The following is a 57,278-nucleotide window of genomic DNA, read 5'->3' on the forward strand; positions in this document are numbered from 1 at the left end:
CCGCGATCAGCTGGGTGACGCCCTGGAGCAGGTCCAGTCGGGCCGCGGGCCAGTCGCCCGGCTCCGCCTCGACCGCGAGCAGCCAGTCCGACAGCACCGAGGCGCGCACGTCCCCGCGGACCCCGGCCGCGCCCCGTCCGGTGTTCCGGATCGGGAAGAGGGCGTACGCGGTGCCGTCGACCACGGCCCGGTACGGGGCCCGCCGGCCGCCGCGGGCGGCGGCCATGTGGTGCCCGGCGAGCGCCGCGCCGACCGGCGCCGGCAGCGGGTCGCCACCGGCGCCCGCGATCTGCCGCCCGGTGGGGGAGAGCACCCAGGCACGCAGGTCGAGGTCGGAACCGAGCAGATCGAGGACCACGTCCGGGCCGCCGCCCGCCGGACCCGAGGTCATCAGCCTGCGGTGCCGCTCCACGACCGCGGCGAGATCGCCCGCACGCTCGCCCGACACCTGGCGCACCACGTGCTCGGTGATCGTCGCGAACGCGACGGTCTCGTGGACGGCGAAGAGCGGCAGACGGTGCCGGGCGCAGGCGTCGACCAGATCGCCGGGGACGGCCCCCAGCTCCGCCTCGCCCGCCGCGAGTCCGGCGACCCCGGAGCCCACCAGGATGCGTACGAACGGCTCCGAGTCCTCCGCGTCGCGACGCCAGGCCAGCCCCGTCAGGACCAGCTCGCCGCCCGACAGATAGCGGCTGGGGTCGCGCAGGTCCGTGGTCATCACACCGCGTACGGGCCGGTCCAGCTCGTCCTCGCCGCCGAGCAGTCGCAGGCCCAGCGCGTCGGTCTCCAGCAGTGCGCGCAGCCGCATCTCGTCGCCGCCGATCTCTTTCGTTGGTGAGGGTGAATTCCGGGTGAAACGGTGAGACCACCGATCCCCGCCATTCGTTCGAATCTACAAGACGACAGGAACGACCGGCCAACGCCTTCATGGTTTCGGTGACTGCACCGGGTGGAGCACCGCTTGTGTACTGGGGCCCGTGCCGCGATAACCACACAGGGACGATCCGACGAGGACCGGCTGCCCCGCCCCGCGTCCGGGCCGTCGGCCTCCGGCCCCGGCTTCCGCCCCCGGCTCCCCGCCCGGCGGACGACGACCCCGATCGAGGAGAGAGCCGCCCATGGACTTCCTTCGCCCCGCCGACTGGGAGGAGGCGCTCGCCGCCAAGGCCGCGCACCCGACGGCCGTGCCCATCGCGGGCGGTACCGATGTGATGGTCGAGATCAACTTCGACCACCGGCGCCCCGAACACCTCATGGACCTGAACCGCGTCGATGAGCTGTCCGAGTGGGAAGTGGGCGAGGAGACCGTACGGCTCGGCGCGTCCGTGCCGTACAGCCGGATCATGGAGCACCTGCGCGACGAGCTGCCGGGCCTGGCACTCGCCGCGCACACCGTCGCCTCCCCGCAGATCCGCAACCGCGGCGGCGTCGGCGGCAACCTGGGCACCGCCTCGCCCGCCGGGGACGCCCATCCGGCGCTGCTCGCCGCGGGCGCCGAGGTGGAGGCCGCGTCCGTGCGCGGGACCAGGATGATCCCGATCGACGCCTTCTACACCGGTGTCAAGCGCAACGCCCTCGCCCCGGACGAGCTGATCCGGGCCGTGCACGTCAAAAGGGCCGACGGGCCGCAGCAGTACTCCAAGGTCGGCACCCGCAATGCCATGGTCATCGCGGTCTGCGCCTTCGGGCTGGCCCTGCACCCCGGGACCCGCACGGTCCGCACCGGCATCGGCTCGGCCGCACCCACGCCCGTCCGGGCGAAGGCGGCCGAGGAGTTCCTGAACGCCGCGCTCGACGAGGGCGGGTTCTGGGACAGCCGCACGCCCCTCACCCCGTCCCTCGTCCGGCGTTTCGCGGACCTCGCCGCCGGCGCCTGCAACCCGATCGACGACGTGCGGGGCACCGCGCGCTACCGCAGACACGCGGTCGGGGTCATGGCCCGCCGCACCCTCGGCTGGACCTGGGACTCGTACCGCGGCGACGGCCGCAGCAGCGAAGGAGCCGCCTGATCATGCGTGTCGGATTCACCGTCAACGGCCGCCGCCACGAGGCGGACGACGTCTGGGAGGGCGAGTCCCTGCTCCACGTGCTGCGGGAGCGGATGGGCCTGCCCGGTTCGAAGAACGCCTGCGAACAAGGCGAATGCGGGTCGTGCACGGTACGCCTGGACGGGGTGCCGGTCTGCTCCTGCCTGGTCGCGGCGGGGCAGGCCGAGGGACGCGAGATCGTCACCGTGGAGGGCCTCGCCGACCTCTCCGCCCGGCGTTCCCGGGCGTCCGTCGACGGCGAAGGCACCTCGCCCGACGAGATCCGACGGACGCCCGGACCGGCCGGGCAGGAGCCCCGGGACGGCGGCGAACTCGCCCCGATCCAAAAGGCGTTCATCGACGCCGGAGCCGTCCAGTGCGGCTTCTGCACCCCCGGCCTGCTGGTCGCCGCCGACGCGCTGCTCGAACGCAGCCCCCGGCCGTCCGACGCGGACATCCGCGAGGCGCTCTCCGGGAACCTCTGCCGTTGCACCGGTTACGAGAAGATCATGGACGCGGTCCGCCTCGCGGCCGCCCGCGCGGAAGGGGCGGTCTGACGATGGGCGTCACCGGCGATCCCACCGGCATCGACCAGGGCACCCGTACCCGGGGCGGCATCGGCGAGTCCGCGCCGCGCCCCGACGGCGTCCTGAAGGTCACCGGGGAGTTCGCGTACTCCTCCGACATGTGGCACGAGGACATGCTCTGGGGCCACACCCTGCGTTCCACGCCCGCGCACGCCGAGATCGTCTCCATCGACATCGCGGAGGCGCTCGCCACACCCGGCGTCCACGCCGTGCTCACCCACGACGACCTGCCCGCCGCCGTCAAGAACTACGGACTGGAGATCCAGGACACCCCGGTCCTGGCCCGCGGCAAGGTCCGCCACCACGGCGAACCCGTGGCCCTCGTCGCCGCCGACCACCCCGAGACGGCCCGCCGCGCCGCCGCGAGGATCAGGATCGACTACCGCGAACTGCCCGTCGTCACCGACGAGGCGTCCGCGCTCGCCCCCGGCGCCCCGCTCGTCCACGAGCACCGCACCGACCACCACGCCGGACACGTACCGCACCCCAACATCGTCCACCGCCAGCCCGTCGTGCGCGGCGACGCGGAGGCGGCGGCGGCCCGGGCCGACGTCGTGGTCGGCGGGGAGTACGTCTTCGGCATGCAGGACCAGGCGTTCCTCGGGCCCGAGTCCGGGCTGGCCGTGCCCGCCGAGGACGGCGGTGTCGACCTCTACGTCGCCACCCAGTGGCTCCACGCCGACCGGCGCCAGATCGCCCCCGTCCTCGGTCTGCCCGAGGACAAGGTCCGCATGACGCTCTCCGGCGTCGGCGGCGCCTTCGGTGGACGCGAGGACCTGTCGATGCAGATCCACGCCTGCCTCCTCGCCCTGCGCACCGGCAGGCCCGTCAAGATGGTCTACAACCGCTTCGAGTCCTTCTTCGGACACGTCCACCGGCACCCCGCCAGGCTCCGTTACGAGCACGGGGCCACCCGCGACGGCCGGCTGACCCATGTGAAGTGCCGCATCGTGCTGGACGGCGGGGCCTACGCCTCCTCCTCCCCGGCGGTCGTCGGCAACGCCGCCTCGCTCGGCGTCGGCCCGTACGTCGTCGACGACGTCGACATCGAGGCGGTCGCGCTCTACACCAACAACCCGCCGTGCGGGGCCATGCGCGGCTTCGGCGCCGTCCAGGCGTGCTTCGCCTACGAGGCCCAGATGGACAAGCTGGCCGCCGAACTCGGCATGGACCCGGTCGAGTTCCGGCGGATCAACGCCATGGAACAGGGCAGTGTCCTGTCCACCGGCCAGATCGTCGACTCGCCCGCCCCCGTCGCCGAACTGCTGCGCCGCGTCAAGGCCAGAGCGCTGCCGCCCGAGCGCCAGTGGGAGACGGCGGGCGAGCGGCCCGACGTACGGGCCCTGCCCGGCGGACTGTCCAACACCACCCACGGCGAAGGCGTCGTACGTGGGGTCGGCTACGCGGTCGGCATCAAGAACGTCGGCTTCTCCGAGGGCTTCGACGACTACTCCACCGCCCGGGTCCGTATCGAGGCCGTCGGCGGCGAACCCGTCGCGGTCGTGCACACCGCCATGGCGGAGGTCGGCCAGGGCGGCGTCACTGTCCACGCCCAGATCGCCCGCACCGAACTCGGCGTCGCCCGGGTCACCGTCCAGCCCGCCGACACCCGGGTCGGCTCGGCGGGTTCCACGTCCGCGTCCCGGCAGACGTACGTCACCGGGGGCGCCGTGAAACACGCCTGCGAGGCCGTCCGCGAGAAGGTCCTGGAGCTGGGCCGCCGCAGGTTCGGCCCGTACCACCCCGCCTGGGCCACCGCCGAACTGCTCCTGGAGGACGGCAAGGTCGTCACCGACGGCGGCGAGGTGCTGGCCGCCCTGGCGGACGTGCTGGAGGGCGAGAGCGTCGAGGCCGAACTGGAGTGGCGCCACCGGCCCACCGAACCCTTCGACCTGCGCACCGGACAGGGCAACGGGCACGTCCAGTACTCCTTCGCCGCCCACCGCGCGGTCGTCGAGGTCGACACCGAACTCGGCCTGGTCAAGGTCGTCGAACTGGCCTGCGCCCAGGACGTCGGCAAGGCCCTCAACCCGCTGTCCGTCGAAGGACAGATCCAGGGCGGCACCACCCAGGGCCTGGGCATCGCGGTCATGGAGGAGATCGTCGTCGACCCCGTGACCGCGAAGGTGCGCAACCCGTCTTTCACGGACTACCTGATCCCCACCATCCTCGACACCCCGGCCATCCCCGTCGACGTGCTCGAACTCGCCGACGACCACGCCCCGTACGGGCTGCGCGGCGTCGGCGAGGCCCCCACCCTGTCGTCGACCCCGGCCGTCCTCGCGGCGATCCGGAACGCGACGGGCCTGGAGCTCAACCGGACGCCGGTGCGCCCCGAACACCTCACGGGCACCTGAGAGCCCGTCGGGCGACCCCCGACCGGGCGGCCATGCCCCGGTACGCACCCTTCCGGCGCCGCGGAACCGCACGCACCATGCCGCGTCCGGTCTCCGGCGGAGGCCGCCCGACAGGCCCTGGGCCACTGCGGGCCCGGGGCGGGGCGGGGCGCGGGCCCGGTTCCGCCGCGGGGGCGGGGGCCGGAGTGTTCCCGTGTACTTCGAGCCCGGCCCGGACGAGAGTTGTCCCGGTGCCCGCGGCGCGGGCCTACGCTTCCCCGGCCCGCCGCGACACCGCCGCCGAGCGTCCTTCGAACTCCCGCGGCTCCTTCGTCCGCCCCGCAGCCAAGGAGAAACGCCATGCTGGACATCGCCGAGGAACTGAGCCGGTGGGCCGGTCAGGGACGCGACTTCGCCGTCGCCACCGTCGTCGAGGTCGGCGGGAGCGCACCCCGCATGCCGGGCGCAGCCCTGGCCGTCGACCGCGACGGCACGGCCATCGGGTCGGTCTCCGGCGGGTGCGTGGAGGGCGCGGTCTACGAACTGTGCGAGCGGGCGCTGGACGACGGCACGACCGTCCGCGAACGCTTCGGCTACAGCGACGACGAGGCCTTCGCGGTCGGGCTGACCTGCGGCGGCGTCATCGACGTCCTGGTGACCCCGGTCCGCGCGGACGATCCCGCGCGGGCGGTGTTCGCCGCCGCGCTCGACGCCGCCGCGCGGGGGGAGGCGGCGGCCGTGGCCCGGATCGCCGACGGCCCCGCGCAGCTCCTCGGCCGCCCCCTGCTCGTGCGTCCCGACGGTTCGTACGAGGGCGGACTCGGTGGGCACCCGGAACTGGACCGCACGGCGGCGGCCGAGGCCCGCGCCATGCTGGACACCGGACGCACCGGCCCCCTCACCATCGGCGCCGAGGGATCGCGCTGCGGGCAACCGCTCACCGTGCTCGTCGAGTCGAGCGTCCCGCCGCCCCGGTTGATCGTCTTCGGTGCCGTCGACTTCGCCGCGGCGCTGGTACGGGCGGGCAAGTTCCTCGGGTACCACGTCACCGTCTGCGACGCCCGTCCCGTCTTCACCACGCGCGCCCGGTTCCCGGACGCCGACGAACTGGTCGTCGACTGGCCGCACCGCTACCTCGCGGCGACCGGCGTCGACGCGCGCACGGTGCTGTGCGTCCTCACCCACGACCCGAAGTTCGACGTCCCGCTGCTCGAACGGGCGCTGCGGCTGCCGGTGGCGTACGTCGGGGCGATGGGCTCGCGCCGCACGCACAGGGAACGCAACGAACGGCTGCGCGCGGTCGGTGTCACGGAGGGAGAACTGGCCAGGCTGCGTTCCCCGATCGGCCTCGACCTCGGTGCCCGTACCCCCGAGGAGACCGCGCTGTCGATCGCCGCCGAGATCGTCGCCGTCCTGCGCGGCGGCAGCGGCGTACCGCTCCGGGGCGCGCACACGCCGATCCACCACGAGGAAGGCCCGCCGCCGTCCGACGTGATCACCTCCGTGACCTGAACCATTGCCCCGATCCCGGTGGACGACGTCTGCATTCCGGACAGCTCGGGGTGATCGCGGGCGGTTTGCCGCCACGGCGGCTTCACGCCACGTCCGAACGCAGCCACGGCCGCGCCTTTGGCTATTGGATCTGCGGCATGACGAACACACCCTCATCCGCCGTCGGGTCCCCCGGCCGCTCCCGCGGGACGAGACTCGTCCGTACGGGCCGCAGGGCCCTGCTCATAGCCACCTCGGTGGCCCTGGTGGGCGGCGCGCTGCTCCCCGCGGCGGGCTCCGCCACCGCCGCCACCCAGGACGGTCCGGCGCCCGCCGGCCGTCGGACCGCCACCCCCGTCAAGGAGTACGACATCACCCTGGTCACGGGGGACGTCGTGCACTACACGGACGGGCCCGGCAAGCAGGACACCGTCACCGTGGAGCGCCCCGACGGCGCGTTCGGTGGAGGACGAGCCCGGTTCCTGGACGGCCCGGTTCAAGGCCCCGAAGAAGACCGGCGCGTTCGTCTCGCTGAAGGCGCACGCGGAGGCGGCCGACGGACTCGGCGTCGACCAGGAGATCATTCGGGCATTCGGCCTGAAGTGACCTGTCGAGCCGCTCTCCTGCGGTGGCCCCGCACCCTCTCCGGAGGGCGCGGGGCCACCGCTCTTCACCCTCCCTCGATGGCCAAAATTTGTCTGCTTTGCCCGTACATGGTGGGCGATAAGGAGAGAAAGGGACTTATCGCGGTGCGGATCGAGTTGCCACGGCGACATCGGTGGGCTTATAAGAAGAGCGTGGCGGAAGCGATTCCGGGAATTCCGGGGACTGTCCGCCGCGGAGGTTTCCCATGTTTCTCACTCCGTCCGACACGGAGAAATTGCTGCTGAGCGTCGCCGGAATGGTCGCTCGTGACCGCCGGGAACGCGGCGTGCTGCTCAATTACCCGGAGGCCGTCGCGCTGCTCTCCTGCTGGGCCGTGGAAAGGGCCCGCGAAGGTGCCCTCGTCAGCGATCTGATGACCGAGGGCCGGAACGTGCTCACCCGTTTCGACGTGCTCGAAGGAGTCCCCGAGATGCTTCACGACGTCCAGGTCGAGGCGACCTTCCCGGACGGGCGCAAGCTCGTCACGATCACCTCGCCGATCCCGTGATCCCCGGTGAGATCCGGACCGGATCCGGCGTACTGGAAATCAATGGCACGCGTACTCGGATTCAGCTGGCCGTGGTGAACGAGGGTGACCGCCCTATTCAGGTGGGATCGCATCTGCATTTCCCCGACGCGAATCCCGCGCTTTCCTTCGACCGGACCCTGGCCGAAGGATTTCGGCTCGATATTCCCTCCGGTACTTCCCTGCGTTTCGAACCCGGAGTCGGCGCCGAGGTCTCCCTCGTCGAACTCGGCGGCCGCCGGGAGGTGCCCGGCATCGTCGTGCCCGGCACCCGCAGCGCACGAACGGACGACATCTGACATGGCACAACTGACCCGCGCCGCGTACGCGTCGCTCTACGGGCCCACCACCGGCGACCGCGTCCGCCTCGCCGACACCGACCTCTGGATCGAGGTCGAGGAGGACCGCTGCTTCGGCGGCGACGAGTCCGTGTTCGGCGGTGGCAAGTCGATCCGCGAATCCATGGGCCAGTCCACCGCCTCGCGCGCCGACGGCGCACTCGACCTCGTCATCACCAACGTCGTCGTCCTGGACCACTGGGGCGTCGTCAAGACCGACGTCGGCGTACGGGACGGCCGGATCGTGGCCCTCGGGCGCTCCGGCAACCCCGACGTCAGTGACGGCGTCCACCCCGACCTGGTGATCGGACCCGGCACCGACGTGGTCTCCGGCGAGGGGCGCATCCTCACCGCCGGAGCCGTCGACACGCACGTCCACTTCCTGATGCCCGGCGCCCTGCACGAGGCCCTGGCCACCGGCACCACCACCGTCATCGGCGGTGGCACCGGTGCCACCGAGGGCTCCAAGGCCACCACCGTCACCCCCGGCGCGTGGAATCTCGCGATGATGCACCGCTCCCTGGACCGCGTCCCGCTCAACGTCATGCTGTTCGGCAAGGGATCGACCGTCGGTGCGGACGGCCTGCGCGAGGCGGCGCTCGGCGGCGCCGGTGGCTACAAGGTCCACGAGGACTGGGGTGCCACTCCCGCCGCCATCGACGCGGCGCTGAAGGCGGCCGACACCTACGGACTCCAGGTCGCCCTGCACGCCGACAGCCTCAACGAAGTCGGCTACGTCGAGGCCACCCTCGACGCCATCGCCGGGCGCGGCATCCACGTCTTCCACGCCGAGGGCGCCGGGGGCGGCCACGCTCCCGACATCATCACCGTCGCCTCCCACCCCCACATCCTCCCGGCGTCCACCAACCCGACGCTCCCGCACACCGTCAACACCGTCGCGGAACACCTCGACATGCTGATGGTCTGCCACCACCTCAATCCACGCGTCCCCGAGGACCTCGCCTTCGCCGAGTCCCGCATCCGCGCCACCACCATCGCCGCCGAGGACGTCCTGCACGACATCGGCGCCCTCTCCATCACCTCCTCCGACGCCCAGGCCATGGGCCGCATCGGCGAGGTGATCTGCCGCACCTGGCAGGTCGCCCACACCATGAAGCAGCGCTTCGGCGACCGCGGCGGCGAACTCCCCGCCGACAACGAACGCGCTCGCCGCTATGTCGCCAAATACACCATCTGCCCCGCCGTCGCCCACGGCGTCGATCACGTCGTCGGCTCCGTCGAACCCGGCAAGCTCGCCGACCTGGTGCTCTGGGACCCCGCCTTCTTCGGCATCCGTCCCGCCGCCGTGATCAAGGGCGGCATGGTGGTGTACGCGCCCCTCGGCGACGCCAACGCCGCCATTCCCACCACCCAGCCCGTGCTGCTGCGCCCCACCGCCGCCGCCGACGCCGCCCCGTACCTCTCCGTCAACTTCGTCGCACCGGCGGCCCTGGAGGACGGTCTCGCCGAACGCCTCGGCCTGGAACGGGAACTGGTCGCCGTGCGGCCCACCCGCCACCTCACCAAGGCGGACCTGCCGAACAACACGGCGCTCCCCGACATCGACGTCGACCCGGAGACCTTCGCCATCCGGATCGACGGGGAGCTCGTCGAACCCTCACCCGTCACCGAACTGCCGCTGGCCCAGCGGTACTCCCTGTTCTGATGGCGGGCCTCGCCGCACTGCTGCTCGGCGACGGACGGCTCCCGGTCGGCGCGTACACCTACAGCGCCGGGCTGGAACCGGCCGTCGCCTCCGGCCTCACCCGCGACGCCGTCCCCGCCCTGCTGCGGGCCCGGCTGAGCACGGCGGCGGTCACCGAGGCGGCCGCCGCCGTCCTCGCCCTGCGCGCCGCGGGGCAGGAGACGGTGGACTACGGACCGGTGCAGCGGGCCCTGGCCGCCCGCACCCCCGCCGCACCGCTGCGCGAGGCGTCGGCGACCCTGGGCCGCGGGGTGCACCGCCTGGCCCGGCGGCTCGCCCCGGACCACCCCGCGGTCACCGCGCTGTCCGCGCTCAGCCCCCGCCCGCTGCGGCCGGTGGCGCTCGGCGCCCTCGGGGCCGTCATGAAGGTGACCGAGGAGGAGCTCGCGCACGGCGTCGTCTACGACGAACTCCAGGCCATCACCTCGGCGGCGCTCAAGCTGCTGCCCGGCGACCCCCTCGACACGGTCGCCTGGATCCTCGACGCCGAGCCCGACGCCACGGCGGCGGTGCGCGAGGCCCTCGCCGTACGGGACCCGGCCGGGCTGCCCGCCCGTACGCCCCCGCTCACCGAACAGTGGGCACTCGAACACGCACGACGAGAACGGAGACTCTTCCTTGCCTGACCAGCACCCCCACCGGCACGACCACCACACCGACCACCACCGGCACGACGCGGACCGCGCCCGGCCGCGCGCCCTGCGGATCGGCGTCGCGGGCCCGGTCGGCACCGGCAAGAGCTCGATCCTCGCCACCCTCTGCCGGGAACTGGCCGGCGAACTCCCCATGGCCGTCGTCACCAACGACATCTACACCGACGAGGACGCCCGATTCCTGCGCTCGGCCGGTGTCCTGCCGACGGAACGCATCCGCGCCGTCGAGACCGGCGCCTGCCCGCACACCGCGATCCGCGACGACATCAGCGCCAACCTCGACGCCGTCGAGGATCTGGAGGAGGCGTACGGGCCGCTCGACCTGGTGCTCGTCGAGAGCGGCGGCGACAATCTCACCGCCACCTTCAGCCCGGCCCTCGCCGATGCCCAGCTGTTCTGCATCGACGTCGCGGGCGGCGGCGACGTCGCACGCAAGGGCGGACCCGGCATCACCGGCGCCGACCTGCTGATCGTCAACAAGACCGACCTGGCGCCCCACGTCGAGGTCGACGTGGACACCATGGTCGCCGACGCCCGCGCCGCCCGCGACGGCCTGCCGGTGCTCGCGCTCTCCAGGCACGACCGGGCGTCGACCGCCGAACTCGCCGACTGGGTAAGGTCGGTGCTCGACCGTCACCGCGTCGGCACCCTCGTCCCCACCGACCCGGGACCGATGGCACCCCACAGCCACAGCCACGACTCGTGACCACGAGCACGGCAGCTCGCGCCGAACCGGCCGACCCCACCGTCCTCGCCGTGGAGCGCGAAGGCACGGGCCGCCACCTCGTACGCGAACTGCGCCCCGGCGCCTTCCTGGCCCCGCGCCCCCTGCTGCCGGCCCCCGACCGGGTGCGGGTCGCCCTGGTCGGCACGCGGGCCGGGCTGCTCGCGGGCGACCGACTGGAACTGCGCGTCTCGGTCGGCCCCGGCGCCCGCCTGGAACTGGTCGAACCGTCCGGCCTGGTCGCGTACCACCACCGGGGCGGCTCGTCGAGCTGGCGGGCCCGGGTCGACATCGCCGAGGGCGGCGAACTGCGCTGGGACGCTCGGCCGTTCGTGGTCGGCGACGGTGCCCGGACGGAACGTTCCATGGACGTCGCGCTCGCCGCCGGGGCGCGGATGCTCTGGCGGGACACCCTGGTCCTGGGGCGCTCCGGCGAGCCCGGCGGCAGTGTACGGTCCACCACCCATGTCACCTGCGACGGCGAGGAACTGCTCGTCGAGGACCTGGATCTGACGGAGCGACGGGTACGCGAGCTGCCCGGCGTCCTGGGGCCGAACCGCGTCATCGGCTCGGTCACCGCCCTCGGCGCCCGCCCCGACGGCCCGCCGCATCCGTACCGCACGGACCTCGCGGGACCGGGAGCGCAGGTGCGGCTGCTGGACCCCGCGGCCCCCGCGATCGAGGCGGAACTCGCGGCCGTCTGGGAGGACTGGTGCCGTCGGGACTGGCGCCCTTACGACCTCGCTCACGATGGGCGGTGGGAGAAGGAGCGGTGTCCGGGGCCTTCGAATCCAAGGCGGAGGAGGGAGTCGGATGGGGTCTCCCCTGCTCGAAAGCAGCTGAGAGCTCGGGGAAGGAGCGTCGGCAACTGACGACAACGCCGGAGGCGGAGGTCCCGGACGCCGCGACGCCGCTGACCATCGTGGGCGAGGTCGTTGGGCCCGGTCGTCGAAGTGCCGCCTGCCGTGCGGACCGGGCATCGCGCGGTTCGGCTCCTGCTCGAACGACGACGGTTCGACGACAGGACCCGGCACCGGGCCCGGCGTTCAGGCGGGCGACGCCCCGTCGGTGTCCGGGGCCGGTGTCCGCTCCGCGCGGCCGCGGGAGGGCGCGCCGCAGGCCACCACGGCCGCGCACACCAGCGCGGGCACCGCGGCGATCGCGAAACAGACCGGCGGCGCCAACCGGTCCACCAGCAGGCCCATCGTCGCGCTGCCCAGCGCGGACCCGGCGTTGATCGCCGTGTTGACCCACGCGCCCGCCCGGGTGCGCGCACCCGGGTCCACGGACTCGTCCGCCAGGAGATACGCCGTCGTCAGGGCCGGGGCGACGAAGACCCCGGCCGCCGCGACCACCGCGACCAGCACCGGCACACCGGGCGAGAGACCGGCCACGACCAGGGCCGTGCCCAGACCGGCGACCAGGACCGGCAGCCGCATCCGGTTCGGGGCGCGCCAGGGGACCGCGCCGTACGCGAGCCCGCCGACCGCGCTGCCCGCCGACAGTGCCGCCAGCACCCACGCCACCGAGCCGCCGCGGTGGTGCTGCTCGGCGAACGCCACCACCAGCAGGTCCAGCGCGCCCAGACACAGTCCCACGGCGGCGGCCGCGAGCGCGGCGTGCCGCAGCCCGGCGATTTCGAGCAGCGTCCGCCGCCCGCCGCTCACCCCGTCCGGCGCGGCGGCCGGCTGTGCCGCCGGCCTTGGGGTCGCGCCCCGCACCGCGGGGGAGGACACCAGCGCGCCCGTCCCCACCAGCACCAGCGCGGCGCTGATCGCGACGCCCGCCGCGGGGACGGTGTGCCGGATCACCACGCCCACCAGCAACGGCCCGGTGACGAACAGCAGTTCCTCGGCGACGCCGTCCAGACTGTACGCACGCCGCAACAGCTCCCGGTCCGGGACGAGGCGGCTCCACAGGGTCCGCATCACCGGACCCAGCGGCGGCGTGCAGGCGCCCGCCGTCACGGCGAGCACCCCCAGCAGCGGCGAGGGGGCGCCCGGCCGCCAGGTGGCATACGCCAGAACGGCGAGCAGGACCGCGTACAGCCCGGCCATCGGCGGCAGGGCCCGGCGCGGCCCGTACCGGTCGACCAACGCGGCACGGGCGGGGGAGAGAAGGACACTGGTGGCCCCGAACAGGGCCATGACCACCCCGGCCGCGGTGAAGGAACCGGTGGCGTCCTTCACCGCCAGCATCAGGGAGAGGGAGATCATCCCGTACGACAGCCGCCCCACGAGAGCGGCACCGAAGGCGGGGGCGGCGTGCGGGGCACGCAGGACGGCGGCGTACGAAGGGGCGCGCGAAGGCGCGGGTGAGAGCCGGAGCATGAGGACGTTCCTCGTGAGGGCGGCGCGCGCGACGGCGCCGCGGGCGTGCGGGGACACCGGAGGACCGCACCCGGTGGGACGGGGCGCGGCCGGTACGGGGTCCTACGCACGGGGGAGGAACATGCGCGCCAACGTATCAGGAGGAGAAGCGCGCGGTGGAGGGCGGTGCGGCGGCCCTGCGGGCGGACGTCGTGTCCGGCCGCCCCCGTCCGGGCACCGCCGACGGGATCCCCGGACGGTTCGACGGACCGCGGGGCGCCTCGTACTGTGCGGGGCATGACGACGCCGTCGCACCGGATCCTCCAGGCACTCGACCGCTTCAACGCCGCCCATCCCTGGGACCACAACGCGCACTTCCACCGATGGATCCTGCGCCGGCTCCCGCGCCGGTGCGACCGGGCCCTGGACGTCGGCTGCGGCAGCGGGGACCTGGCCCGGCTCCTGACGGCCCGGGCGGGGAGGGTGCACGCCATCGACGCCGACCCGGACATCGTGACCCGGGCCCGTGAACGCACCGCCCCCGACGTCCCGGTGACCTTCACCGTCGCCGAGGCGCCGGCCGGGATGCCGGCCGGCCCGTACGACGTGATCACGTGCGTCGCCGCCGTCCACCACCTTCCGCTCACCGACGCCCTCACCGGATTCCGCGAGCGTCTGGCGCCCGGCGGAACCCTGGTGGTGGTCGGCCTCGCCCGCGAGGAGACCGCGGTCGATCACCTGCTGGCTCTCGTCTCCAGTCCGCTGAACGCAGCCACGGGCTGGATCAGGAACAGGGGCCGCCGGGCGCCGCGCCCCGTCTCGATGACCGCCGCGACCCGGCCCGCCGGGATGACGTACCGCGAGATCGTCCGCGAAGCACGGGACGTGCTGCCCGGCGCGAAGGCGAGGCGCAGGCTGTTCTGGCGGTACACCCTGGTGTGGCGCGACGGCTCCGGTGGGCGCTGACCGCGACGGGACACACCCTCGCCCGTCCGGCCCCCGGACCGCGTCCCACCGCCATGACCGACGGCGCCCCTCCGGTCACGGAAGGGGCGCCGTCGGCAGTCGGCCCGCCGGCCGAAGGGCGTCGGCCCGTCAGGCGGCCGGTACTCCCGAGGTGTCGATGATCTGGCGGATGGCCCGGCCCGAGGCCAGCTCCTCCAGCGCCTCGTTGATGCCGGTCAGCGGCAACGTGCCGGTGTGCATCCGCTCCACCGGCATCAGACCCGCCCGCCACAGGTCCAGGAACCGGGGGATGTCGCGGCGCGGAACCGCGTCGCCCATGTACGAACCGATCAGGGACTTGCCCTCGCCCGCGAACGCCAGCGCCGGGACCTCCAGCGTCCGGCCGGGGGCCGGCAGGCCCACCGAGACGACCCTGCCGCCCCGGGCCACGGCCGTCAGGCACTCGGCCATCACCTTCGGGCTGCCCACCGCCTCGACCGCCACCTCGGCACCGCCGGAGGTGAGTTCGCGGATCGCCTCGACCGCCCCGTCGGGGGCGAACGCGTGCGACGCGCCCAGCTGGAGGGCCAGTTGACGCTTCTCCGGAACCGGGTCGACCGCGACGACCGGGTACGCGCCCGCCGCGCGGGCCCCCAGCACGGCGGACAGGCCCACCCCGCCCAGGCCGTAGACCACCGTCGACTGCCCGGGGCGCAGGGCCGCCGTGTTGATGGCGGCCCCGGCGCCGGTCAGGACCGCGCAGCCGAACATCGACGCCACCGTGAACGGGACGTCCCGGGGTATCGGCACCACCGACTCCTGGGCCACCACCGCGTGTTCGGAGAACGCGGAGACGCCCAGCTGGTGGTGGACGCGGGCGCCCGACGCGTCGGTCAGCAGCGACGGTCCGTGCAGCAGCGCCCCCGTCCCGTTCGCCGCCGCCGCGCGCTCGCACAGGGCGGGCCGCCCTGCCGCGCAGTCGGCGCAGAATCCGCAGCTCGGCACGAAGACCAGTGCCACGTGGTCGCCGGGGGAGACCCGGCCGACGCCCGGACCGGTCTCCTCCACGACGCCCACCGCCTCGTGACCGAGCGCCATCGGCAGCGGGCGCACCCGGTCGCCGTTGACCACCGAGAGGTCCGAGTGGCAGAGCGAGGCGGCCGCGATCCGCACCAGCACCTCGCCCTCGCGCGGCGCGCCCAGCTCCAGCTCCTCCACCTCCACCGGGCGGGTCGTGGCATAGGGGCGGGCCGTCGACACCCCGCGCAGTACCGCCGCGCGGGTCCTCATGCCCGGGTCTCCGGACGCGGGGCGCAGCGCAGCACGTCGCGGCTCTCCAGCAGCGGGACGACCTCGCCGAGCACGATCCGCTGGAAGTGCGGGGTGGCGCAGTGGGCGGTGAAGTCGGCCTCGGAGGCGTACTCCTCGTACAGCACGATCGCCCGCGGGTCCTCGGTGCCCTGGTGGACCCGGTAGGCGAGGTTGCCCGGCTCCCGGCGGGAGGCGGCGGCCATGGCGTCAAGGAGGGGGAGGACGGTGTTCTCCTCGCCCTCCTTGGTGCGGTAGCGGGCGACGACGACGTAGGTCATGCGGGTTTCACTCCTGGGGTGGTGCGGTGGGCCTCTTCAGGGCGGCGGACGGGACCGGCGGCAATTGGTCCCGGCGCAGGTGCCAGAGGCGGGGGTCGGACGTGGCGGCGGCGACGGACCCGAGGGCCAGCGCCAGCGCCACGTCGGCGGGGGTCTCCACGAAGCCCGCGGCGATCGACGGGGACATCGCGCGCTGCGCCTGCGCGCTCATCCGGGCGACGATCGGGGCGGGCATGATCTCGACCAGGTCCGGCGCCCCGCGCGAGATCGCGTCCGTGGAGCGGCGCAGATTGGACCGGTCGGTGACGAACACCTTCATCATCGTCAGCAGGCCGAGCGCGCGGCCCTTCTCTATGAGCGAGAGCCGGGTGCTGACCACGCCGTGGGCGCCCATGTTCTTGATGAACTCCAGCGCGCCCCGGTCCTGGGCCAGGCCGGGGCTGCTGTCGACGTTCACGAACACGGTCTTCCCCGCCCGGCCCAGCGCCGGTACGACCTGGGGCAGTTGGCCCACCGCGAGCGACGCGACGATGCACACCCGGGACGGCGCGGTCAGGAACTGGCGCAGCGGCTGGGTGCCGACGACCGACGCGACGACCGGGACCTCGGCGAGCGCGGAGGCGAGCCGGGGGTCGAGCGCGGCGGCGGACCGGGACGGGGAAGGGTTCATGGCAAGGACCTGCCTGGGAGGGAGGGTTCGTGGCGGCTGGGCTCAGCTCAGCGGGGACGTACCGAATCGGCTGGGAAGGCCCAGTTTGCCAGGGTTGAGAATGCCCTTCGGGTCCAGGGCGTTCTTCACCGCGACGAAGGCCGCGAAGCCCGCGCCGAGGGCGTCCGGCACGTAGGGGCCGCGCAGCAGACCGCAGCCGTGGTGGTGGCTGATCGCCGCCGCGTGCTTGATGAGCACGGCGTTGGCGGCGTCCCACACCGAGCGGTACCAGTCGCGGCGTGCCTCGGGCGCCACGTCCCCGCGCAGCGAGAAGTAGACGCAGGCGCCGTCGGTGTAGGCGTGCGACTGGTGGGCGGAGGCGGCCAGGGTGCCGTCCACCGCCTGGATCGCGGCGACCACCTCGTCGTAGATCACCGGCAGGTCGGTCCAGGACGCGGCCATCTCCAGGGTGTCGGCGACGAAGCCCGGCCCGGGCTTGAAGCCGTCGGCGGACTTGCCGACCAGCATCCGCTCGTCCAGCCAGCGCTCGAAGACGGCCTGGCTGTCCAGCTCGGGGCCGTACTCCTCGCAGACCTCCTTGGCGACCTTGATCGAGGCGTCGACGATCGCCGGGTCGCCCTCGTCCGCGATCAGCAGGAGGTTGGTTCCCGAGTGGCCGAAGTGGGTGCCCGACTCCAGCTCGTCGTACAGGCGCAGGACGGCCGGGGTGGCGCCGCGCTGCATGATCCGGCGGCAGGCGTCCAGGCCCTCCGCGAAGGTCTTGAAGCCGTACGCGGCGGCGGAGGCGTACTCGGGCAGCGGGTGGACCCGCAGCCGGGCCGAGACGATGACGCCGAGGGTGCCCTCGGAGCCGACGAACAGCTGGCGCAGGTCCGGGCCGACCGCGGCACGGGCGTAGTCGCCGTAGGTGGCGCGGGTGCCGTCCGCGTGCACGACGTCGACGCCGACGACCATGTCCTCGATCTTGCCGTAGCGGGTGGAGAGCTGGCCGGCGCCGCGGCAGGCGATCCAGCCGCCGACGGTGGAGACGGCGAACGCGGAGGGCCAGTGGCCGGTGGTGACGCCGTACTCCTCCTGGAGCTGCTTCTCGAAGAGGTCCCCGAACATGCCGGACTGGACGTCCACGACGTTCGACCCGGCGTCGAAGCCGACGATCCGGTTCAGCCCGCACAGGTCCAGGACGACACCGCCGAAGACGGGCAGAGCGGCGCCCGTGACGTTGGAGCGGCCCGCCGACGGGGTGACCGGGACGCCGGCCTCGTGGCAGATCCGCAGCACGGCCGCGACCTGGTCGGCGTCGACCGCCTCGACGACCACGGCATCGGGCGTCGCCGGACGGCCCTCGGTCTCGCCGATCATCGAACCGGCCCACCAGTCGCGGGTCCGGGTGACGACCTCCTCGCGGGAGGTGTGCACCGCGTGCGCGGCCTCGCGCAGCGCCTCGACCACGGCCTCGGGGACCTCGACCGGGTCCGCCTGGAGCGCGGCCCCGCCGTCGCCGATCGGGGTGTTGCGTGCCCACTTCGCGAAGCTGGGGGCGCCGACGGTGTAGTCGCCCCGGTTGAACGGATGGGTGATGGTCTGACGGCTGATCATGCTGCTGCCCCTTCGAGGAGTACGGACTTTTCGTGACGGACGGCTGCGAGGTACTCGGCGACCGAGCGCTCGACCTCCGCCTCCGTGAGGTTGAGTTCGCGGCCGAGGATCGCGCCGACGGCCTCGGCGGCGTCCGCCGACGCGTCCCGGGCGAACAGCCGGGCGCGGGTGCGGCGGGAGAGGACGTCGTCGACCGAACGGGCCAGCTCGGCGCGGGCCGCGTAGACGACCTCCGCCTTGGTGTACGGGAGTCCCGCGACCACCGGCTCGGCCAGCGACGGGTCGTCCTGGATGAGGTCGCCGACGAACCGGGCCTCGGTGCCGAAGCGTTCGCCCAGGTGCGCGGCGATGCCGCCGGACGCGGCGACGGCCTCGGAGTCGTAACCGGCGCCGCCCAGGAGCGGGAGGTCGGCGGTGCGGCTCTTCGCCCTGCGGCCGAGGACGGTCATCACCTTGTCGATGACGAGTTCGCCCATGTGCCGGCTGGTGGTGAGCTTGCCGCCGGTCACCGTCACCATGCCGGTGCGGCCGACGGTGATGTGGTGGTCGCGGCGCATGTCGAGGGTGGCGCCCTCCTTGCCGCCGACCAGCGGACGCAGACCGCCGATGGAACCGACCACGTCGTCCGGGGTGAGCTTCCCCTCGAAGGCGGTGTTGGCGCCCTCCAGCAGGAAGTCCATCTCCCGGCGGGTGCAGTGCACGTCGTCCGCGGAGCCCTGGTAGTCCTCGTCGGTGGTGCCCAGGACGACACTGTTGCCCCAGCGGGTGCAGGTCGCGCGGCGGGCCCGGCCGGGGATCGGCACGGTGACCGTGCAGTTGATCCGCACCTTGTCCCACGGGACCACGATGTGGACGCCCTTGGCGGGCCGGACCTGCGGCCTGTGGCCCTCGTCGGCCTTCGCGTCGAGCTCGTCGGTCCACACCCCGGTGGCATTGACGACGGCCCGCGCGCGGATGTCGAGGGTGTCGCCGTCCGCCGTGACCCGGGCGCCGGACACCTTGCCCATCTGCATCAGCAGGCCCTCGGCCTTCGCACCGTTGAGGACCGTCGCGCCGAGCGCGGCGGCGGTGCGGACGATGGTGAGGACGAGCCGGGCGTCGTCGGTGCGGGCGTCGAAGTACATCAGCCCGCCCTTGAGGTTCTCCGCGCGCAGCGTCGGCGCCTGCGCGAGGACCTCGGGCACGGTGAGCCGCTGGTGGAGCTTGCCGATCCGCCAGCCGCCGACCAGGTCGTACGTCCACAGCAGGCCCTCGAAGCCCTTGGCGAGGCGGGCGTCGAAGATGCCCTCCTTCTCCAGGATCGGGAAGAGGAACGGCAGCCGGTGCACCAGGTGCGGGGCGTTCTTGCGGAAGCGGTGGCGCTCCAGGAGCGAGTGGCGGACCAGGTTGACGTTGCCCTGCTCGATGTAGCGCAGGCCGCCGTGCACCATCTTCGACGACTTCGACGACGTGCCGGAGGCGAAGTCGTCCTTCTCGATCAGCGCCGCGCGCAGTCCGCGCGAGACCGCGTCCAGCACGGCGTACGCCCCGGTGATACCGCCGCCGATGACGAGCACGTCGTACGTGTCGTCGGCCAGCCGGCGCTTGAGGGCCGCCCGGTCGAGCAGCAGGGGCGTTCGGCGGGTCGCCGCGGCGTTCCGCCGCGGTTTCCGGGCGGGCATGGTGATCACGACATCAACTCCTGGTGTTTCGGTACGGCGGCCGCGTCGTCGGGGGACGGGCCGCCGGTGCGACGGCCGGGGCCGTCAGTGGGGGGTGGACGTGTTGAGGGGGCGCAGCGCCGGGTCGCCGAGATGCGCGATCAGCACCTCACGCCAGGCGCCCCGCTGCTCGGCGCGTTCGGCCGCCGGGAGCGACGGCTCGAAGACGCGGCCGCGCGGCTGCGCCTCGACGATCTCTTCGAGGGAGGACCACAGGCCGCGGGCGACCCCGGCCAGATAGGCGGTGCCGCGCAGGCTGGCGGTCGCGGAGTCGGAGACCCGTTCCAGCGGCAGACCGGTCAGGTCGGCCTGGATCCGCATCAGCGGGTCGCTGCCGGAGACGCCGCCGCCGACCCGGAGCCGGGTGAACGGGGTGCCCATGGTGTCGGCGACCCCGTCGATCAGGTCGCACACCGAGTGCGCGATCCCGTCGAGCACGGCGCGGGCGAGATCGGCGCGGGTGGTGGCGAGGGTGAGCCCGGTGAGGGCGGCGGTGGCCTCCGGGTGCCAGACCGGCGTACGGACCCCGGCGAGCGCCGGGACGAAACGCGGGGTGCGGCCCGGCCGGGTGGGGACCCGGCCCGCCTCCTCACCGAGCTCCTTCGGCGACGCGAACAGGCCCAGGTCGTCGCAGAGCCAGCGCAGTGCCGAACCCGCCGTGGAGGTATACGCCTCCAGGCTGTAGTGGCTGGTGCCGCCCTGCCGCCGGCCGGGCTGGGCGAGCACCCCGGAGATGTCCGGCCGGGGCAGGGCGGGCGTGGTGCCGGTCGCCGCGTCGACGAACGCACCGGTCCCGTACACGCACATGCCCTGCCCGGCGGCGAGCCCGCCGAGCGCGACGAGCGCGGCGTGCTGGTCGCCCATGGAGGCGGCCAGCGGGAGGGCGACGCCGAGGGCGGAGGGGTCGGTGGTGCCGAAACCGGCATCGTCGGAGCGGAGCTCCGGCAGCAGGTCGAGGGGGAAGCCGAGCCGGCCGATCCACTCCTCGTCCCAGGCGTGCCGCTCCAGCAGGTAGCCGCCGGTGGAGGCGGCGTTGGTCGGAGTGGTGGCGTGCACCGCGCCGCCGGTCAGCCGCCAGATCAGCCAGGTGTCGACGGTGCCGAAGAGCAGCCGTCCGGCCCGGTGCGCCCCGGCCACCTCCGGGTGCTCGGCGATCTGCCGGGCGGCCCAGAGGAACGGGGAACGGGCGCCGACCGGCCGGCCCTGCCGGGCCAGCAGCGCGGCGTCCCACTCCGCCTCGTACGCGGTGAGCTCCTGCGCGTACCTCCGGTCCTGCCACACCACCGCGGGCAGCAACGGCCGCCCGGTGACCCGGTCCCACAGCATGGCCGTGGCCCGCTGAGTGGACAGCGCGACCGCGGTGACCTCGATGCCCTCCTCACGGGCCCGGTCGACGGCCCGGCGCGCCACCTCGACGGTGGCGGTCCAGATCTCCATCGGGTCCTGCTCGACGGAGAGGTCGTCCGGGTGGCCGACCGCGATCGACCGGTAGAACACCTCGTGGGCGGCGCCCGAGTCGAGGACGACTCCGGCCCGGGTGCCCGTGGTGCCCTCGTCGATGGACAGCACACCGCGCCGTGGGGCGGCGCCGGGGAACGTCTGCGTCATTGCAGCCCTTTCGTTGCGGGCATCGCGAGCGAGCCGTGCGGAGGAGCGGAGGAGGGGAGGGGAGGGGAGGGTGTGCGGCGGATCAGCGCGCGGCCATGGACCGGGCCGGTCGCGCGGCGGTGTCGTGGTCCTGTCCTGCGACCTCGTCGGGCGAGGCGGCCTTCGTCGGGTCCCACTTGATCACCAGACAGGTGATCATTCCGAGCAGCGGCACGACGGACAGCGCCAGGAAGGTGTCGGCGAGCCCGAGCGATTCCTTGATCTGCGGGAACACGTACAGCCCGACCACACTGCCGAAGCTGCCGACCATGCCGGTGACACCGGTGCCCAGCGCGCGCACGTCACTGCTGTACGAGAGCGCCGCGATGGACTTGCCGTTGGCGCCGGGGCCCGCCGAGTGGCACAGGATGAACAGGACCGGCAGCAGGAACGCCACGGCCGTGGGCACCTTCTCGAAGGTCAGCCCCATCGCCACCAGGGCCACGAAGACACCGGCGAAACCGGCGGCGGAGCTGAGCCGCAGTCCGAGGCGGCGACCGAAGTACGCGGACAGCAGCCCGCCCGCGATGCCGAAGGCGTTGAACACCATCGACCCGATGGTGGCCTTCTCGAAGCTCTCGCCGAAGATCGCCAGGCTGATCAGCGGGAGGTACCAGCCGACCGCGAAGTACTGCATCGACTGCCCGAGCGAGATCACCGAGGAGAGGACCGTCCGGGGCAGGTACGCGCCCTTGAACAGCAGCCCGGCCTGCCGGAAACCGATGGCGGGTGCCTCGGCGGCGGTGCGGGTCGCCGCGTCGGGTTCACCGGCGACGGCCTCGATCCCGTAGATCCGGTCCAGGTTGGCGACGGACTCCTCCAGCCTCCCCTTGCTGGCCAGCCAGGTGGGGCTCTCCTTGAGCATCAGCGCCTGGCCCAGCAGCAGCACGGCGGCGACGATCGCGGCCGAGCCGACCGACCAGCGCCAGATGTCCGCGCCGACGTCCAGATGGAAGAAGAGCAGGGCCAGCGCCAGGTTGCTGGTGGTGGCGACGTACCAGACGGCCTGCCACAGGTTGAGCCGGCCGCCCAGCTTCGCGGGCGTGTACTCGGCGAGCAGCGCCATGGCCACCGCGAAGTCGATGCCGTACGCGACACCCACCAGGACCCGGCCGAGCCAGACGACGGTGAAGTCACCGGCGAACGCGGCGAGCAGGGCCCCGGCGATCGCGAACACCTTGGCGATGAGCAGCGGGGGAACGCGGCCGATCCGGGTGGCGAGCCAGCCGCCCACCGGATTGAAGATGATCGCCAGGGCCGGAGCGGTGGCCGTGAGGATCGAGACCTGGGTGCTCGTGAGCTCCATCTGGGTCGTCATCGGCCCCAGGCCCGCGCTCAGCGCGGCGTTGGAGTAGGCGTCGAGGAACAGGCCGCCGAACACCAGGAACCAGATGATCTGCGCCCGGCCGGTGATCTTTCCCAGCCCATCGATGAGCGCAACGACGTCGGCGACGCCTTTGACGCTCGGACGTTGTGCCATGAGTCCGCCTTCGAGGAAGACCCGTCGGCGGCACGGGGAGCACAGAAACAGGCATGACGAAGCCACCGACAGGTGGTCTGTGTCTGTGCCTGTCAAAACACTGCGGAAAGCGCCGCAGCACGTGAACTGCTGGAACTACCTACTAGGCAGTGAGGTTAAGAACGCGCCGGGAGAAACGTCAAGGGTTTCGGCCAGGTTACCGAAAAGTGACGGAAGCCCCGGGCCCCGACCGGTGGCCGGAAGCGGAGACCGGTGCGCCCCGACCGGACCGGGCCGGGGGCGCACCGGGAACCGGCCGCGCGGAGTTCGTCAGCGCCCGGTCTGCAGCGCCGCCCAGGTGGCGGGACCCACGACACCGTCGGCCGCCAGGGCCCGGCTCGTCTGGTACGCGCGCACCGCCGTCGCCGTCGCCGGGCCGAAGCTCCCGTCGACGCCGACCGGCGAGCCCAGTGCCGCGGTCAGCGCGCGCTGGAGCCGCTTCACCGCGTCGCCCGAGGCGCCCTGTCCCATCGTGGGCGTCTCACCCGCCGACAGCAGAGCGGTCCAGGTCATCGCCCCCACCACACCGTCGGCGTCCAGCCCCAGGGCCGTCTGGTACGCCCGGACCGCCTCGAGCGTGGCCGGGCCGAAGGCGCCGTCCACCGCCCCCGCGGGATGGCCCTGCTCGCCCAGCAGCCGCTGCGCCGCCGCGACCTGCGGTCCGGTCGAACCGCTGCGCAGGGCGGCGTACGAGGTGAAGCTCAGCCCGTCGGCCGGGGTGCCGGTGTCCCCGCCGACCAGCTCCATGTACCGCGCCCAGTCCCAGTTCGGGCCGGGGTCGGTGTGGTCGTTGCCCGGTACCTCGTTGTGCCCGACGATGTGCGCCCGGTCCTTGGGGATGCCGTACCGCTCGCACAGGTGCCTGGTCAGCGCGGCGGACGAGCGGTACATCGAGTCCGTGAACCAGGACGGGTCGTCGATGAACCCCTCGTGCTCGACGCCGAGCGTCGAGGAGTTGGCACTGCGCGCGTGGTACGCGGTGTCGGAGTCGCGGACCGTCTGGGTGATCTCGCCGTCGGAGGAACGCACCACGTAGTGCGCGCTCACCCCCGAGGCCGGGTCGCGGAACCAGTTGATCGAGCCCGCGTACGAGCCCTGCGTGACGTGGATGACCACCTTGCCGATCGCCGCCGTGCGCCCGGCGGCGTAGTTCTTCTCGTGGGCCGGGACCCACAGCGCCGACGGGTAGTCCGGACTCTGCGTCCGCACGTCGGCGGAGGCCCACGGGTCATTTCGCGGAGCGACCGGGCGGCCCGTCACCGAGATCCGCTCGCCGCCGGGGACGACGGTGTCGAGACCGTCGGCCAGGACGTCGTAGACGGCGTCGGCGTACAGGGCGGCGGCCGGCCCGTCCGTACCGGCATACCGGGCGACGACCGGGTACCAGGCGTCGATGTCGTCGCGGTCCCGGGCGTCGAGGCCGAGCGTGTCGGCGTACGCCCTCAGCACCGCCGCGCCGCCCAGGACGTTCGCGGCGGTGTCGGTGCGCAGTTCGGCGGGGGACGCGCCGGTGAGCGAGGCGGCCCGTTCCAGCGTCCGGTCCACGGGGTTGCTCACCAGGTGCATCACCCCGTACCCGCCGTCCTGGCTGGGACGCCCGGCGTGGCCGTCGAGGTGGGTCTGGCCGTACCCGACGGCGGTGAGCAGATCGCGCGGTACGCCGAACTCCTCGGCCGCCCGCGCGAACGCCCGGTTCATGGGGTGGTCGTCCTCGGACGCGGCGAGGGCTGGGGTACCAGTCGCGGCCAGGACGGTGGCGGTGAGGGCCGCCAGGACGGAGGTACGGACCCTTGTGTGGAGGCCGTCTCGTCGGGGCATACCTGCTCCTGCTCTGTGTGGGGGGAAGGCGTGCGTCCCTGGGCCCGGACGGGCGGGAGGGGCACGGAGCCGCTCAGCGTAGCGACGTGTTCAGGTCATGACAATGATCTCGTCCGCGCGTCCAACTCCCTTTCACCCGAATGGGGTTGACGCGCCGTCCGGAACCGAGCGCGAGCCGGGGGCGGTGCGCGGTCGAGGGCCGGGCCGTGGACGCCCGCAGGCCCGGCCCCCGCTGGGCGAAGGGGGCCGGGCGGGCGTCGCTACCAGCGGTCGCGGTGGATGACGTCCGCCACCGGACGCCGCCGGACCGGACCGAAGGAGCCCTGCGGCAGGCCGACCGGCACGACCGCGAAGGTGCGCATGTCCTCCGGGATGCCGAGCGCCGCCTTCCACTCCCGCTCCAGCATCAGGTGCCAGATGGTGATGTTCGCCGCGAGCCCCAGTGCCCGCGCGGCCAGCAGCAGGTTCTGCACCCCCGGGTAGACGCAGGAACCCTCGGCGAGCGCCTGGAACCGGTCCTGGGTGTTCACCATGTGCTCGGTCGCGGCCGGGCCGAGCGCCCGCGCGGACTCCCGCAGCCCGTCCTCGTCCACTCGCGGCTCAGGGAACCGGTAGCACGGAACGATCAGCGCGGGAGTGTCCGCGAAGTGGTCGCGCTGGTACTCGATCGCGGCGACCATCCGCCCGTACGCCGCGTCGTCCATGCCCGCCGGCGCGTGCTTCCCGGTGGTCGCCAGATACGCGTCCACGCACCGCTTCCACAGGGGCGCGAGACGGGCCATCACCTCACGGTCCGTCACCACCACGTACTCGTAGCACTGCATGTTGCCGCCGCTCGGGCCCCAGACCGCGGCCTGCACGAGCCGCTCCAGCGTCTCGTCGGGCACCGGGTCCGGCTTGAGGCGGCGCATGGCGCGCATCGTGGACATGATGGTGAACAGCGCCGGTCCGTCCGCTCCGGAGGCGCCGTCCGGCGCGCCGTCCGTCGTGATCGCACCGTCCGTCGCGGCCGTGTCGGCCAGCATGTTCGCGTCGGTTGTCATGATCGCGGAGTCTAGGGTCGTGATCACGGGGACGGGAGGGGCCGGACGGCCCCCCGGGTCCCGGAACCTGCCGACGGCGGACGCCCGGTCCGCGCGAAAGGCGTATAGAAGGGTCCTCCGGACCGGCCGACGTCCCCCGAACGGCACTCATCCCTCACGTGGCCCGGTCGTCGTCCCGCGCCCGGCGGCGCGCCCGCGCCCGGTGCCGAGAGGGTGAGAGCCGTGCCCGGGCGCCGCGGAGGCGACCCGGGCACGGCTCTCACGGGACATGGGCGTGACCCGGGCGGGGACGCCCGCACCCCGCCCGTACGCCTCGGAGGTCAGTGCCCGCCGTGGCCGTGGCCGTGCTCGGGCCCGTGCCCGTGGGCGTTCCCGGGGGCGTTGACCTCGACCCGTACGATCTGCGGATCGTGGTCGCTGGCCTGGTCGGCGAACTCCGCGTTGATGTGCACCACGTCGTAGTCGAAGCGGCGGATGCCGGGGCTGGTCAGGATGTGGTCCAGCGTCTGCGAATTGCCGTCGTACACGTAGCTGTACCGCTCGTTCGCCGACAGCGTGTCGATCAGCGGCTTCAGCACCTTGCCCTCGGTCAGCGCGTCCATCGTCGGGGAGAACGAGAAGTCGTTCAGGTCCCCGAGCGTGATGACGCGGGCCGAGTCGTCGGCCGCCAGCAGCGACTTGACGAAGGTGTTGACCTCCGTCGCCTGCCGCACGCGCTTGACCTCCGAAGTGCGCCTCGGTTCCTGGTACTTGCCGTGCAGGGGCTGATCGCCGCCCTTGGACGCGAAGTGGTTGCCGATGACGAACACCGGCTTTCCGTGGAAGCGGAACTCGCCGACGAGCGGCTTGCGGCTGTCGGCCCAGGCTTCACTGGCCGGGGCGATCCGGCCGGGCGACACCGAGAGCGCGACCCCCTTCTTCGTGCGCACCGCGGCCACGGGCGTCGTCGCGTCGCCGCCCGCGCGGTCCACGAAGTCGACCCTCTCGGGGTCGAAGAGGAAGACGTTGCGGATGTTGCCGCCGGGCTCGCCGCCGTCCTTGTTGTTCTCGGGGGCGATGTACCGCCACGCGTACCGGGGCCCGCCCGCGGCGACGATCGCGTCGGTGAACCGCTTCAGGGTGGCCTCGGAGCCGACCGTGCCGTCGTTCACCGCGCCGTTGTCGTCCTGGATCTCCTCCAGCGACACGATGTCGGGCGAGGAGAGGTTGACGGCGATCCCCTCGGCGAGGGTGTCGAACTTGGCCTGCTCGTCCAGCGCGTCGAGGTTCTCCACGTTGTACGTGGCGACGGCGAGCTCCTTGCCCTTCTGCTTCCGGGTCACCTCGCGCCGCAGGTGGTGGTCGGTGAGCGTGCCCAGCTCGGTGGCCTGGAGGGTGTAGCCGCCGTACGAGGCGTAGTCCATGACCCCGGTGGTGGCCCCGGACAGCTCGTCGCCCACGTTCGCGACGGGGACCGGACGGTTCGCGTCGAGCGACATCACCTTGACGCGGCCGGTGTTCTGGTCGGCGTACGAGGAGTAGAGGGTGCCGCCGCGCGCGGTCCGGTTCTCCTGCGGCTTCACGGTCACCCAGATCTCGCCGTACGCGTTCGTGGCACCCGTCACCCGGGTGTCGGCGATCCGGACGCGAGTGCCTTCGAGCGACTCGTACAGGTCGAGGGCGTACGCCGACGGTTCGAGCGGCAGGCCGTCGATGGAACCACCGGCCGCCGAGGGCGCGTAGGCGTCCGGCACCGACGCCGCGTCGAGCACCACCGGGTCGGGCAGCGGGTTGCCCGAGGACAGGACCGTCGTCTTCGGCGAGGTGATCTCGGTGACCGACTGGCTGGTCGTCGACGGGTAGTACTCGTCCACCTTGCCGCTGACCAGCACCGAGTCGCCCACGGCGACCCCCGGCGCGGCGGACCCGGTGAAGACGAACACGCCCTCGGCGGTACGGGGGTCCGCGTCCGGAGCGGTGTCCTGGATCCAGAAGCCGCGCGAGCCGGTGGCGCGCACGCCGGTGACGACGCCGGGCACCCCGGTCACCTGGCGGCCGTTCAGCGGCGACACCCGGGTGGTGCCCTGGATGTCGTGGATCCGGACGCTGCCGGGCTCCGTCGGGCCGCCGGGATCGACCGGTCCGGACCCGCCGGACGTCTCGCCGGCCGCGTTGACCGGCGTCGGAGTGCCCGCGGTGAGGTCCGCGGCATTGTGGTCGGTGTCGGCGAGGGAGGCCGCGCGCGCCACCGAGGCGGTGTTCGACGCCCCGGCGGCCGGGCCGGAGCCCTCCCGTACGACGGCGGAGCCGTAGCCGACGAGGTCCACGATCCGGGTGTCGGCCGCGCAGTCGGCGGCCGTCCTGCAGGTCAGCGGGGTGGTGCCGGAGACCAGCGCGACGGTGCCGCCGGTGGCCGACATCGCGATGGTGCCGGTGGCATCCGGCGTCGGCAGGGCCTCGGTGCCGCCGGTCCCCGCCGCCTCGGCGACGAGGTAGCGACCGCCGGGGGCGAGGGAACCGGACAGCGCGGACACCTGCCACAGCGAACCGGCCGAAGGGGCGGCAGGCAGGTACTGCACGCTGAACCCGGACAGGTCGTACGCGGCGGTGCCGGCGTTGCCCAGCTCGATGAAGTCGCGGGTGAGTTGCGCGCCCGAGTTGCCTCCGCCGCCGTACACCTCGGAGATCACGGCGGTCGAGGACGGAGCCGCGAAGGCGGCGGGCAGCGCGGTGGCCGACAGCGTCACGGCGACGGTGCCGGCCAGCAGGACGGAACGGGGTCTGGATATGTGCACGGTGGGCTGCTCCCGAAGTCTGGTGAGGGCAAAAGCTATGCGCGTAGAACCAGCCTTGACAAGACATCAGAAGTGAATTCCGTACATCCTCGCGGCGTCATGGAGGCGCGGGGGCGGGTCGCGCCCGGTAGGCAACCGGGCGGTTGCCTACGGTGGGAGGGCGGGGGCCGGAAGGAGCAGCCATGGACAAGCCGGAGTTCGTCTACGTCATCTACATCCAGACCACGGCCGAGCAGCTCTACCAGGCGCTGACCGACCCCGAGTCCATCAAGATCTACATGGGCGGATACGGCCCCGACTCGACCTGGGAGGTCGGCGCGCCGGTCCGCTGGAAGATGGACCCGGACGGCGAGTTCGAGGAGGTCGGACAGCGCGTCCTGGCGGCGGAGCCCGGCAGGCGGCTCTCCTACACCTGGCACACCCTGCAGCCCATGCACCGTCAGATGTTCGACTTCGCCTCGGACGAGGAGTGGGAGAAGGCCGTCCGTGAACGGTCGAAGGTCGCCTTCGCCATCGAGCCCGCCGAGGAGCCCGAGATGGGCATCAAGCTGACGCTCACCCACGACGGCTTCGACAGTCCGGACAGCAGGATGCTGGAGGGCGTCAGCAGCGGCTGGGTCATGATCCTCTCGACGCTCAAGACCCTGCTGGAGGGCGGGAGGTTCCTCGACGAGCCGGAGTGAGGACGGCGAGGGCGCTCGGGACGGGTTCCGGCCGAAGCGCACGACGGCGAGGCTGTGCGCGAGGTGAGGACGCCGCGAGTGCGACGCGGTGCCGTGACCGTGCGCGACGTGGGGATGCCGCGACTGCGACGCCGTGCCGTGACCACGAGGGCCGTCCGGGCTGCCGTCCGACCTCGGGTGTCCGGGGGCGTCCCGGAGCCGGACTGCGCTCAGAGCTCAGAGCTGGTTGTCCGGGACCACGTGCACGGCCGCTTCCTCGGCCGACGCCCCTGCTCCGTCGATCCCGACGTCCTCGGCCGCCAGGGTGTCCGGCTCGTCGATGTCCAGCTCCCGGGTGAGACGTCCGGCGCGTACCGCGCCGACCTCCCCGTCCCAGAGTTCGCCGTCACTGTCGGAGAGATCCCCCATGCCGTCGCCGTCGAGAGCGGTGATGTCGGGGAGCTCCCGGGCCAGACGGCTCTCCAGGGGCTCGCCGCTGTGCTGCTCGGCGGCCGTGGTGCCCAGGTCCTCCACCGCCCACGGTCGCTCGGGCGGTGAGTAGCCCTCGTCGAGCAGGTCGGTCAGCCCGCGGTTGTCGAGGGTGTCCTCGATGTCGAGCTGCTCGGGGAGGTCGGATGCCTCCGGCTGCTGGGGCTGGTAGACATCGTCCCCCATCTCGGCGTCCTTCATGGTCTGTCCCTTCCCGGTTCCGGGACCCCGGCCCTGCGCGCCGGACACATGACTCGGGCGGAACGGGTCGTACGCGCTGAAACGTGCGCGTTTACGGCATATACGCAATAAGCGCCTCAAGACCGCCGAAGCGTCCTTATGGGTACAGGATAAGTGGCCCCGGCAGGAGTCCGCAGCCGTTCGTCCCCCGGGCGCGGACGGCCGGTCCGAGGGACCATGGACGTGTGGCAGGCGGGCCATGCCCTGCCCCCATCGGTGTCGGGAGAGCCGCCATGGATTACCCGGAGAGTTACGAGCTGGTGTTTCAGTCGTCCGCCGTGGAGGACGACACGGTGACCGTCCGGCGCACCGAGCGCTCGGGCGCGGGTGGGTACCCGATCTACGAGGACGAGACCGGGATCGTACGCGCGGAGATCAGCGACCGGGGAGAGGTGCGCATGCTGGCCAGCGGGGGACACCAGGTCCTCGGCACGCCACTGGTGGTGCGCGAACCGAGCGCCTGACCCGCCCGGGCCCGCCCGGGGAACGGTCCCCGTCCGGGCCCGTGCGGTACGGGACGGGTCACCGGCCGCGGGCCGGGTCCGGCACGCGGGTCCGGTCAGCCCTCGGTCCAGCCGTGGTTCTTGGCGAACTGGAGCAACGCGCCCCGGACCTGGAGGATCTGGGCACCCGTCAGCGTCGGCGCCGACTCCAGCAGGATGTCGGTCACCTCCCTGGTGAACGCGGCCGAGCTGAGCACGTCGCACAGAGCGTCGTCGTCCGCCGACCCCGCGTGAGAGGCGGCCGGCCTCGGAGGGGTCAGCGGCTTGCCGTCGGGCCCCTCGGCGAGCCGGACGGACGACGCCTTCAGCCCGCGGTCACCGTCCTCGATCTCGAACTCGACCTGAGTGCCCGTGTGCACATAGGACTCCGGGATCAACATGTCGTTCACATGCAGGAAGACGTCCTCACCGCCGTGATCGGGCGCGATGAAGCCGTATCCCCGAGCGCTGTCGAATCGCACCACGCGACCAGAAACCACACCAACCCCCAAAGAAAGAACCGGGCCCCTCGCCCGTCGCCACACATGGCTCGACGGGAGAATAGCCCCGGCGGTCGCGCGGCGCGACCCGGTCCGGGAATCGCGCCGCCCGCTCACCGGAGCCGGCGCGGTTCTGGCGGCGCGGCCCCCGAGGCGAGCGGGGAGCGGGCCAGCACGATGCTGCCCACCGTGATCAGCCCGAGTGCGACCAGTTCCGGCACCAGCCACCACCCGGTGCGCAGTCGCTCGTCGAACAGTGTCACCCCGTACAACACGCTGATCAGTGCGTCACCCAGGGTCAGCGGCGGCTGGACCGCGACCAGCATGCCCGCCTGGAGGGCGTTCTGGAGCAGGAACAGCGCGCCCACCCCCGCCGCGGCGGTGGCGTACAGCTGCCAGGACGCCAGCAGCGCCACCGCCCCGCCCCCACCCCGGAGCCGCGCCATGGCGTCCTTCATGAGCGCGGCCGTGAGGGCGTACCCGCACGCGGCGGCGAGACCGAGCAGCGCGCCCCGGGCGTTGCCGCGGACGCCGAGCGCCGTACCGATCAGCGCCGCCTCGAAGAGTCCGGTCAGGATCAGCGCCGGAATCCAGACCGCTCCCCGCACCGCGGCGCCGTCGCCCTGCGGCGCCGCCGAGACCATGCCCAGGGCCAGTCCCAGGGTCATGGCCGCCACCGCGTACCAGAGCGAGGCGGGCAGCCGGACCCGCATGACGAATCCCGCCATCAGCAGCGTGGCCGGCAGCTCGATCACGAAGATCGGCTGGACCACGGCGATCGGCCCGGTGGCCAGGGCCACGGCCTGGCAGACGGCCGCGACGATCACCAGACCGATCCCGGCGAGCCAGGTTCGACGGCGCAGCAGGTGCCCGATCAGCGACAGCCGCATCGCCTCGCTGTCGGGGACGGTGCGCGCGGCCCGGCGCTGGAGGACGGAGGCCGCTCCGTTGGTGAGTGCGGTCAGGACGGCGAACAGGACACTGATCACCCGCTCATGATGCGGGCGGCCGACCCGCGATCCCCGGTCCCGCGCCCCTCCGGCATGGCGGGCCGCACGGAGCGGGGGAGCCCCCGGCCCCGGGCGTGTATCCCGCGTCCGGCTCCGGCGGCGCACCGCGCATCCTGCCCCGGCGGGACGCGCCCTCCACCCGGCCCGGACGACGTGCCGCCCCGGTCACGCGGACCGGGCGGACCTCACGGCAGCAGCCCCGCGCGCCGCGCCGCCACCACCGCCTCCAGACGCGTGTGCGCCCCCAGCTTGCGCATCGCCGAACGCAGATACCCCTTCACCGTCTCCGGGCGCAGCCCCAGCCGCTCCGCCGCCACCGCGTTCGTCGTGCCCGCGGCCACGCAGGCCAGCACGTCCAGCTCGCGCGGCGCCAGCCGCACCTCGCACCGTCGCGGATTCCCGGAGCCCGCTCCCGAGCCGGACCCGGCCGCCGAGGCGAGCCGCCCGCACACCGCGAGCAACTCCTCGCGCAGCGCGGGGTCGACGACCTTCGGGACCAGGGTGCGCAGCTCGCGATGGGCCTCACGGACGTCCTCCCACACCCCCGGGGGTGCCGACCCGGCGTCGGTGAGCTGCTCCCGCGTGACGGCCAGGAGCCGCTGCACCTCGTCCCGGACGACCAGGGCGTGCTCCACGTCGCGAGCCGCGGCCACCGCCGCGTCGAACATGCGGTCCCCGAGCGTGACCGGCTCGCGCAGCGCCCCGTACAGCAGACCGCGTACCTTGCGCCGTACGACGACGGGCACCGCGACCACGGAGCGCAGCCCCTCCGCCGCGACCGCCATGTCGTACTCGTGGCTGATGTGGCGGGAGGCGCGGTAGTCGGCGACCGCGCACGGCCGGGACAGGGCGATCGACTTCCCGCCCAGGCCGCTGCCCGCCGAGATGACGAGCCCGCGCAGGGCGCCGGTCTGCGCCCCGTTCAGTTCCGCGATCCGGGCATGGCGGGCGTCCGAGAGCAGCCCGCCGAAGGCGACGGGCAGCCCACTGGCCCGGCGCAGCCGCAGCAGGGCCGCTCCCATGTCGACGGCATTGTCGGGTTCCGGCACGCTGACGCCTCTCTGCCCGGCCGACGGCCGGACACCGCCGGTTCGAAGACACGGCCCAGGTGACCCGCTCGGCGCACCCCCGTTCGGGGGTGGTGAGATCTGGGTCACTGTTTACATGATGTTAAGCGACCGGTCCGGTCCGCAATGAGGAGGGCACATGTCGGCAACCAGCGCGACGGAGACGTTCCGGGCCGCCCGGGACTTTCTGCTGCGTCATCGCGAGGACTACCAGGCGGCCTACGAGGGCTTCCGCTGGCCCAGGACCGATCACTTCAACTGGGCGCTCGACTGGTTCGACGTGATCGCGGAGAACAACGACCGCACCGCCCTGCACATCGTGGAGGAGGACGGCGACCGCACCGAGGTGTCCTTCGCGCGGATGTCCGCGCGCTCCAACCGGGTCGCGAACTGGCTGCGCGCCCGGGGCGTCCGGGCCGGGGACCGGATCCTCGTCATGCTCGGCAACCAGGTCGAACTGTGGGAGACGGCCCTCGCCGCGATGAAGCTGCGCGCCGTCGTCATCCCCGCCACCCCGCTCCTCGGCCCGGCCGACCTGCGGGACCGGGTGGAGCGCGGCCGGGTCCGACACGTGCTGGTGCGGGACACCGACACCCCCAAGTTCGACGAGGTGCCCGGCGACTACACCCGGATCGCCGTGGGCGCGGACGTGCCGGGCTGGCTGCCGTACACGGGTGCCGACGGCCACCCGGAGACGTACCGGGCGGACCGGGAGACGGACGCCGACGAGCCGCTGATGCTCTACTTCACCTCCGGCACCACCGCCAGCCCCAAGCTCGTCGAGCACACCCACGCGTCCTACCCCGTGGGCCACTTGTCGACGATGTACTGGATCGGTCTCAAGCCGGGCGACGTCCACCTCAACATCTCCTCGCCCGGCTGGGCCAAGCACGCCTGGTCGAACCTCTTCGCGCCCTGGAACGCCGAGGCGACCGTCTTCATCTTCAACTACACCCGTTTCGACGCGGCACGCCTGATGGCCGAGATGGACCGCTCGGGGGTCACGAGCTTCTGCGCCCCACCCACCGTCTGGAGGATGCTGATCCAGGCCGACCTCTCCCAGCTGAAGAACCCGCCGCGCGAGGTCGTGGCGGCCGGGGAGCCGCTGAACCCGGAGGTCATCGAGACGGTGCGGCGCGTCTGGGGCGTGACCATCCGGGACGGCTTCGGCCAGACCGAGACCTCCGTGCAGGTCGCCAACACCCCCGGCCAGCTGCTGAAGGCCGGGTCGATGGGGCGGCCCAGCCCGGGATTCCGGGTCGAGCTCCTCGACCCGGTGACCGGTGAGCCCGGCGCGCTCGAGGGCGAGATCTCGCTGGACCTGTCGGACCGCCCGGTGGGCCTGATGACCGGCTACCACGGTGACCCGGAGCGGACCGCGCAGGCGATGGCGGGCGGCTACTACCGTACCGGCGACATCGGCTCCCGGGACCTGGACGGCTACATCACCTATGTCGGCCGGGCCGACGACGTCTTCAAGGCGTCCGACTACAAGATCTCGCCGTTCGAGCTGGAGAGCGCGCTGCTGGAGCACGAGGCGGTCGCCGAGGCCGCGGTCGTGCCGGCCCCCGACCCGATGCGCCTCGCCGTGCCGAAGGCGTACATCGTGCTCGCGGAGGGCTGGGAGCCCTGCCCCGACACCGCGAAGATCCTCTTCGAGCACTCCCGTTCGGTCCTCGCCCCGTACAAGCGCGTGCGCCGGCTGGAGTTCGCCGATCTGCCCAAGACCGTGTCCGGCAAGATCCGCCGCATCGAACTGCGCGAGCGCACGGCCCGGGGAACCGGCACCGGCACCGAGTACGCCGAGGGGGACTTCCGATGAGCGGGCCGTCCCGCGCGCACGTCAACGGAACCGAGTACGTCGAGGGGGACCTGGGATGAGCGAACTGTCCTACGCGCACGGCACCGGCACCACGCCGCTGCTCGGCGACACCATCGGCCGCAGTCTCGACCGCGCCGTCGGGGCGTTCGGCGACCGCGAGGCGCTGGTCGACGTCGCCTCCGGGCGGCGCTGGACGTACGCCGAGTTCGGCGCGGCGGTCGACGAGCTGGCCCGCGCGCTGATGGGGGCGGGCGTGGCCAAGGGCGACCGGGTCGGGATCTGGGCGGTCAACTGCCCGGAGTGGGTGCTCACGCAGTACGCCACGGCCCGGATCGGCGCCGTCCTGGTCAACATCAACCCGGCCTACCGCGCGCACGAGCTGAAGTACGTGCTGGAACAGGCCGGGATATCCCTCCTGATCTCCTCGCTCGCGCACCGCACCAGCGACTACCGTGCCCTCGTCGGCCGGGTCCGCGCCGACTGCCCCGACCTGCGCGCCGTGCACTACATCGGGGATCCCTCGTGGGACGAACTCCTGGCCTCGGCGGCATCGGTGACGAGCGGGCAGCTCGCCGCCCGCGAGGCCGAACTGTCCTGCGACGACCCGATCAACATCCAGTACACCTCCGGCACCACCGGCTTCCCCAAGGGCGCCACACTCTCCCACCACAGCATCCTCAACAATGGTTATTTCGTGGGGGAGATGATCGCCTACACCGAACAGGACCGGGTCTGCCTGCCGGTCCCGTTCTACCACTGCTTCGGCATGGTGATGGGCAATCTCGCCACCACCTCGCACGGCGCCTGCATCGTGATCCCGGCCCCCGCCTTCGAGCCCGCGGCGGTGCTCGCCGCCGTGCAGCAGGAACGCTGCACCTCGCTCTACGGCGTGCCCACGATGTTCATCGCGGAGCTGAGCCTCCCCGATTTCGCCTCGTACGACCTGTCCTCGCTGCGCACCGGGATCATGGCCGGATCGCCGTGCCCGGTCGAGGTGATGAAGCGGGTCGTCGCCGAGATGCACATGGAGGAGGTGTCCATCTGCTACGGGATGACGGAGACCTCGCCGGTCTCCACCCAGACCCGCCGGGACGACGACCTGGAGCGGCGCACCGGCACGGTCGGCCGGGTCATGCCGCATCTGGAGGTCAAGGTCGTCGACCCGGTGACGGGGGTGACCCTGGAGCGCGGAACGGCGGGCGAGCTGTGCACCCGCGGCTACAGCGTGATGCTCGGCTACTGGCAGGACCCCGAGCGCACCGCCCAGGTCATCGACCCCGGCCGGTGGATGCACACCGGGGACCTCGCGGTGATGCGCGAGGACGGCTACGTGGAGATCGTCGGCCGGATCAAGGACGTGATCATCCGGGGCGGCGAGAACGTGTACCCGCGGGAGGTCGAGGAGTTCCTCTACGGCCATCCGAAGATCGCGGACGTGCAGGTGGTGGGGGTGCCGGACGACACCTACGGCGAGGAGGTCCTCGCCTGCGTCATCCCGAGGGACCCGGAGGACCCGCCGACCCTGGACGAGGTGACGGAGTTCTGCCGCGAGCAGCTGGCGCACTACAAGATCCCGCGGGGCCTGCGGATCCTGGAGTCCTTCCCGATGACGGTCAGCGGGAAGGTCCGGAAGATCGAACTGCGCGAGGGCTACGGCGCGTAGGAGCAGCGGTCCCGGTCGCGCCCGGGGGCGGTCAGGCGGCCTCGATGATGTCGCCGGCCGAACCCCGGGTGGCGGCCGCCCACTCGATCAGCAGCACCTCGTAGGCGGCGGACTCCACGGAGGACCACTCCTGCCCGGCCCGCGCGTCGACCAGCGCCCGTATCGCCTGGTTCGCCTCGGCGGCGGACGTACGGGACGAACGGGCCTGGTGCGAGGGGTCGGTGGACGGTACGTGTCGTGGAGTTAATGCCATGTACCCCACCTTAAGGCCCGCCACCGACAATCCCCCGAACATTTGTGGCCCATGGCCCGAACGTGACCGATTGCACTCAGCGTTGCCGCTCGGTTCCAGCGGGTCGAGGGGTGCGGTCGGGGTGCGGTGCGTCGCGTCGCATGCAGACCCTCGGCCACCGGTCCAGGCCGTGTTCCGCCTCCGCCGCCCTGATCTTCCGCAGCCCGTCGGTGAGTTCGGCATCGTCCAGCACGCGGAAGCCGAGCCGTGCGTAGTAAGGGGCGTTCCACGGCACGTGGCGGAATGTCGTCAGCGTGAGCGCGTCCAGGCCCCGGCCCGCCGCCCAGTGGGCGAGATGGTCGATGAGCCCGCTGCCCAGCCGGCGCCGGGCGGCGGACGGGTGGACGGTGACCTGTTCGATGTGGGCCGCGCCGTCGACCTCGTCGGCGATCAGATAGCCGACCGGGCGGTCGGCGTCGTCCACCGCCACCCAGGCGCGCCCCGCGCGCCGGTAGTCCTCCAACAGGTCGAGCGGAAGGGGATCGTCGTCCGCGATCGCGGCCATGCCGAGCGCGCGGAACGGTTCGCCTGCGGCCCGTTCCATGTCCTGGAGCAGCGGCAGATCGCGGGGGCGGGCGGTACGGATGAGCATGCGCCCAGTATGGCGCCCGGGGTGACGGGCGCACCGGCCGGTGCCCCGGGGCGTGCGCCGGGTGGTCCCCGGGAAGGCGTACCGGGCGGTGTCCGGACGCGGCGGTGTGCCGGACACCGCGGTCTCAGGCGCCGGGGTCGATCAGTTCCTCCGCCGGGCCGTTGACCGGCCGCGGCGTTCCCGTACGGTCCATCACGAAGAGCGGGACGTCGAGTCCGTCCGCACGCGTGGCGGCGTCCCGCGCGTATCCGCCGAGTGAGAAGAACACGCTCGTGACGGAGGCGGACAGGGCGTTCAGCCACAGGCATTCGACGGAGCGCAGGGTGGTCGGGCGGCTGCCGGTGTCGACCCGCGCGATCAGTCCGGTGGCCCGCAGATCGATCCGCGCGCAGGAGGGGCCGGTGCACCGGGCCGCGTCGTGGTGGCCCAGCCACCGCAGGTAGCGGGCGGCGTTCGCGACGGCGTCGTGCCCGGTACGGGCCGGGCCGGGGCGGAAGGCCGGACGGGGGTTCGGCGCGGCGGCACGGGCCGGGTCCGCCCCGGCGGCCGGGCCGGGAGGCGGCGGCGCCGGACGGGCAGGTATCCGCAGCACCGTCCCGCACGGGCAGTGCAACTCCGGCTGCGGCCAATGGTCGAGGCGCCCGCAGGCGCGGCAGCGCACGGCCACCCAGTCGTCGTCCCAGGTGCGGTGGGTCACGGGTACGGCCGGTGCGCCGGGCAGCGGCGGCGGGGCCGTCGGCGCACCGCAGGGGCAGGGGTAGACCTGCGTCCGGTAGGCGTGCTCGCGGCGGCAGGCCGGACAGCTCACCGGCACCGACTCCACCATGGTCTCCTCCCGGCCCTCTCCCCGCCCGGTCCGCCCGCGCCCGGCGGGCCCGGGCCCGCCGGGCCTCGTCCCCATGCTCCACCAGGAGCGGGGGCCGAGGGAGCGACTTGACGTACGAATGACCGCTGCCCGAGCGGCAGTCGAAATCCTCAAGCGTGAAGGCATCGGCAACGCGTTCGGTGTGCCGGGCGCGGCGATCAACCCCTTCTACGCGGCCCTCAAGGCGTCCGGCGGGGTCCATCACACGCTCGCCCGTCACGTCGAGGGCGCCTCCCACATGGCGGAGGGGTACACCCGGGCCCGTCCGGGCAACATCGGTGTCTGCGTGGGCACTTCGGGACCGGCCGGCACCGACATGATCAACGGCCTGTACTCCGCCATGGCCGACTCCGTCCCGATCCTCTGCATCACCGGCCAGGCACCGACCGCCGTGCTCCACAAGGAGGACTTCCAGGCGGTCGACATCGCCTCGATCGCGGCACCCGTCACCAAGGCGGCGACGACCGTCCTCGAAGCCGCCCAGGCACCAGGACATCCCGGCGCCCTGGAACCGCACGCACCATGCCGCGTCCGCTCTCCGGCCGCAGGTCGCCCGCGCGGCACCGGGGCGGTCCGCGGCCCCGGGCCCCCGTCGGGGACGCGTTAGGGTCGGGCTCCGGACCGCCGGTCCACCCGGGCACGGCGAACGCGAGTGGAGGCACAGTGCGCCTGAGAGTGGAGTTCACCACGGAGCCCTTCGATCTCGACGAGGCGCCCGCCCACGCGGTCGTGGCCCGCGAGGTCATCCGGACGGCCGAACTGGACGCCGTGGACGTCGGCCCCTTCGGCAACACGGCGGAGGGCGGTGCCGACCAGGTGCTCGGCACGGTGGACACCCTGCTGCGCAGCGTCCTCGCCTCGGGCGCGACCCGGGTGTCGCTCCAGGTCAACGTCATCGGGGAGGACGCCAAGTGACCGCCCCCGCGGACCACCCCCTCGTCGCGGCGGTCAAGCCGCTCGTCGACGCCATGGGCGCCGAACTGCTCGGGCCCGACCAGGCCCAGGCCGACGACGTGGTGCTGGCCTGGGAGGGCGAGGACGTCGTCGCGGTCCGGCTGCCCCAGCTGTCGGAGTCGCTCGACCACATCCTGGCCGCCCTGGAACGCCGGCACGGGATGCCGCTGGCGGAGCTGGACCGCAGGGCCAAGCAGGCGGTGGTGCGCAGCCTGGAGGCACGCGGAGCGTTCTCCGTGCGCCATGGTGTGGAGACGGTCGCGAGTGCGCTGGGCGTCAGCCGCTTCACCGTCTACAACTACCTGAACAGGGAAAACGCCTCCAGGGAACGGTAGTTGGGGACCTCGGTGGCCGGGGGCCGTCAGGCGTGGGTGGGGCCGTCGTCCGGATCCTCGGACGGCGGCCCCACGCGTTCGCGCAATTTCAACAAAGCGTTGACGTTGTGTTGCGGAGGGCGTTAGCTATGCGCAGCCCGACCGACGCGGAGCGGCGATTCGCACCGCGAGAACAGCCACGGAGGCTCCCGTGACTTCGAGCTCCACACCGGGCCTGCCCCGGTTCAACACCCTGGCGGAGGACGAGGCCACCGCCGCTCTGCACGAGGTGTGCACCAGTACGGCATGGGGGAGAGCCCTCCTCTCCCGACGCCCCTACGCCGACGTCGAAGCCCTCCTTCGCGCCGGCGACGCCGCCACGGCCGCGCTGACCGCGGGGGACCTGGCCGAGGCGATGGCCGGTCACCCGCCGATCGGCCGCCCGCGGCCCGGCGATCCGGTCTCCTCCCGCGAACAGCGGGGGATGGCCGGGGCCCCGGAGGAACTCAGGGCCGAGATGCTCGAACTGAACCTGGCCTACCAGGAACGGTTCGGACACGTCTTCCTGATCTGCGCCACCGGGGCCACCGGTGAACAGATGCGCGACGCCGTGAAGTCCCGGATCGGGAACTCGCCGGAGGAGGAACGCGAACATGTGCGCACCGAACTCGGCAGGATCAACCGCATCCGGCTCACCCGCCTCGTCACGGAAGACATGTAACACCCCGTCATGGAAAGAGAGTGAAGGTCTTGAGCACCTCCGCCACCGCATCGGTGTCCACCCACATCCTGGACACCAGCATCGGCCGCCCCGCCGCGGCCGTCGCCGTCCGGCTCGCCGCCCGTGGCGGGAGGGACGCCCCGTGGACCGCGCTCGGCGGCTCCGCCACCGACGCGGACGGTCGCTGCAAGGACCTGCCGGCACTGCCGGAGGGCACCACCCATGTACGGCTCGACTTCGACACCGAGGCGTACTTCGAGTCGCACACCGCCAGCAAGAGGCCGGCCGAGGCACAGCAGGACGCCCCCCGCGCAAGGGACAGCGGCGTGTTCTTCCCCGAGGTGGCGATCACCTTCGCCGTCGCCCCGGGTGAGCACTACCACGTACCGCTGCTGCTCAACCCGTTCGGCTACTCCGTTTACCGAGGGAGCTAGCACCGACATGACCGCCGATTCCCCCCGCACCCGCCCTGTGATTCTCGGCCAGAACCAGTACGGCAAGGCGGAGAACCGCGTCGTCAGGATCACCCGGGACGGCGACACCCACCACATCAAGGACCTGAACGTCTCCGTCGCCCTCTCCGGCGACATGGAGGACGTCCACTACTCCGGATCCAACGCCCACGTCCTGCCGACCGACACCACCAAGAACACGGTGTACGCGTTCGCGAAGAAGCACGGCATCGAATCCGCCGAGCAGTTCGGCATCCACCTGGCCCGCCACTTCGTGACGTCCCAGGAGCCGATCGAGGTCGCCCGGATCCGGATCGAGGAGTACTCCTGGGAGCGCATCGCCACCTCGGACGCGAGCGCGCGGTTCATCGGAGCCGACGAGGTCGAGCACTCCTTCGTCCGCAGGGGCCAGGAGACGCGAACGGCCCAGATCACCTACGACGGCGAGAAGTGGCAGATCATCTCGGGGCTCAAGGACCTCGTGGTGATGAACTCCACGCACTCCGAGTTCTGGGGCTACGTCAAGGACGAGTACACCACGCTGGAGGAGGCGCACGACCGCATCCTCGCCACCGAGGTCTCCGCCCGGTGGCGGTTCAACTGGACGGACGACGAGACGCGGATGCCCAACTGGGAGAAGTCCTACGAGCAGACCCGCAAGCACATGCTCCAGGCGTTCGCCGAGACGTACTCCCTTTCCCTCCAGCAGACCCTCTACCAAATGGGTTCACGCGTCATCAACCACCGCGGCGAGATCGACGAGATCCGCTTCTCGCTGCCGAACAAGCACCACTTCCTCGTGGACCTGGAACCGTTCGGTCTCCAGAACGACAACGAGGTCTACTTCGCGGCGGACCGCCCGTACGGCCTCATCGAGGCCACCGTGCTGCGGGACGGCACCACACCGCGGATCCCGGTCGACATGACCAATCTCTGAGCCGATCTCCGACGCGGCGCCGCGCCGGCCCCCGCCCGCACCACCCGGGCGGAGCGTCGGCCGGGCCGGAGGGAAACCCATGGCACAGCCAGCACCCGGGCCGACCGACACCCGAGGCCCATGCCCCGACCCGCCCGGGACCCCGGTCCACCCGGTGGACGAAAAGCTCGGTCCCGCCGTGCCCGTACCGCCGGACAGAGAGGGAAGCGCCATGGCCGCAACAGCAGTCCCCGAGCACGTGGAACGCATCGTCGTCGAGCACTGCGCGATCGCGACCGTCGACGCCGACGACACCGAGTACGCCTCCGGGCACGTCGTCGTCGCGGGCAATCGCATCGAGAGCGTCGGGGCCGGCCCGGCACCCGGGGGCCTGGAGAACGTCGTACGCCGCATCGACGGCACCGGGCACCTGGTCACCCCCGGCCTGGTCAACACGCACCACCACTTCTACCAGTGGATCACCCGCGGCCTCGCCACCGACCACAACCTGTTCGACTGGCTCGTCGCCCTCTACCCGACATGGGCGCGCATCGACGAACCGATGGTCCGCGCCGCGGCGCGGGGCTCGCTCGCCATGATGGCCCGGGGCGGGGTCACCACCGCCATGGACCACCACTACGTCTACCCGCGGGGCGCCGGTGACCTGTCCGGTGCCATCATCGGGGCCGCCCGTGACATGGGCGTACGGTTCACCCTCGCCCGGGGCTCCATGGACCGGGGCGAGACGGACGGGGGACTGCCCCCGGACTTCGCCGTCGAGACCCTCGACGGCGCGCTCGCCGCCACCGAGGCGACCGTCGACGCCCACCACGACCCCTCGTTCGACGCGATGACCCGGATCGCCGTCGCTCCCTGCTCCCCCTTCTCCATCTCCACCGAACTCCTCCGCGAGGGCGCCGAACTGGCCCGTCGCAAGGGGGTGCGCCTGCACACCCACGGCTCGGAGACCGTGGAGGAGGAGAAGTTCTGCCGCGAACTCTTCGGCATGGGACCGACCGACTACTTCGCGTCGACCGGCTGGCTCGGCGACGACGTGTGGATGGCGCACTGCGTCCACATGAACGACTCCGACATCGCCGCCTTCGCCCGCACCGGCACCGGCGTCGCCCACTGCCCCTCGTCCAACGCCCGGCTCGCCGCGGGCATCGCGCGCGTCCCCGACATGCTCGCGGCCGGTGTCCCGGTCGGCCTCGGCGTCGACGGCACCGCCTCCAACGAGTCCGGCGAACTCCACACCGAACTGCGCAACGCCCTCCTCGTCAACCGTCTCGGGACCCATCGGGAGAAGGCCCTGAACGCCCGTCAGGCCCTGCGCCTGGCCACGTACGGCGGCGCCCGGGTGCTGGGCCGCGCCGACGAGATCGGCTCCCTGGAACCCGGCAAGCTCGCCGACCTGGTGCTCTGGAACATGGACACCCTCGCCCACGCCTCCATCGCGGACCCGGTCACCGCGCTGGTCCTCGGCGCCGCCGCCCCGGTCACCCTCTCCCTCGTCGACGGCAGACCGGTCGTCGAGGACGGCCGCCTGGTCACCGCGGACGAGGACGCCATCGCCCGTACCACCCGCGACGAGGCCCGCCGCCTCGCGCGGATCGCCACCGGGGCCTGACGCCCCGGAACACCCCGTACCGGCCGGCCGCCGCGCGCACTCGATCCGGGTCCGCGTCAACCGGCGCGGGCATCGTGCTCTTCGGCTCGGTCGCCGCGAGCGGCATCCAGACGCTGGCGACCGCCGCCCTGGAGAAGGGCGAGAACGCGCTGATCGTGGCCGCGGCCCTGGGCATCGGGCTGATCCCGATCGCGGCGCCGGACTTCTACCACGCCTTCCCGGGGGATCTGCTCGTGGTGCTCGACTCCGGCATCTCGACCGGGTGCGTCGTCGCGATCCTGCTGAACCTGGCATTCAACCACCTCGGCGCGAGGGCGGACCGGAGGACGCCGGACCCGGACGGCCAGGAGGCCGGGGGGAACGGCCCGGTCCCGGCGAGCCCGTCCGCCCCGGCGTCCGCGCACTGACCGGTAGCCCCCGCGCGCACTGTCGCACCCGGACGCGAGCGCGGCCGGTACGGCGACACGCCGCGCACGCCGCGGTACGAGGATTCGGCGGCCGGTGCATCGGTACGACGAAGGCCGCCGGAACGTCACGAGGCCCCGCACCGCGCGGCGAGCGAGGTGCGGGGCCCGGCGGGGACGGGGCAGGGGCGCTCGGACCTCAGCGGCCGAGGACCCCGGGGCGCGACGGCCTCAGCAGTTGAGGTAGGCCGTGTGGATCCAGACGCCGGTGCGTCCGCCCCACAGGTCGCCCATGACCCAGTTGCCCTGCGTGCCGCGCTTCTCGAGGTTCTGGCCCTTGTTCACCTGGCCCAGGACCGGGTAGCCCGTGCCGGGGCCGCCGCGGAAGTTCACCCCGTTGTCGTTGACGGTGCAGACCGCGGCCGGTGCCTTCGCCGCGTGCGCGGCGACCGGGCTCTGCACGGCCTGGGCGGCGGGGCTGAAGGCCAGGCCCAGACCGGCGGTCAGGGCCGCCGCGGCCAGCGTCATCCTCTTCGTCATGCGGTTCTCTCCTCCGTTCTCCGGCCCACTCCGCGTGAGCCGTTCATCAGCCCCAACGGAGCCGCCGATCGACGGGTCACGGGCCCGGACGATCTCCGGGGGAGGAATGAAAGCGCAGGTCATACGACGTGCGCACCGGCGTACGCGGCCGACGGCGCGCACGCTCCTCGCGCCGGGCGGCCGGACGTTTGCCGGGCGGCGGCCGGGGACACGGCCGCCACCCGGCACAGGACGATCACCGCGCCGGTTCCAGGGGTGGCGCGCTCACCGCACCACGCGCCCCCGCAGCACGATCCGGCTCGGGTGCTCCAGAACGGCCGGGTCCCGGGTGGGATCGGCCGCGTACGCGACGACGTCGGCGGGCGCACCGTCCACGAGGCCCGGCAGCCCGAGCCAGGCCCGCGCGGTCCAGGACGCCGCCCCGAGCGCCGCCGTGGCCGACAGCCCGGCCCGTACCAGCCAGGACATCTCGCCCGCGACCGTTCCGCACGGGAAGGAGTCGGTGCCCGCCAGGACCGTGACGCCCGCCTCGTGGGCGGCCCGCACGGTGCCGGGCAGGACGTCCCAGCCCGCCAGCCACAGATCGCGGCGCACGCCAGGCTCTCGCGCCCGCATCTCGCCCGCCCGCGCCCCGAAGACGCTCAGCGTCGGGACGAACGCCGTGCCCTGCGCGGCCATCCGGTCGAGCAGCGCCGGGTCCAGATGCATCCCGTGCTCCAGACTGTCGGCGCCCGCCAGCACGGCGTTGCGCGAGCCCTCGGTGGTCTGGCAGTGCACGGCGACCTTCCCGCCCACCGTGTGCACCGCCTGCACGACCGAGGTCAACAGCGGCAGCGGCACGGCCGGTTCGTCCTGCGCCCAGTCGCCGATCACCTTGCACCAGCCGGACGAGGCGGTGGCCTCCTCCACGGCGGCCCGCACCAGATCGTCCTCGGTCACATCGCGCCCGAAGCCGGGGAAGAACCGGCCGGGCGTGGCCAGCCACCGTCCCGCCGACGTCACACGCGGCAGCTCCGGGTCCTCGTCCACCCACGCCGGCATCCGCGCCGCGGTGCCCGGGGTGCGCACCGCCAGCACCCCGGCGTCCCGGTGCTCACCCAACTGCTCGCGCAGCAGTTCCTCGTCGAATGGTTCGTCCGTCGACAGCGCCCCCGGATGGGTGTGCACGTCGACGAGTCCGGGCAGCAGCCACCCGCCGTCGACGACCAACTCCGTGTCCCGCCCCGCGAGTCCGTCCGGCGGTGCGCCCTCGCGCAGCACCCCGCCGTCGATCCGGAACACCCGCTCCTCGCGTTCCGGCAGCACGATTCCTCGTATGCACAACATCGGCCGACCGTACGTCACTTCCCTCGCCGCGCCCGCGGATCACGCCGACGACCACACGCACACACCGGCACATTGCGGAACGTTCCGATCCGCCCTCTTGTCCGCGGCCCCCGCACCGTGCGATACAGGTCTGGACCATTGCTGCCGGACGGAAGGCACGACCGTGCAACGCCCCCACACCATCGCCGCGTCGGCCTGTACCGCCGCCCTGCTCCTCGCCGCGCTCACCGCCTGCGGCTCCGCCCCGGAGGCGGACACCAGTGCGCCCACGGTGCCGAGCCACGTGACGGCCCAGGCCGGCAGCGCCACCTCCGTGCACGTCATGTGGGAGCGGGCGTCCGACAACAAAGCGGTCACCGGCTACGAGGTCTACCGCAGGACGGGGGAGGGCGGACCCGAGAAGGTGAAGTCCCTTCCCGCGGCCAGGACCATGACCGACATCGACGGTCTGACCGCCTCGACCTCCTACACGTTCACCGTGCGCGCCCGCGACGCCGCCGGGAACCTCTCCGCGCCGAGCACCGCCGCGACCGTCACCACTCCGGCCGCCACCCCCGCCGACCACGGGCCCCCGACCCGCCCGTCGAAGGTGCGCGGGACCGTGGACGGCGGCCGGGCGGTCGACCTGTCCTGGAACCGTTCCACGGACGACGTCGGCGTCACCGCGTACGACATCTACCAGGAGGACTCCCGGATCCACAGCGTGCCGGGCAACGCGACCACGGCTCATGTGACCGGGCTGCGCCCCGGCACCGTCTACACCTTCACCGTGCGGGCCCGCGACGCCGCCGACAACTCCTCGCCGGACAGCGAGGCCGTCGACCTCACCACCGCGTCCGCGCCGGGCGCGCCCGCCTCCACCGCCCCCACCGACCTGCGGATCACCAACCGGGCACAGGGCAAGGAGTACGCCATCGACCTGGACTGGGAACAGCCGGAGACGGGCGGCGAGATCCCGGCCTACCAACTCTTCATGGACGGCAGACCGACCACCACGATCGTGTGGGGCTCGACCCCGCCCGCCGGCCGGGCACACTACCGGCTCACCGTCACGGACCCGCGCGGCACCCGCTACTCCCTCAAGATCCGCGCCAAGCTGCCGGACGGGAAATGGGGTGACTTCTCCGCCCAGCGCACCGTCGTCCTGGGCGAGTGAGCCGGGCACGCAGGACACGCGGCGGCCGTCTTCGGAAGTCACCGGGAAAATGATGTCGAGTCAGCCGGTGACGCGCACCGTCTCCACCCACTGCGGCGGCTGCGGGGCGTCCGCGCCGATGAGCGCCGCGACGAGCCGGCACGAGGGCGCCTCGTCCGGCCAGGGGGTGAAGCCGTCGGTGAGGACGACGACGATGTTCGGCCGGTCCCGGGCCGCGAGCGCGGCGGCGATGCCCACCCGCATGTCGGTGCCGCCGCCCCCGCCCAGGGTGACCTGCTCGGCGGAGGTCACCCGCGACACGCTCTGCACGTCCGCGTCGCAGGCCAGTACCGTGACCCGGTTGCCCCGGACGCCCACTTCCCGCAGCACACCGGTGACTTCGCCCAGCGCCGCGCCGAGTTCGTCGTCCCCCATCGACCCCGAGGTGTCGATGACCACGGCGACCCGGGGCAGCGGACGGCGCAGGCTGGGAAGGATCACGCCGCGCAGCGCCGCACTGCGCCGGGAGGGACGCCGGTACGTGTAGTCCATCGCCCCGGCCGCCCAGGCCGCGGCCTCGCGGACGGCGCCCGCGAGCGCCTGCCGCCAGTCGATGCTGGGCTCCAGCATCTCGTCCGCCCAGCGCTCCCAGCCCCCCGGGAGCGTGCCCCGGGTGCGCCGGTGGGCGCGTATGGCCTCCGCGGTGTGCCGCCGCAACGCCTGCGCCTCCACCGGGCCCAGGCTCGTCGGCCCCTCGCTCCCGGGCAGCTCCCAGGGCGTGGGCTGCCCGTGCGCGCCCGAACCGCAGTCGTGGGCGGGCGACCCCGGCGGAATCGACGGCAGGTACTCCTCGAAGATCCGCCCGGTCGGCAGGCCGAAGAGCCGGGGTTCCAGCCGGCCCGCCGGCAGCGGCAGTCCGTCCGCGATCAGGTCGTCGTTGATCTCGCAGTCCTGCGCCACGTTGAGGCGGTGGTGGTCGCGCTGGTCGGAGGCGGACAGCCGTTCCGCGCGGCCGTGGTGGTCGCGCAGCAGATGCGCCACCTCGTGCAGCCACACCCCGGCCAGCTCCGCCACCGGCGTCGCCTCCACGAAGGCGGGCGACACGTAGCACCGCCAGTGCCGGTCCACGCCCATCGTCGGCACCCCGGTGCTCGGCACCACCGACAGCGCGTACAGCGCCGAGGCCAGATACGGCCGGTCGGTCGCCGCCCGGTAGCGGGCGGCGAGCAGCTTGGTCATGTCCAACCGGGCCCGCCCCGGGGCGACTTCCGGCTTCGCCACCGCCGTACCCGCCTCAGCCGCTCTGGGGCAGCGCGCCGGACAGCTGGAGCAGTTCCACGAACGCGTCGATGCCCTCGGGTACCGGCCAGTCGGTGTCCCGCATCGACGCCAGGTCGACCGCAGCCCTGGCCGCCACATCGGGTACGCCCGCGTCCACGGCCTTCGCCAGCACCGCCCAGCCCGCCTCCCAGCGCTTCTGGGTGAGATCGCCCTGGACGGCCGCCACGATCGCGATGAGGAAGGCCAGCTGACGGTCGCCGCGCTCCGGCAGGGCGAACGCGTCGGGGTTGGCCAGCACCCGGTCCGGGTCGGGCAGATCGAGGTTCTCCAGGTACGACAGCAGCTCGATGCCCGCACCGTCGCCCACCGCCCCGGCCAGGGCGGCGGCGAGCGCCTCCCGCCCGGCGCCCGTCGCGTACCCGGTGGCGAGCAGCCGCAGTGCCATGTCCCAGGTACGCGGCGACGGCCAGGCCCGGCCCCGGCTCTCCGCGTCGGCGGGGATGTGGTGGACGAGACCGGGGCGCGCGGTGAGGAAGCCCGAGACCGCGCCGCGGGCCCGTGCCGCCGAACCCGGGACGCGGGCGGCGTCGACGACCGGGACCGTCACCTCGGGCCAGGTGCCGGCCATGCCGCGCGCCACCGTGCGCGGGTCGTGCGTCCAGTGCAGATGCACGAAGCGGTTGGCGAGCGGCGGGCTGAGGTGCCACCCGTCCGCCGCGCTCGACGGCGGGTTCGCCGCGGCCACGATACGCACCGAATCGGGCAACGTCAGGCTGCCCACCCGCCGTTCCAGCACGACGCGCAGCAACGCCGCCTGCACCGCGGGGGGAGCGGACGACAACTCGTCGAAGAACAGCAGCCCCCGGCCCGCGCGCGCCAGCCGTACCGCCCAGTCCGGCGGGGCCATCGGCACCCCGGTCACGGCCGGGTCGTCACCGACGACGGGCAGCCCGGCGAAGTCGGACGGCTCGTGCACACTGGCGATGACCGTCTCCAGTCCGAGACCGAGCCCGGCGGCGAGCTGTTCCATGCCGGCCGACTTGCCGATACCCGGCTCGCCCCACAGCAGGACGGGCTGATTGGCCGTCACTGCCAATGCCAGTGCTTCGAGTTGAGGGTTGGTAGCGGCTTCCGTACGGGACGAGCGGAGCCGGCGGTTGAGCTCGTCGGCGGCGTCCAGCGGCCCCGGAGCGGCGGCCGGAGACGACGGTTCGGGCGGCTCCGTGGGTCCGGCGGGCGGTGACGGCATCACGGGCGGACGCCCCGCCGGGGCGGCGGGGGAGGGCGTCGCGGGAGACTGCCCCGCGGCGCCACGGGCGACGGTGCTCACTCGTCCTCGTCCTCGCTCTCGTACTCCTCCCGCTCCTCCTGCCACTCGTCCCACCACTCGGCACCGATGCCCGGGTGCTCCTTCTCCACCCGTTCCCGGAGGAACTGCAGGTCCGTCCGGCGGTACATGCGGATCAGCTGGGCCAGCGAGAGCTCCATCTGGTCGGTGACGTCGATCCGCGCCCCGGCCTCGACCAGCGCCTTCACCAGCTCCGCCGATCCCCGGTCGGCCACCGCCACGCAGAGCGGGGTGCGCTCCCGGTGGTCCGGCGCCTCCAGATCGAGACCGGCGTCCAGCAGCCGGGGCAGCAGCGGCTGGTGGTCCAGGAAGTGCAGTACATGGAGCAGGCTGCGCCGGCCGGCGTCCCGCACCCGGGGATCCACGCCCGCGTCCAGCAGCTCCAGCACCCCCGGGGTGTCGCCGTGCTGGGCGCGCAGGAAGAGGTCCCGTCGCTGGGCCCGCAGGGCCTTGGGGAGCCGGCCGGTGCCGGTGGTGCAGGAGTGCTCCACCGCGAAGCATCCGGTGACCGCGCCGCCGAAAGCACGCAGCGCGTTCTCGCGCTGCTGCTCCTGCACGCTGTGCGGGGTGGCGAGCCTGCCGTCCCGGAAGGCGACCTCGTGCCATTCCCCGCGGCACCGCACGCGTACCGGCGCGGGTGGCGTCGGCCCCGGTGGACCGGCCGGCTCCGTACCGGGGAACACGACACCGGGGAACAGGGCCTCCGCGACCAGCGGATGCAACTGAGAGGGAGTCAGCGCACCGGTCCGCAGCAGGTCGATATCAGGCAGCCGCCGCCAGTACGCCGGAGGGAGGAAGGGCGCGTCGGCGGCCGCGTCCCGTCCGACGAGCCTGATCCGCAGCCGTCCGTCGCCGTGGTCCCCCGCGAGCTCCAGCAGGATGCGGGCGTACCAGTCGCCGCTGATCTGGAGGCGGTCCGTCCCGTACAGATCGGCGAACCGTCGGGCCTCCGTCTCCAGGCGGGCGACGTCCAGGGCCAGCCGTCCCAGGACCGACTCCGGCTCCGCCCGGTGCCAGGACGGCGTGTCCGGCTCGGTCGAGTCCAGCTCGATCCCCGCCGCCGCGAGGGAGTCGGTGACCCGCCCCCGTTGGTGGAGTAGCGTCACCCATTCGGCGTGGGCCACCGGGTCGGCCCTTCCGGGGTCCGTGCCGGGCAGTTCGTCCGCCCCGAGCGGCGTGCCGTCGGCGCGGAGGAACGGCGACCGTTCCGCACCGCCGACGCGGGCGCGCAGTTCACCGGTGTGCCGCGCGTCCCACAGGTACCGGCAGGCCCGCCAGTCCATGACCCCGGGGCGGAAGGTACGGGAGCCGCCGCCGAGCCGCACCGCCCCGAACCGGAGCGAGATCCGCTGCGGACCCTCGACCATCGGGGGAGTGCGCAGATGGAGGTACGGGACGTCCGCGTCGGGCGCACCCTCCACGGCACCGTAGCCCGCCAGGACGACGGTCAGGTCGGCGGCGAGCGTCGAGCGTCCGCCCAGCACGCGCGGCAGGTGCCAGCGCACCAGGTCCGGCACCAGATGGCGCAGATCCTCGCCGAGCGCCGCGGCCACGTCGGGACCGTGCGCCGAGGCGACCTCCGACAGGTCGAAGGCCACGTCGAACAGGGCCGTCGCGCAGGCCCTCCGCCAGTCACCGGCCGCGCGCCGCTCGGCGGACGCCCCGATCATCCAGCGGGGCACCGCGTACCGGCGCACCTGCCGCAGGCTCGCCGTCTCCTCCGGATCGAAGAACTGCGTCCCCGCGTCCTGCTCCGCCTTCGGGCTCATCGGTAGACGCTCCTGACTGCGAGTAGGTCCGTGTGGGCGCCGCGGTCCGGGCGCAGCCGCGCCGCGAAGGAACGCTTCACCCGGCGGGGCAGACCGGGGCCCAGCCCCACGTACTCCAGGGAGGACCGGGAGTCGACGGCGGCCAGCAGGGTCTTCGCGCCCCGCCCGGTGAGCCCGGTGTGGCGCAGCTCCAGCCGTCGCAGCGGACTGCCGTGCAGCGCCCCGGCCAACGCGTCGGCGCCGGCGTCACCGGTGAGGTTGGAGCTGGCCCCCAGGGTCCGCTCGGACAGCGGACGGCCCAGATCGAGCGCCTCGATCCCGTCGAGCGCGTCGGCCAGGGCGCGCGCCCCGTCGGGCCCGATCCCGTTGCCGCCGAGGCCGAGCCGGACGGGCCGGGCGGGGTCGGCGGCGGCAGCGAGCACGGCGGTACCGGTGTCACCGAGGTGGTTGGACGGCAGGTACAGCTCCCGCACCCCCGCGTCCCGGATCAGGGCGGCGAGCAGCGGCGCGGCGTCGGGGCCGAGCCCGTTGCCGCCGAGGAACAACCGTTCGACCGGTCGGGGCCGTTCGGCGAGTACGGACAGGAGCGCGCCGAGGCCCTGCGTGGAGAGCCCGGTGTTGACCAGGTCCAGGGTGCGCAGCGCGGTGTTGCGGCGCAGCATCGCCGCGAGCGCCCGGACACCGGCGTCGCCCACGGGGTTGCGCTTCAGCCACAGCGCCCGCACGGTGTCGTCCCCGGCGAGCGCGTCGGCGAGCGCCGAGGCCCCGTCGGCTCCGATCCGGTTGCAGCCGAGGTAGACGGTGCGCAGGCCGTGCCCGTCGGCCGCGAGCGCGTCGGCGACGGCCCGCGCCCCCTCGGCGCCCAGCGAGTTGGTACCGAGCAGCACATGCGCGGCGTGCGGGGACCGCGCGGCGGCGGGCATCACCCGGGCCGCACCCGCCGCACCGAGCCCCTGCTTGCACAGATCGACCCGCCCGTCCGCCCGCAAGGAACCGAGCGCGAAGGTCTCGTCCGCCTCGACCGGACGCGCCGAGACCAGTCGCTCGAGCAACGGATCCAGCAGTGCCGGGTCGGCGAGCGGAATATCCGGGTGCTCGATCGCGGGACAGCGCACGGGCATCGGCTGCAACATCACTACTCCCAGGTCCCCGTCGGCACCCGGTCCGGAGGGGGCGACCGGGGTCTCCGCCCGCTCGGGACGAACCGACGCCATCGACTCCGCTCCACGAAAAGGTGGCAAGGCCGGTCGGATTCGAACCGACGTCCTCCAGCTCGATGCTAGGGCGCGACGACCTCTGCGCTACAGCCTTGCCAAGCGTGATCATAGCCACCGCCGAGCCGAATTCGCACATCTGTCCTGTACTTGGTGCCGGCACCTGCTCAAGCGTGGGCCGCGCACGGGCTCGACCGGCCGTCGGGCCGCCACCTGTCGTCCGCTGTCGTCGCCCCTCGTGCGGTGCCCGGCGCGCACCCCCAAATGGTCTGCACCTATTGACGGCTTGGTCCAGACCTCTTAGTTTCCCCCGTGCTCCATGGCACCAGGTACGCCTCCGCTCCCCTTCAGGACCGCCTCACCGGTCCCTGTTCCAAGGGAGATACACCATGTTCGAGCACCTGACCTCCAGAGGGAGGACGGTGACCGCCGCGGTCGCCGTCCTCGGACTCCTCCTCGCGCTGCTGTCGTTGCAGGCCGCCCCCGCGCACGCGGCGGGCAGGCTGACGGCCACCTTCACCTCCGCCGACAACGGCTCGTGGTGGAAGGGGACGTACGTCCTGCACAACGACACCGACACCGCCGTCACCGGCTGGAGTCTCGAATTCGACCTGCCGGCTGGCGTCACGATCGACACCTCGTACAACGGCACCGTCACCAGCCGGGGCAGCCACGTCACCGCGGGCAACGCCCACTACAACGGCACGGTCGCCGCGCACGGCACGACCGAGCCGTACAGCTTCTGGTTCGTGGCCAAGGGCCCGGTCTCCGCGCCGACCGGATGCCGGATCAACGGCGACAAGTGCGACGGGTCACCGGACGTGCCCCCGGGCGCCCCCGGCGGGCTGAAGCAGACGGACGTCACCGCCCGCACCGCGTCGCTGTCCTGGACGGCTGCGGCGGCGGGCGACTTCCCCGTGGCGTCGTACGACGTCCTGGCAGGCGGCAAGGTGGTCGGCACCGCGACGGCGACGACCAGCACCACCGTCACCGGGCTCACCCCCGCCACCGCCTACTCCTTCACCGTCCGGGCCCGCGACACCCGCGGCAACACCTCCGCCGAGAGTGCCCCGCTGGCCGTCACCACCGTCGACCCGGCCACCGACACCTCCCCGCCGACGGCTCCGGGCTCGCTGCGCTCCACCGCGGCCGACTCCTCCTCCGTGACCCTGGCGTGGACCGCGTCGACCGACGACCAGCGGGTCGCCGCCTACGACGTCCACCGGGGCGGCGAACTCGCCACCACCGTCTCCGGCACCACGACCACGGCCACCATCGGCGGGCTCTCGCCCTCGACCTCGTACACCTTCACCGTCAAGGCCCGTGACGCCGCCGACAACGCCTGCCCGGCCAGCAACACCCTCACGGTGAAGACCGACGACATCGTCGGCAAGGGCAAGTACGCCAAGGTCGGCTACTTCGTCCAGTGGGGCATCTACGGCCGCCCGTACTTCGTCAAGAACCTCCACGACTCCGGCGCCGCGGACAAGCTCGACATCATCAACTACTCGTTCGCCAACATCGATCCCACCAACCTCACCTGCCTGAACGGTGTCACCAAGGGCACCACCGCCGATCCCCAGGACCCCGACCAGGGCACCGGAGCCGGGGACGCCGACGCCGACTACGGCCGCCCGTTCAGCGCCGCCCAGTCCGTCGACGGTGTCGCGGACGACGGATGGGCCAAACTGCGGGGCAACTTCAACCAGTTGAAGAAGCTGAAGAAGCTCCATCCGAACCTCAGGATCGTGGTCTCGCTCGGGGGATGGACGTACTCGAAGTACTTCTCCGACGTGGCGGCCACCGACGCCTCCCGCAAGAAGTTCGTCTCCTCCTGCGTCGACATGTATCTGAAGGGCAACCTGCCCGACTACAACGGCGCCGGCGGCCCGGGCGCGGCCGCCGGGATCTTCGACGGCTTCGACATCGACTGGGAATGGCCGGGCACCGGCACCGGACACCCGGGCAACCATTACGCGCCCGACGACAAGGCCAACCTGACGCTGCTGCTCGCCGAGTTCCGCAGGCAGATGGACGCCCTCGGCGGCGGCCACCGGCTCCTCACCGCCTTCACGCCCGCCGACCCGCAGAAGATCGGCGAGGGCTGGGAGCTGGACAAGGTCTTCGACTCCCTCGACGTCGCCAACGTCCAGGGCTACGACTTCCACGGCTCCGGCAGCGACAACTCCTGGGAACCGAACCGCACCGGCCACCAGGCCAACCTCTACACCGACGAGCAGGACCCGTACGACTTCCACTTCAGCGCCGACGCCGCGATCAAGGCGTACACGGACGCGGGAGTCGAACCCCGCAAACTGACCCTCGGCATCCCCTTCTACGGGCGCGGCTGGCAGGGCGTCACGGACGGCGGGGTCGCGGGCGAATGGCAGTCCGCGGGTGGTGCGGCCCCCGGCCAGTTCGCGGAGGAGGCCGGAACGCGCGGCTACGCCAACCTCATCGGCGCCTACCCGACGATGACGGTCCATCACGACGAGCAGTCGATCTCCACGTACGGCTACACCGGCAGCCAGTGGTGGTCCTTCGACGACACCTGGTCCATCGGCAAGAAGACCGCGTACGTCAAGGACAAGGATCTGCTGGGCGTCATGATCTGGGAGATGTCCGGCGACACCCCGCAGGGCACGCTGCTCAACGCCGTCGACTCCGGGCTGAAGTAGCGGACGTACGCGACACGGACTCCCGGATCCGACGGGCTCCGGGAGACCGGTCCGTGCCCACCGCCCGAGCCGCCGGAGAAACGGCGGCGCGGGCGGCGGGCTCAGCGCAGCCGCTCGTACGCGGGTAGGGTCAGGAAGTCCGCGTAGTCCTGGTCCAGGGCGACCTGGAGCAGCAGGTCGTGGGCCTGCTGCCACTGCCCGGCGGTGAACGCCTCGTCGCCGATCTCGGCGCGGATCGCGGCGAGTTCCTCGGCGGCGACCTCGCGGGCCAGCCCGGCCGTGGCCCGCTCGCCGTTCTCGAAGACCACGCCCGCGTTGATCCACTGCCAGATCTGCGAGCGCGAGATCTCCGCGGTGGCCGCGTCCTCCATCAGGTTGAAGATGGCGACCGCGCCCAGGCCGCGCAGCCACGCCTCGATGTAGCGGATGCCGACCGCGACGGCATTGCGCAGGCCGTCGTAGGTGGGCCTGGCGTCCAGGGTGCCGATGGCGATCAGATCGCCCGCGGCCACCGACACGTCCTCGCGCAGCCGGTCCTTCTGGTTCGGCCTTTCGCCGAGGACCGCGTCGAAGGAGGCCATGGCGATCGGGACCAGGTCCGGATGGGCGACCCAGGAGCCGTCGAAGCCGTCGCGGGCCTCGCGGTCCTTGTCCGCCTTGACCTTCTCGAAGGCCACCTTGTTGACCTCCGCGTCCCGGCGCGACGGAATGAACGCCGCCATGCCGCCGATGGCGTGCGCACCGCGCTTGTGGCAGGTGCGGACGAGCAGTTCGGTGTACGCGCGCATGAACGGGGCCGTCATCGTGACCGCGTTGCGGTCGGGGAGGACGAACCCGGCCCCGCCGTCACGGAAGTTCTTGACGATGGAGAACAGGTAGTCCCAACGGCCCGCGTTCAGCCCGGACGCGTGGTCGCGCAGCTCGTACAGGATCTCCTCCATCTCGTACGCGGCGGTGATCGTCTCGATGAGGACGGTGGCGCGGACCGTGCCCTGCGGGATGCCGACGTGGTCCTGGGCGAAGACGAAGACGTCGTTCCAGAGGCGCGCCTCCAGATGGGACTCCGTCTTCGGGAGGTAGAAGTACGGACCCTTGCCGAGGTCGACGAGGCGCCGGGCGTTGTGGAAGAAGTAGAGGCCGAAGTCGACCAGAGCGCCCGGCACCGGGGTGCCGTCCAGCTGGAGGTGACGCTCGCTCAGATGCCAGCCGCGCGGACGGGTGACGACGGTGGCGAGTTCGTCGGCGGGCCTCAGCGCGTACGACCTGCCGGTCCTCGGGTCCGTGAAGTCGATGGAACGGGTGTAGGCGTCGATCAGATTGAGCTGGCCGAGGATCACGTTCTCCCACGTCGGGGCGGACGCGTCCTCGAAGTCCGCGAGCCAGACCCGGGCGCCGGAATTCAGGGCGTTGATGGTCATCTTGCGGTCGGTCGGACCGGTGATCTCCACACGGCGGTCCTCCAGCGCGGCGGGGGCCGGCGCGACCCGCCAGGTGTCGTCCCCGCGGATCGCCGCCGTCTCGGGCAGGAAGTCCAGCGTGGAGGTGCGGGCGATCTCGGCCCGGCGCTCGGCGCGGCGTGCGAGCAACTCGTCGCGGCGGGGCGTGAACCGGCGGTGCAGCTCGGCCACGAACGCGAGGGCCGCGTCGGTCAGGACCTCGTCCTGCCTGGGCAGGGGCTCGGCATCGACGATGGCCAGCGGTGACGGCGCTGGTGCGGACATGAGCTGTCACTCCTTCGGCAGGCGGTGCGGACGGCCCTCACGGTCGCCGGTCGGCCGGCACGGCACGGCGTGCCTGGGCTCCGGGACGTGGGTGCGGATGGCCGTCTGGGATGCAGAGGCTTTCTGATCTGTGGATATTAGTTTTCTCATGGTGGAAGTTCAATGGCTTGTTGACGTCGAGATTCTCCGGGTCGACAGAAGACGCCGGGCGGTGGCGCGGAGTGCCGCCGTCGCCCGGTCCCTCACGCCTCGGGGTTCACTTCTCGTGTGCCTCGGGGCCGATTCCTCACGCGAGACGTCTCAGGTCCTCCGGGCCGTCGATGTCGTACGCCTCGGCGACGTCCGAACACTCGACGAGCACGAGCGCGTCGCGGTGCGCACGCAGGTACGAGCGCGCGCCCCGGTCGCCCACCGCCTCCGCCGCGACATCCGCCCACCGGTCGGCCCCGATCAGCACCGGATGACCGCGCTCGCCGCCGTACGCGGCCGCGACGAGACCGGCGCGGGAGCGGCACGCGGACCGCACCCGGGCCACCGCCTCCGGGCCGA

Annotated in this window: 51 protein-coding genes, 1 tRNA gene and 3 pseudogenes (2 of these 55 running past the window's edge); 26 read left to right on the forward strand and 29 right to left on the reverse strand. The window is 72.8% G+C overall.

Translation table 11 applies throughout. The features are described 5' to 3' along the window. Nucleotides 1–808, reverse strand: partial view of a PucR family transcriptional regulator gene (locus AMK22_RS06535; protein ID WP_073782262.1) — the start only. It extends 926 nt beyond the left edge of the window; only the first 808 of its 1,734 coding nucleotides appear in the window; it begins with the start codon at nt 806–808; its stop codon lies off the left edge, out of view. A gap of 310 nt (nt 809–1,118) precedes the next feature. Between AMK22_RS06535 and AMK22_RS06540 the strand changes: the two genes are divergently transcribed. The 4 genes from AMK22_RS06540 (at nt 1,119) to AMK22_RS06555 (ending at nt 6,462) form a co-directional block, all read left to right on the forward strand. Then, nucleotides 1,119–2,009, forward strand: a complete 891-nt coding sequence (locus tag AMK22_RS06540; protein WP_073782263.1) for an FAD binding domain-containing protein — start codon at nt 1,119–1,121, stop codon at nt 2,007–2,009. Between the two features lie 2 nt (nt 2,010–2,011). Continuing rightward, on the forward strand, nt 2,012–2,584 hold the full coding sequence (locus AMK22_RS06545) for a (2Fe-2S)-binding protein (protein ID WP_073782264.1): 573 nt from the start codon (nt 2,012–2,014) through the stop codon (nt 2,582–2,584). 2 nt (nt 2,585–2,586) lie between these two features. Then, a complete protein-coding gene (locus tag AMK22_RS06550) occupies nt 2,587–4,971 on the forward strand; it encodes a xanthine dehydrogenase family protein molybdopterin-binding subunit (RefSeq protein ID WP_073782265.1) in 2,385 nt (794 codons plus the stop codon). A gap of 339 nt (nt 4,972–5,310) precedes the next feature. After that, a complete protein-coding gene (locus tag AMK22_RS06555) occupies nt 5,311–6,462 on the forward strand; it encodes an XdhC family protein (protein ID WP_073782266.1) in 1,152 nt (383 codons plus the stop codon). 121 nt (nt 6,463–6,583) lie between these two features. Here AMK22_RS06555 and AMK22_RS39415 read toward each other — a convergent pair whose 3' ends face one another. Beyond that, nucleotides 6,584–6,826, reverse strand: coding sequence for a hypothetical protein (locus tag AMK22_RS39415; protein WP_073782267.1), 243 nt, complete (start codon nt 6,824–6,826; stop codon nt 6,584–6,586). A gap of 77 nt (nt 6,827–6,903) precedes the next feature. Between AMK22_RS39415 and AMK22_RS39420 the strand changes: the two genes are divergently transcribed. The 7 genes and pseudogenes from AMK22_RS39420 to AMK22_RS06590 all read left to right on the forward strand — a co-directional run. Further along, complete coding sequence (locus AMK22_RS39420; protein ID WP_158072026.1) at nt 6,904–7,047, forward strand: hypothetical protein; 144 nt, start codon at nt 6,904–6,906, stop codon at nt 7,045–7,047. 244 nt (nt 7,048–7,291) lie between these two features. Next, a complete protein-coding gene (locus AMK22_RS06565) occupies nt 7,292–7,594 on the forward strand; it encodes an urease subunit gamma (RefSeq protein WP_073782268.1) in 303 nt (100 codons plus the stop codon). Beyond that, nucleotides 7,591–7,911, forward strand: coding sequence for an urease subunit beta (ureB, locus tag AMK22_RS06570; RefSeq protein ID WP_073782269.1), 321 nt, complete (start codon nt 7,591–7,593; stop codon nt 7,909–7,911). Before AMK22_RS06565 ends, ureB begins: the two co-directional genes overlap by 4 nt. 1 nt (nt 7,912) lies before the next feature. Then, on the forward strand, nt 7,913–9,616 hold the full coding sequence (locus AMK22_RS06575; RefSeq protein ID WP_073782270.1) for an urease subunit alpha: 1,704 nt from the start codon (nt 7,913–7,915) through the stop codon (nt 9,614–9,616). Next, nucleotides 9,616–10,281, forward strand: a complete 666-nt coding sequence (locus AMK22_RS06580) for an urease accessory protein UreF (RefSeq protein ID WP_073782271.1) — start codon at nt 9,616–9,618, stop codon at nt 10,279–10,281. Before AMK22_RS06575 ends, AMK22_RS06580 begins: the two co-directional genes overlap by 1 nt. Next, the gene (ureG, locus tag AMK22_RS06585) at nt 10,274–11,014 is read left to right on the forward strand and encodes an urease accessory protein UreG (protein ID WP_073782272.1); all 741 of its coding nucleotides are present in this window, start codon (nt 10,274–10,276) and stop codon (nt 11,012–11,014) included. The genes AMK22_RS06580 and ureG overlap by 8 nt, the downstream gene beginning before the upstream one ends. Continuing rightward, nucleotides 11,011–11,745, forward strand: a pseudogene (locus tag AMK22_RS06590) (urease accessory protein UreD); the annotation flags it as partial. The gene ureG and the pseudogene AMK22_RS06590, both read left to right, overlap by 4 nt. 333 nt (nt 11,746–12,078) lie before the next feature. Here the strand turns inward: AMK22_RS06590 and AMK22_RS06595 are convergent. Beyond that, nucleotides 12,079–13,362 (reverse strand): MFS transporter, encoded by a 1,284-nt coding sequence (locus AMK22_RS06595; RefSeq protein WP_073782273.1) that lies wholly within the window; start codon nt 13,360–13,362, stop codon nt 12,079–12,081. Nucleotides 13,363–13,638: 276 nt separating this feature from the next. Here AMK22_RS06595 and AMK22_RS06600 point away from each other — a divergent pair, with 276 nt between their 5' ends. Beyond that, a complete protein-coding gene (locus AMK22_RS06600) occupies nt 13,639–14,307 on the forward strand; it encodes a class I SAM-dependent methyltransferase (RefSeq protein ID WP_073782274.1) in 669 nt (222 codons plus the stop codon). A 129-nt stretch (nt 14,308–14,436) separates the two neighbouring features. Here the strand turns inward: AMK22_RS06600 and AMK22_RS06605 are convergent, their stop codons facing one another. The 10 genes from AMK22_RS06605 to AMK22_RS06650 form a co-directional block, all read right to left on the reverse strand. Beyond that, nucleotides 14,437–15,576 (reverse strand): zinc-binding dehydrogenase, encoded by a 1,140-nt coding sequence (locus AMK22_RS06605; protein WP_073782275.1) that lies wholly within the window; start codon nt 15,574–15,576, stop codon nt 14,437–14,439. After that, nucleotides 15,573–15,875 carry a putative quinol monooxygenase gene (locus AMK22_RS06610; RefSeq protein ID WP_073782276.1) on the reverse strand — a complete coding sequence of 101 codons (303 nt, stop codon included), beginning with the start codon at nt 15,873–15,875 and terminating at the stop codon, nt 15,573–15,575. The genes AMK22_RS06605 and AMK22_RS06610 overlap by 4 nt, the downstream gene beginning before the upstream one ends. A gap of 7 nt (nt 15,876–15,882) precedes the next feature. Continuing rightward, on the reverse strand, nt 15,883–16,545 hold the full coding sequence (locus AMK22_RS06615) for a glycerol-3-phosphate responsive antiterminator (RefSeq protein ID WP_073782277.1): 663 nt from the start codon (nt 16,543–16,545) through the stop codon (nt 15,883–15,885). Between the two features lie 42 nt (nt 16,546–16,587). Next, nucleotides 16,588–18,141: an FAD-binding oxidoreductase gene (locus AMK22_RS06620; protein ID WP_073782278.1), complete on the reverse strand. Its 1,554-nt coding sequence runs from the start codon at nt 18,139–18,141 to the stop codon at nt 16,588–16,590. Beyond that, a complete protein-coding gene (locus AMK22_RS06625) occupies nt 18,138–19,811 on the reverse strand; it encodes a glycerol-3-phosphate dehydrogenase/oxidase (RefSeq protein ID WP_073782279.1) in 1,674 nt (557 codons plus the stop codon). The genes AMK22_RS06620 and AMK22_RS06625 overlap by 4 nt, the downstream gene beginning before the upstream one ends. 75 nt (nt 19,812–19,886) lie before the next feature. Next, nucleotides 19,887–21,449 carry an FGGY family carbohydrate kinase gene (locus AMK22_RS06630; protein ID WP_073782280.1) on the reverse strand — a complete coding sequence of 521 codons (1,563 nt, stop codon included), beginning with the start codon at nt 21,447–21,449 and terminating at the stop codon, nt 19,887–19,889. 82 nt (nt 21,450–21,531) lie between these two features. Further along, a complete protein-coding gene (locus AMK22_RS06635; RefSeq protein ID WP_073782281.1) occupies nt 21,532–22,968 on the reverse strand; it encodes an MFS transporter in 1,437 nt (478 codons plus the stop codon). 309 nt (nt 22,969–23,277) lie between these two features. Then, entirely contained in the window at nt 23,278–24,825 is a 1,548-nt protein-coding gene (locus AMK22_RS06640) for a peptidoglycan recognition protein family protein (RefSeq protein WP_073782282.1), read from the reverse strand. 260 nt (nt 24,826–25,085) lie between these two features. Beyond that, the gene (locus AMK22_RS06645) at nt 25,086–25,754 is read right to left on the reverse strand and encodes a nitroreductase family protein (RefSeq protein WP_242433875.1); all 669 of its coding nucleotides are present in this window, start codon (nt 25,752–25,754) and stop codon (nt 25,086–25,088) included. A 434-nt stretch (nt 25,755–26,188) separates the two neighbouring features. Next, entirely contained in the window at nt 26,189–28,642 is a 2,454-nt protein-coding gene (locus tag AMK22_RS06650) for an endonuclease/exonuclease/phosphatase family protein (protein WP_073782283.1), read from the reverse strand. A gap of 182 nt (nt 28,643–28,824) precedes the next feature. Between AMK22_RS06650 and AMK22_RS06655 the strand changes: the two genes are divergently transcribed. Beyond that, on the forward strand, nt 28,825–29,325 hold the full coding sequence (locus tag AMK22_RS06655) for an SRPBCC family protein (protein ID WP_073782284.1): 501 nt from the start codon (nt 28,825–28,827) through the stop codon (nt 29,323–29,325). Nucleotides 29,326–29,541: 216 nt separating this feature from the next. Here AMK22_RS06655 and AMK22_RS06660 read toward each other — a convergent pair whose 3' ends face one another. Further along, a complete protein-coding gene (locus AMK22_RS06660; protein WP_073782285.1) occupies nt 29,542–29,994 on the reverse strand; it encodes a DUF5709 domain-containing protein in 453 nt (150 codons plus the stop codon). Nucleotides 29,995–30,266: 272 nt separating this feature from the next. On the opposite strand from AMK22_RS06660, the gene AMK22_RS06665 reads away from it, so the two are divergent. Beyond that, entirely contained in the window at nt 30,267–30,497 is a 231-nt protein-coding gene (locus tag AMK22_RS06665; protein ID WP_073782286.1) for a DUF6296 family protein, read from the forward strand. Nucleotides 30,498–30,592: 95 nt separating this feature from the next. On the opposite strand, the gene AMK22_RS06670 is transcribed toward AMK22_RS06665, so the two are convergent. The 3 genes from AMK22_RS06670 to AMK22_RS06680 all read right to left on the reverse strand — a co-directional run bounded on the left by AMK22_RS06670 (nt 30,593) and on the right by AMK22_RS06680 (nt 33,074). Next, nucleotides 30,593–31,015 (reverse strand): cold-shock protein, encoded by a 423-nt coding sequence (locus tag AMK22_RS06670; protein WP_073782287.1) that lies wholly within the window; start codon nt 31,013–31,015, stop codon nt 30,593–30,595. A gap of 113 nt (nt 31,016–31,128) precedes the next feature. Beyond that, a complete protein-coding gene (locus AMK22_RS06675; RefSeq protein WP_073782288.1) occupies nt 31,129–32,004 on the reverse strand; it encodes a DMT family transporter in 876 nt (291 codons plus the stop codon). 206 nt (nt 32,005–32,210) lie between these two features. Then, nucleotides 32,211–33,074 (reverse strand): helix-turn-helix transcriptional regulator, encoded by an 864-nt coding sequence (locus tag AMK22_RS06680; RefSeq protein ID WP_073782289.1) that lies wholly within the window; start codon nt 33,072–33,074, stop codon nt 32,211–32,213. 157 nt (nt 33,075–33,231) lie between these two features. Here AMK22_RS06680 and AMK22_RS06685 point away from each other — a divergent pair, with 157 nt between their 5' ends. Both AMK22_RS06685 and AMK22_RS06690 read left to right on the forward strand, forming a co-directional pair. After that, nucleotides 33,232–34,914 (forward strand): AMP-binding protein, encoded by a 1,683-nt coding sequence (locus AMK22_RS06685; protein ID WP_073782290.1) that lies wholly within the window; start codon nt 33,232–33,234, stop codon nt 34,912–34,914. Nucleotides 34,915–34,969: 55 nt separating this feature from the next. Further along, nucleotides 34,970–36,577, forward strand: a complete 1,608-nt coding sequence (locus AMK22_RS06690) for an AMP-binding protein (RefSeq protein WP_073782291.1) — start codon at nt 34,970–34,972, stop codon at nt 36,575–36,577. Nucleotides 36,578–36,608: 31 nt separating this feature from the next. On the opposite strand, the gene AMK22_RS06695 is transcribed toward AMK22_RS06690, so the two are convergent. The 3 genes from AMK22_RS06695 to AMK22_RS06705 form a co-directional block, all read right to left on the reverse strand. Further along, the gene (locus AMK22_RS06695) at nt 36,609–36,830 is read right to left on the reverse strand and encodes a hypothetical protein (RefSeq protein WP_073782293.1); all 222 of its coding nucleotides are present in this window, start codon (nt 36,828–36,830) and stop codon (nt 36,609–36,611) included. 76 nt (nt 36,831–36,906) lie between these two features. After that, nucleotides 36,907–37,461, reverse strand: a complete 555-nt coding sequence (locus AMK22_RS06700; RefSeq protein WP_073782295.1) for a GNAT family N-acetyltransferase — start codon at nt 37,459–37,461, stop codon at nt 36,907–36,909. 124 nt (nt 37,462–37,585) lie between these two features. Then, nucleotides 37,586–38,284 carry a hypothetical protein gene (locus AMK22_RS06705; protein WP_073782835.1) on the reverse strand — a complete coding sequence of 233 codons (699 nt, stop codon included), beginning with the start codon at nt 38,282–38,284 and terminating at the stop codon, nt 37,586–37,588. Between the two features lie 121 nt (nt 38,285–38,405). On the opposite strand from AMK22_RS06705, the pseudogene AMK22_RS06710 reads away from it, so the two are divergent. The 8 genes and pseudogenes from AMK22_RS06710 to AMK22_RS06745 form a co-directional block, all read left to right on the forward strand. Then, a pseudogene (locus tag AMK22_RS06710) lies at nt 38,406–38,819 on the forward strand (thiamine pyrophosphate-binding protein); the annotation flags it as partial. Nucleotides 38,820–39,001: 182 nt separating this feature from the next. Further along, nucleotides 39,002–39,241: a hypothetical protein gene (locus AMK22_RS06715; protein ID WP_073782297.1), complete on the forward strand. Its 240-nt coding sequence runs from the start codon at nt 39,002–39,004 to the stop codon at nt 39,239–39,241. Beyond that, nucleotides 39,238–39,615 carry a helix-turn-helix domain-containing protein gene (locus tag AMK22_RS06720; protein ID WP_073782299.1) on the forward strand — a complete coding sequence of 126 codons (378 nt, stop codon included), beginning with the start codon at nt 39,238–39,240 and terminating at the stop codon, nt 39,613–39,615. Before AMK22_RS06715 ends, AMK22_RS06720 begins: the two co-directional genes overlap by 4 nt. A gap of 190 nt (nt 39,616–39,805) precedes the next feature. Beyond that, a complete protein-coding gene (gene uraD, locus AMK22_RS06725; RefSeq protein ID WP_073782301.1) occupies nt 39,806–40,315 on the forward strand; it encodes a 2-oxo-4-hydroxy-4-carboxy-5-ureidoimidazoline decarboxylase in 510 nt (169 codons plus the stop codon). A 29-nt stretch (nt 40,316–40,344) separates the two neighbouring features. Next, complete coding sequence (uraH, locus tag AMK22_RS06730) at nt 40,345–40,749, forward strand: hydroxyisourate hydrolase (RefSeq protein ID WP_073782837.1); 405 nt, start codon at nt 40,345–40,347, stop codon at nt 40,747–40,749. A gap of 7 nt (nt 40,750–40,756) precedes the next feature. Then, the gene (pucL, locus tag AMK22_RS06735; RefSeq protein WP_073782303.1) at nt 40,757–41,704 is read left to right on the forward strand and encodes a factor-independent urate hydroxylase; all 948 of its coding nucleotides are present in this window, start codon (nt 40,757–40,759) and stop codon (nt 41,702–41,704) included. Nucleotides 41,705–41,915: 211 nt separating this feature from the next. Beyond that, entirely contained in the window at nt 41,916–43,313 is a 1,398-nt protein-coding gene (locus tag AMK22_RS06740; protein WP_073782305.1) for an 8-oxoguanine deaminase, read from the forward strand. Between the two features lie 62 nt (nt 43,314–43,375). Next, a pseudogene (locus tag AMK22_RS06745) lies at nt 43,376–43,720 on the forward strand (purine permease); the annotation flags it as partial. A 228-nt stretch (nt 43,721–43,948) separates the two neighbouring features. On the opposite strand, the gene AMK22_RS06750 reads toward AMK22_RS06745, so the two are convergent. Then, the gene (locus AMK22_RS06750; protein ID WP_073782307.1) at nt 43,949–44,257 is read right to left on the reverse strand and encodes an SH3 domain-containing protein; all 309 of its coding nucleotides are present in this window, start codon (nt 44,255–44,257) and stop codon (nt 43,949–43,951) included. A 264-nt stretch (nt 44,258–44,521) separates the two neighbouring features. Beyond that, nucleotides 44,522–45,583 (reverse strand): amidohydrolase family protein, encoded by a 1,062-nt coding sequence (locus tag AMK22_RS06755; RefSeq protein WP_242433859.1) that lies wholly within the window; start codon nt 45,581–45,583, stop codon nt 44,522–44,524. 163 nt (nt 45,584–45,746) lie between these two features. Here AMK22_RS06755 and AMK22_RS06760 point away from each other — a divergent pair, with 163 nt between their 5' ends. Next, entirely contained in the window at nt 45,747–46,739 is a 993-nt protein-coding gene (locus AMK22_RS06760; protein ID WP_073782309.1) for a fibronectin type III domain-containing protein, read from the forward strand. A 60-nt stretch (nt 46,740–46,799) separates the two neighbouring features. Here AMK22_RS06760 and AMK22_RS06765 read toward each other — a convergent pair whose 3' ends face one another. The 5 genes from AMK22_RS06765 to AMK22_RS06785 all read right to left on the reverse strand — a co-directional run bounded on the left by AMK22_RS06765 (nt 46,800) and on the right by AMK22_RS06785 (nt 52,427). Further along, complete coding sequence (locus AMK22_RS06765; RefSeq protein ID WP_073782311.1) at nt 46,800–47,957, reverse strand: vWA domain-containing protein; 1,158 nt, start codon at nt 47,955–47,957, stop codon at nt 46,800–46,802. Between the two features lie 55 nt (nt 47,958–48,012). Beyond that, nucleotides 48,013–49,248, reverse strand: coding sequence for a sigma 54-interacting transcriptional regulator (locus tag AMK22_RS06770; RefSeq protein ID WP_073782841.1), 1,236 nt, complete (start codon nt 49,246–49,248; stop codon nt 48,013–48,015). Between the two features lie 77 nt (nt 49,249–49,325). After that, nucleotides 49,326–51,116 carry an ankyrin repeat domain-containing protein gene (locus tag AMK22_RS06775; RefSeq protein WP_073782313.1) on the reverse strand — a complete coding sequence of 597 codons (1,791 nt, stop codon included), beginning with the start codon at nt 51,114–51,116 and terminating at the stop codon, nt 49,326–49,328. After that, nucleotides 51,113–52,249, reverse strand: coding sequence for a gala protein (locus AMK22_RS06780; RefSeq protein ID WP_073782843.1), 1,137 nt, complete (start codon nt 52,247–52,249; stop codon nt 51,113–51,115). The genes AMK22_RS06775 and AMK22_RS06780 overlap by 4 nt, the downstream gene beginning before the upstream one ends. 102 nt (nt 52,250–52,351) lie before the next feature. Continuing rightward, nucleotides 52,352–52,427: transfer RNA gene (locus AMK22_RS06785), tRNA-Arg, on the reverse strand. Between the two features lie 292 nt (nt 52,428–52,719). On the opposite strand from AMK22_RS06785, the gene AMK22_RS06790 reads away from it, so the two are divergent. Further along, entirely contained in the window at nt 52,720–55,008 is a 2,289-nt protein-coding gene (locus tag AMK22_RS06790) for a glycosyl hydrolase family 18 protein (protein ID WP_073782315.1), read from the forward strand. Nucleotides 55,009–55,109: 101 nt separating this feature from the next. Here the strand turns inward: AMK22_RS06790 and aceB are convergent, their stop codons facing one another. Continuing rightward, nucleotides 55,110–56,729, reverse strand: coding sequence for a malate synthase A (gene aceB, locus AMK22_RS06795; RefSeq protein ID WP_073782317.1), 1,620 nt, complete (start codon nt 56,727–56,729; stop codon nt 55,110–55,112). A 286-nt stretch (nt 56,730–57,015) separates the two neighbouring features. Beyond that, nucleotides 57,016–57,278: the final stretch of a nucleotidyltransferase family protein gene (locus tag AMK22_RS06800; protein WP_073782319.1), read on the reverse strand. It continues 343 nt past the right edge of the window; the window shows 263 of its 606 coding nt (coding positions 344–606); the start codon falls outside the window, past its right edge; its stop codon occupies nt 57,016–57,018.

Origin of the sequence: Streptomyces sp. CB01580 (assembly GCF_001905795.1) — a bacterium.
Classification (GTDB): Bacteria; Actinomycetota; Actinomycetes; order Streptomycetales; family Streptomycetaceae; genus Streptomyces.

Bases quoted from the DNA above. Each gene is read 5' to 3' on its own strand.
- AMK22_RS06540 (WP_073782263.1), top strand. From the start codon at position 1,119: ATGGACTTCCTTCGCCCCGCCGACTGGGAGGAGGCGCTCGCCGCCAAG.
- AMK22_RS06545 (WP_073782264.1), top strand. From the start codon at position 2,012: ATGCGTGTCGGATTCACCGTCAACGGCCGCCGCCACGAGGCGGACGAC.
- AMK22_RS06550 (WP_073782265.1), top strand. From the start codon at position 2,587: ATGGGCGTCACCGGCGATCCCACCGGCATCGACCAGGGCACCCGTACC.
- AMK22_RS06555 (WP_073782266.1), top strand. From the start codon at position 5,311: ATGCTGGACATCGCCGAGGAACTGAGCCGGTGGGCCGGTCAGGGACGC.
- AMK22_RS06565 (WP_073782268.1), top strand. From the start codon at position 7,292: ATGTTTCTCACTCCGTCCGACACGGAGAAATTGCTGCTGAGCGTCGCC.
- AMK22_RS06575 (WP_073782270.1), top strand. From the start codon at position 7,913: ATGGCACAACTGACCCGCGCCGCGTACGCGTCGCTCTACGGGCCCACC.
- AMK22_RS06580 (WP_073782271.1), top strand. From the start codon at position 9,616: ATGGCGGGCCTCGCCGCACTGCTGCTCGGCGACGGACGGCTCCCGGTC.
- AMK22_RS06595 (WP_073782273.1), bottom strand. From the start codon at position 13,362: ATGCTCCGGCTCTCACCCGCGCCTTCGCGCGCCCCTTCGTACGCCGCC.
- AMK22_RS06600 (WP_073782274.1), top strand. From the start codon at position 13,639: ATGACGACGCCGTCGCACCGGATCCTCCAGGCACTCGACCGCTTCAAC.
- AMK22_RS06605 (WP_073782275.1), bottom strand. From the start codon at position 15,576: ATGAGGACCCGCGCGGCGGTACTGCGCGGGGTGTCGACGGCCCGCCCC.
- AMK22_RS06610 (WP_073782276.1), bottom strand. From the start codon at position 15,875: ATGACCTACGTCGTCGTCGCCCGCTACCGCACCAAGGAGGGCGAGGAG.
- AMK22_RS06615 (WP_073782277.1), bottom strand. From the start codon at position 16,545: ATGAACCCTTCCCCGTCCCGGTCCGCCGCCGCGCTCGACCCCCGGCTC.
- AMK22_RS06620 (WP_073782278.1), bottom strand. From the start codon at position 18,141: ATGATCAGCCGTCAGACCATCACCCATCCGTTCAACCGGGGCGACTAC.
- AMK22_RS06630 (WP_073782280.1), bottom strand. From the start codon at position 21,449: ATGACGCAGACGTTCCCCGGCGCCGCCCCACGGCGCGGTGTGCTGTCC.
- AMK22_RS06635 (WP_073782281.1), bottom strand. From the start codon at position 22,968: ATGGCACAACGTCCGAGCGTCAAAGGCGTCGCCGACGTCGTTGCGCTC.
- AMK22_RS06640 (WP_073782282.1), bottom strand. From the start codon at position 24,825: ATGCCCCGACGAGACGGCCTCCACACAAGGGTCCGTACCTCCGTCCTG.
- AMK22_RS06645 (WP_242433875.1), bottom strand. From the start codon at position 25,754: ATGTCCACGATGCGCGCCATGCGCCGCCTCAAGCCGGACCCGGTGCCC.
- AMK22_RS06655 (WP_073782284.1), top strand. From the start codon at position 28,825: ATGGACAAGCCGGAGTTCGTCTACGTCATCTACATCCAGACCACGGCC.
- AMK22_RS06660 (WP_073782285.1), bottom strand. From the start codon at position 29,994: ATGAAGGACGCCGAGATGGGGGACGATGTCTACCAGCCCCAGCAGCCG.
- AMK22_RS06665 (WP_073782286.1), top strand. From the start codon at position 30,267: ATGGATTACCCGGAGAGTTACGAGCTGGTGTTTCAGTCGTCCGCCGTG.
- AMK22_RS06685 (WP_073782290.1), top strand. From the start codon at position 33,232: ATGTCGGCAACCAGCGCGACGGAGACGTTCCGGGCCGCCCGGGACTTT.
- AMK22_RS06690 (WP_073782291.1), top strand. From the start codon at position 34,970: ATGAGCGAACTGTCCTACGCGCACGGCACCGGCACCACGCCGCTGCTC.
- AMK22_RS06695 (WP_073782293.1), bottom strand. From the start codon at position 36,830: ATGGCATTAACTCCACGACACGTACCGTCCACCGACCCCTCGCACCAG.
- AMK22_RS06700 (WP_073782295.1), bottom strand. From the start codon at position 37,461: ATGCTCATCCGTACCGCCCGCCCCCGCGATCTGCCGCTGCTCCAGGAC.
- pucL (WP_073782303.1), top strand. From the start codon at position 40,757: ATGACCGCCGATTCCCCCCGCACCCGCCCTGTGATTCTCGGCCAGAAC.
- AMK22_RS06740 (WP_073782305.1), top strand. From the start codon at position 41,916: ATGGCCGCAACAGCAGTCCCCGAGCACGTGGAACGCATCGTCGTCGAG.
- AMK22_RS06750 (WP_073782307.1), bottom strand. From the start codon at position 44,257: ATGACGAAGAGGATGACGCTGGCCGCGGCGGCCCTGACCGCCGGTCTG.
- AMK22_RS06755 (WP_242433859.1), bottom strand. From the start codon at position 45,583: ATGTTGTGCATACGAGGAATCGTGCTGCCGGAACGCGAGGAGCGGGTG.
- AMK22_RS06765 (WP_073782311.1), bottom strand. From the start codon at position 47,957: ATGACCAAGCTGCTCGCCGCCCGCTACCGGGCGGCGACCGACCGGCCG.
- AMK22_RS06770 (WP_073782841.1), bottom strand. From the start codon at position 49,248: ATGCCGTCACCGCCCGCCGGACCCACGGAGCCGCCCGAACCGTCGTCT.
- AMK22_RS06775 (WP_073782313.1), bottom strand. From the start codon at position 51,116: ATGAGCCCGAAGGCGGAGCAGGACGCGGGGACGCAGTTCTTCGATCCG.
- AMK22_RS06780 (WP_073782843.1), bottom strand. From the start codon at position 52,249: ATGTTGCAGCCGATGCCCGTGCGCTGTCCCGCGATCGAGCACCCGGAT.
- AMK22_RS06790 (WP_073782315.1), top strand. From the start codon at position 52,720: ATGTTCGAGCACCTGACCTCCAGAGGGAGGACGGTGACCGCCGCGGTC.
- aceB (WP_073782317.1), bottom strand. From the start codon at position 56,729: ATGTCCGCACCAGCGCCGTCACCGCTGGCCATCGTCGATGCCGAGCCC.